This is a genomic window from Caulobacter sp. Root1472, from assembly GCF_001426985.1.
GTDB lineage: Bacteria > Pseudomonadota > Alphaproteobacteria > Caulobacterales > Caulobacteraceae > Caulobacter > Caulobacter rhizosphaerae.
Window position 1 is genome coordinate 213,355 of sequence record NZ_LMFX01000001.1, and the last position, 56,958, is coordinate 270,312.

The following is a 56,958-nucleotide window of genomic DNA, read 5'->3' on the forward strand; positions in this document are numbered from 1 at the left end:
CGAGCAGGACGACGGCGCCGAGGCCGGCGAACAGGGCCTTGCGATTGCCGTTGGTCTTGGCCTCGGGCGCAGGCGCGGCCAGGGCGTCGGTCTCGGGCGTGTCTTGAGAGTCGAACATGGGAGGAGCTCCGGGGAGAGGAATGAGGGTCAGGCGGCGTGGAAGCCGCCGCCGAGGGCGCGAACCAGCGCCACGTCGAGGGTGAAGGCGCGGGCTTCGAGGTCGGCGACCGTCCGCTGGTTGGTGATCATCGCGTCCTCGGCGGTCAGCACGTCGAGATAGGTCGACAGGCCGCCGCGATAGCGCTGCAGGGCGATGTCGTGGGCGTTGCGGGAGGCCTCGAAGGCGTTGCGGCTTTCCGACAGGCGGGCGTTCAGGGCGCGCGCGCTGACGGCGGCGTCGGCCACGTCCTGCAGCGCCTGGGTCAGGGTCCCGTTGTAGCTGGCCACGGCGGCGTCGTAGTCGGCCGCCGCGCCGCGATAGTTGGCGCGCAGGGCGCCGCCCTGGAAGATCGGCAGGCTGACCGCGGGGCCGATCGATCCGATGCGCGAGCCGGCCTTGGTCAGCAGGTCCAGGCCCAGCGCCTGCTGGCCGAAATAGGCCGACAGGTCGATGTCCGGATAGAACTGGGCCTTGGCCTGGCGGATGCGCTGGGCGCCGGCCTCGGCCCGCAGCCGGGCGGCGATGACGTCGGGGCGGCGGCCGATCAGGTCGGCCTGGAGATTGGCGGGAAGGCCGAAGGCCTTCAGGACGCCCACCTTGGGACGCCCGATCGCCAGGCCGCGATCGGGCCCCGCGCCGAGCAGCGCCGCCAGACGGTTGCGGGTCAGGCCCAGGGCCTCGTCGGCGGCCGCCAGGCTGGCGCGGGCCGCAGCCAGATTGGCCTTGGCCTGCTCGGACGCGCCCTGGTTCTCAAGGCCGTTCTCGCGCCGGTCGGCGGTCAACTGGGCGGTCTGTTCGCGGGTGCGGACGGCGTCCTGGGCGGCGTCACGGTCGGCGAACTGCTGGGCCAAGTCCGCATAGGCGGTCGCGACATTGGTCGACAGGGTCAGGCGGGCCTGCGCCGCCTCGGCCTGCGAGGCCTGGGCGTCCGAGATCGCCGCCGCCAGGGCCGCGCGGTTCTTGCCGAAGAAGTCGAACTCGTAGGCGAAGTCGAGGCTGACCCGGCCGCTGTCGTTGTAGCCCTGCGGCACGAAGGCGGGCGGGGCGCCGTTGTTGTAGCTCTGCTTGACCGAGGCGTAGGAGCCGTTGGCCGTCACGCTGGGCAGGGTGGCGGCCCTGGCCTGGCCGGCCAGCGCCTGGGCCTTGGCGACGCGGGCCTGGGCTGCAGCCAGGTCGGGCGAGCCGCTCAGGGCCTCGTCGATCAGGGCGTCCAGCTGCGGATCGCCATAGGCCGTCCACCAGCGGTCCGACGGCCAGTCGGCGGCCGGGGCGGCCAGGCTGGCCTCGGCGGCGTAGGCCTGAGGGGCCTTGATCGCCTGGGCCGGCGGAAGTTTCGGAACGGCCGCGCACGCGCAGAGGCAGCTGGCCGACAGGAGACACGCCGCCAGGGCGCGCTTGCGAGCGGTGAAGGACATGTGGGTTGCTTTCTCAAACCGTACCGTATGGTCCATTTATATTTTCGCATGACGCCGTCAAGCGAAAAGCGTACGGTCTGGTCCAGAAAAGATCGAAAGGCCGAGAAGCGCCGCATGCGGGTTAAGACCGAAGAGAAACGACTGGCCATCCTGGAGGCCGCCAAGGGCGTGTTCCTCGAGCGCGGCTATATGGCCGCCAGCATGTCGGAGGTCGCGGCTCGGGTCGGGGGGTCCAAGCAGACGCTCTACAGCTACTTCGCCTCCAAAGAAGATCTTCTCGTCGCGGTCATGCTGGAGAAGGGGGCGAGGATGATCGATCCGCTGTTCGACCGCTTCCACGACAATCGGGATCTCCCTACCGGCCTGAGCGAGTTCGCGATCCAGTTCCTGCGCTTCATGAACGATCCGGAGATCGTCGCCTTCCGCCGGATCATCTATGCCGAGGGCGCCAAGTCCGACCTCGGCAAACTCTTCTTCGAGAACGGTCCCAAGCGGGGCTGGACGCGCATGGCGGCCGATTTCAGCCGCGCCATGGACGAGGGGCGCATGCGCCAGGCCGATCCCTGGCGGGCGGTGGGGCACTTCTTCGCCCTGTGTGAGGCCGGTCCGGTCCAGAGGCTCATGGAAGGAGCGGCGGCTTCTGTCGACGAGGCCGATCTGGTCACGTCGGCGGAGGCGGCCGTCGACGTGTTCTGCCGCGCCTATGAATTGAAGGACGTGACCTCGCCCGACCGGTGAGCGGCCGCGCCTCAGCCTGAAAACGGGAAAAACGGCGTCGGCCGGAGGGGGCCGACGCCGTGACCAAGGCGCTGTCGGGAGGAAGGGTGCGCCCTAGAAGTTGTAGCGAAGGCCGACGAAGAAGGTCCGGCCGCTGTGGGTGTAGACGTTCAGCCGGTTGCTATCGCCGACATACTGGTCGTTGAACTCGTCGGTCAGGTTCACGCCCTCGATGCTCAGCTTGAGGTTCGGGCGGACGTTGAAGCTGGCCTGGGCGTCGACGTTCACGGTCGAATTGGTCCCGTGATAGGCGTTGCCGTCATTGCCCGGCACCTGGGTCAGGTAGCCGCCGCGATAGGCCACCGAGCCGCGGACGCTCCAGCGATCGGTCTCGTAATAAAGCGTGGCGTTGGCGGCGTTCTTCGACAGGCCCACCAGCGGCGCGTTGACCGTGGGCGCGCCCGGCGTCGTCGAGGTCAGGTAGGTGATGTCCGAGCTGACATGGGTGAAGTTGACGATGTAGCCCAAGTGCCGCCAGGCGCCGGGCAGGAAGGTCAGCGGCTGCTGCCAGTTGATCTCGATGCCCTTTAGACTGCCGCCGTTGGAATTGACCGGCTGGGTGACGTCGAAGATGTCGGTGGACGAGGCGCTGGTGCCGGCGATCAGCGAGTCCGGCAAGCCCAGGGTGTTGTAGGGAACCTGGGTGCGCAGCGTGGCCACGAAGGTGTCGATCTTCTTATAGAAGACACCCACGGCCAGGATCGCGCCCTGGCTGGGATACCATTCCAGCGACAGGTCCAGGTTCTTGGACTGGGTCGGGTCCAGGTCCGGGTTGCCGGTCGAGAAGGTGCGGTTGGCGCCCTGGACGCTGACGTCGCCGCCGGGCGTCAGCGAGCCGATGCCGGGCCGCGAGATGGTCTTCGCCGCGCTGATCCGGGCGACGACGGTGTCCGTAAGGTCCGCCGCCAGGTTGAACGATGGCAGGGTCATGTTGTAGTCGCGCCGCACGTTGACCAGCTGCACCGCGCCGTTGACGACCGCATAACCGCCGGATTCCTGCTGGGTGTTGACCTGCCGCACGCCGGCGTCGCCGCGGAAGGGCAGGCCGAAGGCGTCGAACTTGAACTCGGCCTCGGCATAGACGCCGGCGTCCTTTTCCTCGACCGTGCCGTACTGGCCGCGGGCCGAGCTGTTGTTGGTGTTGGTCAGGGCGTAGATGCCGGTGTTGCTGTAGATGCCGTAGGCCTTGGCGTAGGCGTCGATGTCGGGAACCAGCCAGGCCGTGGCGTTGCCGTCCGGCAGGCCCAGGTTGCGGCCGAAGCCGGAATAGACCTTGGACACGGCGGCCAGCTGGGCCGGGGTCAGGGTCTGGGAGACGGTCTCGCTGGTGCGATACTGGCCGTAGCTGTCGTACTCGAACTTGCGGAAGTCGATCCCGGCCTTCAGCGTCAGGTGGTCGTTGAACTCGTAGGCGCCGAACAGCTTGCCGTTGGTGAACTGGTTCTCGACGAACTGGGGCCGCAGGCGCACCTCGGACGTGCCGTTGACGGCGCTCCAGTTGACCGGGTTGGTCGGGTCGAAGCCCAGCCCGATGGTCGGCAGGCGGTGGTCGCGGAAGTCGTAGGAATAGCCCTGGCTGTTGGCCCGATCGAAGGTGATGATCGTCGACACCGGCTGGGTGAAGGTCGAGTCCGCGTAGCCGGCCAGGGCCCCGACCTTAAACCGGTCGGTGAACCGGTGCTCGGCCGACAGGGTGAACTGCTTGAATTCGGTGTTCAGCTCGTCATAGGCCGACTGGGTGCGCAGGTCGACATTGTCGAGCCTGGCGTAGACCAGGTTGTGGTTGGCGTCGACCACGCCGTCGCGGATGATGGTCTGGGGCTTCCCGGTCCCCGAGCGCGACAGGCCGATCGCCTGCAACTGGGCCTCCTTGCGGGTGCCGGCCAGGTAAGAATAGAGGGCGTCCAGCGAGACGGTGGTGTTGTCCGTCGGCTTCCACTGCAGCGACCCGCTGGCCCCCAAGCGCTTGGACTCGATGTCGTAGCTCACATAGGCGGGGATCCGCGGGTGATAGATCGCCGTGGCCGGATTGGTGTCGTTGATCTGGGCCAGGGTGTAGCCGGGCAGGGTGGAGGCGGCGTTGAAGCCGCCGTTGCTGCCGCCATAGGTCCAGCGGGTGATGTTGGCGCCTTCCTCGAGCAGGCGGCGGTCCTCGTAGGCCACCGAGACCAGGGCGCCGATCGTGCCGTCGCGCCAGGTGCGGCTGGCCAGGGCCGACAGGCGGGGGCCGGCCTTGCGGGCCAGGTCGTTGTAGCTGGCCTGGGCTGACAGCACGAGCTGGGGCTTGCCGGAGTCGAAGGGGCGGGCGGTGTTCAGGTCGACGGTCGCGCCCAGCGAGCCTTCCTCGACGTCGGCCGAGGCGGTCTTGCGCACGGCGATGCTGTTGAACAGGTCCGAGGCGAAGATGTTGAAATCGAAGCCGCGGCCGCGGTTGGTGCCGCCGCTGTTGGCGGTGCCGCCGGTGGTGGTGATCGCCTCCATGCCGTTGATCCGCACACGGGTATATTCCGAACCCAGGCCGCGCACTGAGATCTGCCGGCCCTCGCCGTTGATCCGCGAGATGGCGACGCCGGGAATGCGCTGCAGCGACTCGGCCAGGTTCAGGTCAGGGAACTGGGCGATGTCCTCGGCCTTGATGGCGTCGACCACGCCCGAGGCGTTGCGCTTGACGTTGATGGCGCTGGCCAGGCTCGCGCGGAAGCCGGTGACCACCACCTCCTCGACGGCGTTGTCGGGTTCGATCGCCTGGGAAAGCGCGGGCGGGGCGGCGTCCTGGGCGTGGGCGGCCCCGGCCGCGACGGCCAGGCTCACGGCCAGGCTTGAGGCGCCGCAGCGCAGGATGGTGCGAAGATTCGACGTATCGCGAGACGTCATATTCCCTCCCAAGCCCGCGATGGCGGGTCTTCTTCTTTTCGAGATCGATCTGCGTCGGTCTCTCGTGGTGTCGAAAAGGATAGGGGCCGGCTCGCGGCGACGGCCAATCCCAATCGGGCATGAACCGATGCAGGATCTGCACCGATGCTACGGCGATGGCCGTGCGATCCGGGCTTTCTGGCGGGAAACCCGGACGAAACAAGGCCTCGGGCTCCGCCAGGCCCGCGCGCATCCGTCGTCATCGATGTTGGCGTTGGATCGGTCGATAGGCGATTTGACTTAGACCCCGCCGGCTCGCCCCTCTAAGCCTTTCGATCCTGAGCGGCCGCCAATGGGCCCCGCGCGACTCGAAGAGCCGCGACGATAAGAACGGGAAGGAACGCGATGAGCGCGCAGAACGCCGACGGCGCCGCCAGAAGGACCCGTGTCCGCTGGCTGATCATCCTGCTGCTGTTCATCATCACCACGATCAACTACGCCGACCGCGCCACCTTTTCGATCGCCGGGCAGTCGGCGTCCAAGGAACTGGGCCTGGACCCGGTGGCCATGGGCTACATCCTGTCGGCCTTCGCCTGGGCCTATGTGCTGGGCCAGATCCCGGGTGGGATCCTGCTCGACCGTTTCGGCTCCAAGAAGATCTACACCATCGCCTTGGTGACCTGGTCGTTCTTCACCGCCTTGCAGGGCCTGGCGGGGGTCTTCACCGGCCTGGCCGCGGCCGTGGCGCTGTTCGCCATGCGCTTCATGGTCGGCGTCGCCGAGGCGCCGTCCTTTCCGGCCAATTCCCGCATCGTCGCCGCCTGGTTCCCGGGCTCGGAGCGGGGAACGGCCTCGGCGATCTTCAACGCCGCCCAATATTTCGCCTTAGTGGCCTTCGCGCCACTGATGGGCTGGCTGGTCCATCAGTTCGGCTGGCATTCGGTGTTTTTCGTGATGGGCGCGGTCGGCCTGGTGGCCGCCGTGGTGTTCGTCAAGTTCATCCACGCCCCGACCGAGCACCCGGCGATCAACACCGCGGAGTTCGACTATATCGAGTCCGGCGGCGGCCTTGTCCGCATGGAGGACAAGGCCGCCAGCAACGGCGCGGCCTTCACCTGGCCCAATGTGCGCCAGGTGCTGACCAGCCGCATGCTGCTGGGCGTCTATCTGGGCCAGTACTGCATCAACGTGCTGACCTATTTCTTCGTCACCTGGTTCCCGATCTACCTGGTCAAGGAGCGGGGACTGTCGATCCTGCAGGCCGGCTTCACCGCCGCGGCGCCCGCCCTGTGCGGCTTCGTCGGCGGGCTGCTGGGCGGGATCATCTCGGACCGCCTGCTGAAGAAGACCGGCTCGCTGGACATCGCCCGCAAGACGCCGCTGCTGGTAGGCATGCTGCTGGCCTCGCTGATCATCGCCTGCAACTATGTCGAACAGGAATGGCTGGTCATCGTGATCATGGCGGTCGCCTTCTTCGGCAAGGGCGTGGCCTCGCTGGGCTGGGCCGTGGTGGCCGACACCTCGCCCAAGGAGATGGCCGGGGTGACGGGCGGGATCTTCAACACCTTCGGCAACATCGCCGGCATCGTGACGCCGATTGTCATCGGCTACATCGTCAAGGGCACGGGGTCGTTCGACGGGGCGTTGATCTTCGTGGGCGTCCACTGCCTGATCACCATCGCCGCCTATTTCCTGATCGTCGGCAAGATCCAGCGCCTCGTGCTGAAGCCGGCGGCCTGAGCGGGAGAGGGGCCTCTATGACCAGCCGCCGCCGCTTTCTGCGCAACGCCTCCGCCTTGCTGCTGGCGACCGTCGCCGCGCCGGCGATGGCCGCGCCCGCGACCAGCCTGGAGATCACGACGCCGATGGCCCCGCCCGAATGGGCGCTGCTGGAGCGCGCGCTGCTGCGGGCCAACGCCGAGGCCTGCGAGGCCTTCTTCGCCCGCTATTTCGACGAGCGCGGCTTCCTGCTGGCGGTCGAGCGCTGGGGCGCCAACGACGGGCCCGACGACGCGATCGAGAACGTCAACGACTGGCCGCACCTGCACGCCCTGGGCGCCAGCGACCGGCTGCTGGAGCTGTCGAAGAATGCCTACGAGGGCAATGTCCGCCAGTACACCCTGGCCCGGACCAAGGACGTGCCGTTCGCGCGCGAGGGCATGTACTACAAGGAGTTCCCGGTCATGACCGACTGGCAGCACCTGTCCGAGGGGCTGTCGGTGTTCAACCTGCTGGGGCTGTCCGATCCCTACGACGCCCGTTACCGCGATCGGGTCAGGCGGTTCTCCGGTTTCTACATGAATGAGGACCCCGGCGCGCCGAACTATGATCCCCAGCACAGGATCATCCGCAGCATGATCACCGGCAGCCGCGGTCCGATGCTGCGCAAGGCCACGCCGCTCGACTGGGCCGGCGACCCGTTCGAGGTCGGCGACTTCTTCATGGAGCACGGCGAGCGCACCTACGCGGAGACCCTGCACCACTACGACGAATACACCGAGGTGATCGGCGACGGGCCGCTGAACCTGCAGGTCACCAGCCTGGTGCTGAACGCCTACATGCTGGACCACGAGCCGAAATACCGCGACTGGCTGCTGGGCTATGTCGACGCCTGGGTCGAGCGGGCCCAGGCCAATGGCGGGGTTCTGCCCAGCAATATCGGCCTGGACGGCAGGATCGGCGGCGCGACCGGCGGCAAGTGGTGGGGCGGGGTCTATGGCTGGGGCTTCAGCCCGGTCGTGCCCCAGACCGGCAAGCGTGAGGACCGCAACCGGGTGCCGCGGGCCATCGTCGGCTTCATGAACGCCTACCTGCTGACCGGCGACGACAAGTACCTGGAGGTCTGGCGCCGGCAGGCCGACGTCATCAACGCCCAGAAGAAGGTCATCGACGGCAAGGTCCATACCCCGCGCATGTACGGGGACAAGGGCTGGTACGGCTATGCGCCCGGCGACTATCGCATCAACGGCCTGGAGATCTGGTACCTGTCGATGCGGGTCTCGGACCGGGCCCGGGCCGCCGAGCATCCGTGGCTGGCGTTCCTGGACGGCAAGGACCCGGACTTCCCCGTGAGGATCCTGCGCAAGGACCTGGAACAGGTGCGGGCCAGGGCTCAGGCCCAGCGCGACGACCGCTCCACGCCGGACACCCGGCTGGCCGACGCGGCCCTGGACATCAATCCCGCCAGCGCCAACGCCCTGATCCACCTGATGCAGGGCGGGATCCACATCGCCCGGCCGCCCTGGTCGCCGACCTCGCCGGCCCAGGGCGGGGCGCTGCTCTATGCCCGCCTGCGCTATTTCGACCCCGAGCGCCGCCGAGCCGGCGTTCCCGAGGACGTCGCCGCCTTGGTCGAGACCCTCAGCGACGAGGGGGCGAGCGTGATCCTGGTCAACACCAACCCGGTCCAGGCCCGGACCGTGACCGTGCAGGGCGGCGGTTATGGCGAGCACCAGGTGCTGAGCGTGGCGGCCGACGACGGAGCACCTGTGTTGGTCGACGCTTCGGCCTTCACCGTGCGGCTGGCGGCGGGAGCGGGGGCGCGGCTGGTGCTGAAGATGAAGCGCCACGTGAACCCGCCGACCCTGAGCTTTCCGTGGGATCGGGCGATCTGAACCGGCAGTCGGCGGGCATCGTCCAGGCGCTCACCACAGCGCGGTTGGGGTCTGATCGGCCGCATCTCCCAGATGATACTCGCTTTGAACCAGGCCGCTGGCGAAGCTCCTGGTCGCCACGTGCCGAAGCTTGATGTCGCCCGGCACGGCGCCGAACAGGGGGATGCCCTGGCCGAGCAGGACGGGCACGCGGGTGATAATCAGACGCTGGATGAGTCCGGCTCCGAGAAACCGCTGAATGGTGATCCCGCCATCCACATAGATGTGACCGACGCCGCGCGCCGCGAGCCGCGAGACGATCTCGGCCGGCGCTCCCGACAGGCGCTCCACGACGGCGCCGCCCGGCGCGGGGAGGAGCGTGCCGGTGCTCAGTACGAAGACCGGTTTGGCGCCGAAGGGCCAGGCGTCGAAGCCCAGGACGATCTCGTAGGTGTTCCGGCCAACGACCAGCGCATCGACGGTGGCCATGAACGCGTCGTAGCCATGGGGTTCGCCGCCGCCGACAGGCAACCAATCGAGGCCGCCGTCAGGGCGGGCGATGAAGCCGTCGACGCTGGCGCCGACAAAGACCGAGGCCTGCATGAGCGCCTCCCTTCGTTGCGGCGACCATTTCAGCATAGGCCCTGGCTCGCAAGCACGCCGACTAGGTTCCCTCTTTCAGGAAGGGCGCGACAGCGAACAACTCACGCTCTTCCCTGCGCGGATCGTCGACCATCATCGAAGTCTCGTCGAACACCATCGTCGCCCGCTTTGGCAGCTCGTACTTGCCCCACGCCGGGATCGCCGCGCAGTTGGGGTCGCCGGTCCGGGCGAAGGCCAGGAAGGCCTCGCTCATCTGGCGGGCCACGGCGCGGGCGGCCGGCCCCGTGCCGGTCTTGGAGCCCGGCGCACCCAGATTGTCGAACACCAGGGCGATGTCGAAGCTGTGGAACGCCCGCAGCTTGCCGCCGTCGAGCGGCGAGCCGAAGTCCAGCTGGTACATCCAGGCCGGCGCGCCGATCCTCGCCCGCTGCTCGGCCTGGATCAGGTGGCCCGGCCACGAACGCCCCGCCGTGGTGGCGGCGAAGAACACCTCGGACGGCGTATAGTGCGGATAGAGCTCGCGATAGCGGGCGATCACCTGGCGCGGCGCGACGTCCAGCACCAGCTCCGGCCCCAGACGCTGCGGCAGCTCCTCCCAAGTCAGGGCAAAGTTCCGGGGATCGCCGCCGAGGAAGGCGCGGGTCTCGTCGTGGGTGTTGCCGATGATCATCGGGATCTGGGCGCTTTGCCGGGGCGCGTCCGGATAGAACGGATGGCGCGGCAGCACCCCGCCGTCCATCACCGACCAGAAGAGGATCGAGCCCTTGCGCTCCAGCGGGTCGGGCGTCTTCAGCGCGGCCACCAGCCGCTCGGCCGGCAGAGCGCGCAGGACGTCGACCTGGTCGGGACGCAGGCCCAGCGCCTCCATGAACGTCCTGGCGCGGATCGTCGCGTGGATCGGACCCATGGCGGTCACGTGCTGGCCGCTCATGGTCGCGGCCTTGTGAAACAGGCCCTTGGCGACCGGCATGGCCATCAGGGTCACGACCTTGGCCCCGCCGCCCGACTGGCCGAAGGCGGTGACGTTGCCGGGATCGCCCCCGAACGCGGCGATGTTGTCGCGAACCCATTCCAGGGCCATCACCAGGTCGAGGTTGCCGACATTGCCGCTGTCGGCCAGGTCCGGCCCGCCCAGCTCGGCGAGGTAACAATAGCCGAACACGTTGAGCCGGTGATTGACGGTCACCACCACCACGTCACCGCGCCGGGCCAGTCTTACGCCATCATAGAGCGGATCCGAGCCTGAGCCGCTGGCGTGGGCCCCGCCGTGAACATAGACCATCACCGGCCGCTTCTTCCCATCCAGCGCCGGGGTCCAGACATTGAGGAACAGGCAGTCCTCGCTGACGGCCTCCGCCGTCTTCAACTGCGGGCTGGCCGGCCCGTAGGCCAGGGCGTCCGCCACCCCCGTCCACGGCTCGGGCGGCAGGGCGGGCCTGAACCGGCGCGGGGCGGTGTCGGCGCCGTAGCGCACGCCCTTGAAGACCTTGATCCCGTCCACCTCGGCGCCGCGCACCCTGCCGTAGCGGGTGGCGGCGATCGGACCTTCAATGGCGGCCCGCGCTCCGGTCGCGGCGGCCAGGGTCGCGGCGGCGGCCGCCAGGACGGCGCGGCGATGGGTGGTCATGAACGGCGTCTCCCCAGGCATGCATCTTGGCCCGCTCCAAGGAGAGGGCGGTTAGTCGACGAGGGTCTCGGCGGGCGAGGCCTCGGCCGTGCAGAGGTCGATGAACGACTGCAGGATCGGGCTATCATTGTCCTTGCGCCAGGCCATGTAGAGCTCGACCGGACGATCTGGCGTGGTCTCGACCGGGCGGAACTGCACGTCGTCGAAATGCAGACTCATGGCCGCTTCCGGCACCAGGGCCGCGCCGAGGCCGGCATGGACCAGGGCCAGCATCGAATGGATCTGGGTGACATGCTGGACGTAGTGCGGCGTCACGCCGTTAGAGTCGAACAGCGTGGTCAGCATGTTGTGGAAATAGCCCGCGCCTTCGGCCGAATACATGATCAGCGGCGCGTCGTCGAAGTCGGCCAGGGCCAGCGACGCCTTGGCCAGGCGCGGGTCGCCGGTCGGCAGGGCCGCGACCAGGGGTTCGGTCAGCACGCGCGCGGTGGCGAACTCGGCGCGCTCCATCGGGGGGCGCACCAGGCCGATGTCGATGCGGCCGGTCAGCAGGGCCTCAACCTGCTCCCGGGTGACCATCTCGCGCAGGGTCAGGTCGGCGTTGGGCAGCCGGGCCCGCGACAGGATCACCAGGCTGGGCAGGAAATTGTAGCCGGAGGCGGCGGTGAAGCCGATGGCGATCTGGCCGGCGTCGCCCACGGCGATGCGGCGGGTGGCCAGGGCGGCGCTCTCGGCCAGGCGCAGGATCCGGCGGGCCTCCAGCAAGAAGGCGCGGCCGGCGGGCGTCAGCCGCACCGAGCGGCTGGTGCGGTCCAGCAGGGTGACGCCGAGGATGCGCTCCAGCAGCTGGACCTGCCGGCTGAGCGGTGGCTGGGTCATGTTCAGCCGCTGGGCGGCGCGGCCGAAATGCAGCTCCTCGGCCGTGGCCAAGAAACAGCGCAGCTGACTCAGTTCGAACATCGGATAGCGCCCGCTCGTGACCCCGTGGGCCGACGAGGTTAGGCGCTTGGGCAACAAAGGGGTAGCCGTCGCCACGGCCGCGGGCCTGGCCTTGGCGAGGGGGCCGCCGTGAGCCCGCCGGACGCCGACGGCGACCACCGTCTAGGCCTGGCCCTGGGCGCGCCGGATAAGCACCTCCAGCTCGGCCAGCTCGGCGGGGCTCAGGTCGGTCAGGGGCGTGCGGACCGGGCCGGCGTCGCGGCCGACCACCTTCATGCCGGCCTTGACGATCGAGACCGCATAGCCGCGACCGCGGTTGCGCAGGGCGATGTAGGGCAGCACGAAGTCGCGCAGGCCGGCCATCACCGCCGTCCGGTCCTGGGCCCGCACCGCCTTGTAGAAGGAGAGCGCCCATTCCGGCATGAAGTTGAAGATCGCCGAGGAATAGGTGGTCACGCCCATCTCCAGATAGGGCAGGGCGAAGGTCTCGGCGGTCGGGAGACCGCCGACATAGGTCAGGCGCTCGCCCATCCGGGCGTAGACCCGCATCATCAGCTCGATGTCGCCGACCCCGTCCTTAAAGCCGACCAGGTTGGGGTTGCGGTCGCACAGCTTTTCGAGCGTATCCTCGGTCAGGATCGCATTGTCGCGGTTGTAGACGATCACCCCCAGCGGCGTGGCCTTGCAAACCGCCTCGACATGGGCCGCCAAGCCTTCCTGGGTGGAGTTCATCAGGTAGGGCGGCAGCAACAGCAGGCCGTCGGCGCCGGCCGCGTGGGCGGCCTTCGCCAAGTCGACGGCGATGGCCGTGCCGTAGCCGCAGCCGGCGACGACCGGGATCTTGCCGGCCGTCTCCTCGACGGCGGCCCTGACCACCCGGGCCACCTCCGGCGGGGTCAGGGAAAAGAACTCGCCGGTGCCGCCGGCCGCGAACAGGCCCGCCAGCTCATGCTCAAGCATCCAGGCGCAGTGTTCGCGATACGGCGCCTCGGCGAACTGGTGCTGGGCGTCGAAAGGGGTGACGGGGAACGACAGCAACCCTCCGCCGATCTGCCGGGCCATTTCGGACGGCGTCATTCTGCTCATCAAGTCCTCGCTCGTCGTCGGTCCTTCTCGCCGAGAGGGCGTCGCGCCGTCCCCGCCGTGACCGTAGGTTCCAGCAAAGGCTATGGGCGGCGGCGGCGGCGGTCTAAGCCAAAGGCGCTATCGACCGATGCGGGTTTTGGCTTGATGGCGGCGCGGCTAGAGCATCGCGCGGGAAAGTGGATGCCGGTTTTCCGCAAAAGCGATGCGAAAACAAAAATCTAGAGCAAGCCGCCTGAGTCCTATATCGCGCGGCTTGCTCTAGACTTCGCCGCCGATGCGCTCGATCTCGTCGGCCAGGGCGGGCAGGTTGAGAACCCGCAAGGTGCGGCCGGTCTGGGCGACGATCCCGAGCCCGGCCAGCCGGTTCAGTTCCCGCGTCACCGGCTCGCGCTGGCTTCCCACCAGCACCGCCAGCTCGGCGTGGGTCGGGCAGGGATGGATGACGGCTTCGCGGCCGTCTCCCCCCGCCGAGGCCGCCATGCGCAGAAGTTCGATGTCGACGCGGCAGGCCACCGAGACGGCGTTCAGCTCGAACAGGCGGTCGGTGAGGGCGCGTGTCAGGTTGGCCAGGTCCTCCAGGATCGCCCGCATGAAACGGGGCGACCGCTCGAACAGGGTCTGGACCAGTCCCTGGGGCAAGCGAGCGACCCGCACGTCCTCCAGCGCCACAATGTTCACCGAGCGGGGCAAGCCGTCGATCGCCGAGATCTCGCCGAAATAGCCGCCCGCCGAAATGCGTCGATAACCCACCTCGCGGCCGGACCGGGCGTATTGGTTGGCCAACAGCGCGCCCTTCAACAGCAGATGGATGCCGCCGCTTTCATCCAACCGCTGGACGATCAGCTCGCCCTTGCCATAGTGAAGGTGCTCGACCTGGGGCGCCAGGGCCTCGATCTCGTCGCGCGCCATGTGCCGGAACAGCCGGTTGGCGCGATAGTCGCCTTCGGGCGACGGCGCGAGCGGCGCCTGGCTCGGGGCGAGCGGGGACGAGGGAGGGGGCACGGCCATCGAGAACGCTCCTGAACAGTCGATCCGGGGACGACGAATGGACAGCCGACCGCGCTACCGGGCCTTTATCAGCTATAGCCATCAGGACCGCAAAGCCGCCGGATGGCTGCACCGCGCCCTGGAGACTTACCGCGCGCCACGTCGCCTGGCCACGGCCGGCGGCCAGGTGTCGACTCGTCGGCTGACGCCGATCTTTCGCGACCGCGACGACCTGAGCGCCTCGCCGGACCTGGGCGGGGTGATCCGCGACGCCCTGGACCGCTCCGACGCCCTGATCGTTCTTTGCTCTCCGGCCGCCGCAAGCTCGCGCTGGGTGGATCAGGAGGCGGCCTACTTCCTGAAGGACCACGGTCTTGGGCAGATCATCTGCGTGATCTCGCAGGCGACGCCGAAGGGGACACCCCTGGCCGAGTTGTTGCCGCCGGCCTTGCGGGCGGCCTTGCCGACGGGCGTCGAGCCCCTGGCCGTGGATCCGCGGCGCGACGCCGACGGGCCGCGCCTGGCCCGGTTGAAGATCGCCGCCCGATTGCTGGACGTCAGCCTCGACCAACTGGTCCAGCGCGACGCCCGCCGTGGCATGCAGGTGATGGCGGCCTTCACCGCCCTGGCCCTGGTGGTCGCCCTCGCCATGGGCGGGATGACCGTCGCCACCCTGAAGTCTCGTCAGATCGCTCGCGACCAGCGCGACGAGACCGAGGCGCTGGTGGCCTACATGCTGGGCGATCTGCGCGAACAGCTTGAGCCCGTGGGCCGGCTGGACGTCCTGGACGGCGTGGGCGCCAAGGTGCTGGCCTATTACGGCAAGGCGCGCACAGACCGGCTCGACGACCGCGCCCTGGCCCAGCGCGCCAAGGCCCAGACCCTGCTGGGCACGATCCGGGAACAGCGCGGCGACCTGGCCGGCGCCCGTGACGCCTTCGGCCAGGCGGCGGTCACGACGCACGAACTGGCCCTGCGCGCCCCCGACAACGGCGAGCGCATCTACGACGAGGCGCAGAACGTCTACTGGCTGGCCTATATGCAATGGCGTCAGGGCGACACCGCCGGCGCTGAACGCGGTTTCAAGCGCTATGGCGAACTGGCTCAGACGCTGGTGCGGCTCGATCCGGACCGCGCCGACTGGCGGTTGGAGGTCGCCTACGCCAGGAGCAATCTCGGCACGCTGCTGCTGGAACAGGGCCGGGCGGAAGAGGCGCTGGTCACCTTCCGCGCCGCCCTGGCCGCCTTCGAGGCCGAACGGGCCCGAGCGCCCAACGACCAGGACCGCCTGGTCGACGCCGTGGACGCCCACGCCTGGGTGGCGGATTCGCTCGTCAAGCTGGGCCGTCCGCGCGAGGCCTACGCCGAACGCGAGGGCGCGGCGAACCTCCTGGCCCAAGCCTCGGCGAAGACCGCCTCTGACAAGCCCCTGGCCGCCCGCAGCCTCGCCGCCCAATTGGCGCTGGCGCGGCTGGAACTGGATCTGGGCCGGACGGCGCACGGCGCGGCGCGCTCGACCCAGGCCCTGAACGGGCTGCGTGCGCTCGTAGCCCTGGATCCGACCAACGCCCGTTGGCGCGAATACCTGTTGATCGGCCAGTTGGACGCGGTCGATTTCGCCGCCTGGTCGGGGCGGCTGGCGCAGGCGCGCTCGGCCCGCGCCGAGGCTGTAGCCATCCTGGCCGACCTCCGTACAGGCGACGAGGCCAAAAGCTGGCGGGCTGATCTTGATGGCCGGCTCGAGATGCAGGCGGTCACCCTGGCCCGCCTGGACGGTGATCTCATGCGCGAGCGGAGCCTGGCGCTGGCGCTGCTGGGCCGGCTGGACCGCACCCCCGTATCGCGGGAAACGGCCGCCGAGCGCGCGGCTCTCTATGGGGCCGCTCACCTAGCGGCGGGGCGGCCTGCGGCGACCATCTCGGCCCTGTCGCCGCGACGCGGGTCCCTGCCTTCGACCAGCCTCGACATCCTGGCGCGGGCCTATCAGGCCCAGGGGCGATCTGATCAGGCGCAGGCGATTGTGACGAGCCTGCGAAAACAGGGCTATGCCCATCCCGGTTTCCTTGCATTCTGGAGGGAGTCGCCTCCAGATGGCGCCACCGTTCAAGGGGGGCTCACATGACAGACTCGCTACCGATCATCGAATTGGTCGTCGGCATCGCCGACAACATCAACTTCATGAACGTTCTCGATCCGGAGAATCCGATTCCATTGGCGCTGAAGCTTGATGCTCCGAGCCGATTGGTCTTCCGGCTGAGCGATGACCTCATCCGGGTCGGCTGGACGTTCCAGAAGCGCCCGATCCTCTTCACCGACGATTTCGGCATCAACTTCTCCAGCTACACCTGGATCGAAACGCTGTACGACGTGCCGCAAAAACCGTTCACGTGTTTCATGATCGTCTACGAAGACAATCGGGTCGGCGAATATATCTACAGCCTGTTCATGACGGACTCGCACAAGCAGAACATCATCCTGGATCCGAAGATCGAAAACGGCGCGGGCCACGTGCCCTGACTGGCCCCACGTTCTTCGACAGGAACGAGGTCGCCGCGCTGATCCAGCGCGGCGAGATCCTTGCCGCCTATGACCTCGCCCGCGCCGCCCTGGAGGCCGGCGAGATCTCGCGAGACGCCGCCTACGCCGCGGTGCTTTGCCTGGCGCGGGCTGGCGCCGTCGATTTCGCGCGCGCCGAGTATGTCCGGTTGGGGCTGGACCAGGCGGACGACGATCCCGACGCCATCGCCTTGGGCGCACGCCTCCTGAAGGACGTCACCTTGGCTGCGCATGGCCGGCGCCGCATAGCTTTCGCCAAGGCCTCCACACGTCGCTACCACACGCTCTTTCAACGCTTCGGAGGTCTTTACGGCGCGGTGAACGCCGCGACCATGACGCTGGTCGCCGGCGATCGGGCGGGTGGACGGGCCTTGGCGGCCGCCGCTTTGCGCATCCCGCCGCCGCCGGGACTGAAAGGGGAAGCGGCCTACTACGAGACCGCCAGCCGGGCCGAAGCGAAATTCCTGGTCGGAGATCTCAGGGCGGCGAGCGAGACCATGTCCCGGGCCCTGGCCCTCGCGCCGCGGGCTTTTGCGGCTCACGCCTCCACCTTGCGCCAGTTGGAAATGCTGTGCCGGGAAACCGGCGCCGATCCGGCCTGGCTGTCGACCTTCCGGCCGCCGGCCTGCGCGCACTTCACGGGCCACATTCTGGACGCCACGCGGCAGGGCGCCCTGAGCGGCGGGCTCGACAGCAACCTGCGCCGCGAGGCGGATCGCGTGGTGCGGGAGCATGGGATCGGTTTCGCTTACGGCGGTCTGGCCGCCGGCGCAGATATCATCTTCGCCGAAGCCTTGCTGGAAGCCGGCGCCGAGCTTCACCTTGTCCTGCCCGTAAGCCTGGAGTCCTTCGTCGCTGTGTCGGTCGCGCCTTTCGGCGCCGATTGGGTCCAGCGGTTCGAGCAGTGCTTCACCCGCGCCGCCTCGGTGCGCTACGCCTCGCAAGATCCCTATGCCGGCGATGAGCAGGTCTTTGCTTATGCCAGCCAGATCGCCATGGGATGCGCGGTGCTGCGCGCCCAGACCCTGGCGACCGAGGCGATCCAGGTGGGGGTATGGGACGGCCATCCCGCCGCGGGACCGGCAGGGGTGGCCGTGGACCTGGCCTATTGGGCGAAAGGCGGCCGTCGGCGGGAGATCATCACGGTTCGACGGCCGCCGCCCTCCCGCGCGCCGCCGAAACACGTCGACTCATCCGGCTCGCGCGGCATGAAGGCCATGCTGTTCGCCGACGTGAAGGGGTTCGGGACCCTGCGCGACGACCAGATTCCCGCCTTCTTCGAGGCCGTGATGGGGCGGATGGCCAAAGTCGTCGAAGAGCTCGACGCCGGCCCCCGACACGTCGAGACCTGGGGTGACGGCCTCTTCCTGGTCTTCGACCAGCCGATCGACGCCGCTCTGGCCGCCTTGGCGCTGCAGGAGGCGCATCGCGCCCTGGATCTTCGGGCTCTAGGCCTGCCGCGCGGCCTGGGCCTGCGAATCGGCGGTCACTACGGCCCGGTGCACCTGGGGGTAAACCCGCTAACCCGAACCCCGGCCGTGATCGGCGCCCACGTGGTGGTCGCCGCCCGCATCGAACCCGACGTCGCGCCCGGCTCGGCCTGTGTCAGCGAAGCCCTGGCCGGCGCGCTGGCCACCTTCCACGGCGACCGCGTGCGCTGCGGCTATGTCGGCCGCACCCAGGGCCGCAAAGGTTTTCCCGCGACCCCGATCTTCAACCTGACCCGGGCCTGATCGCTCTACACGCGATCTCCTTATCTCCGGAGATGTGCAGATCCGCACATTCAAGGGGTTGCTCCCTCGGACATGGTTCGATCCGCAGGTTGCGGCGACCTTGGCCGGACGGTCGCGGAACGCCTCTGTCGATCGCCATCGCAGGAGCGCCGCCGAAACCTGCACCGCTTTCGACCTGTCACCGCGGGTCGTTAAGCGGCTTTCGGGCCCGATCATCCCCATCGATCGGGTCCGACTCGCCGACCGCGTTTCCATGTCGCGCCAATGTTCCAGCGCGGCTTCCACGTTGCATCAGGAACCTTGCCATGTCTCTCGACGCAGCTGTCATCAAGGAATTTCGAACCGGCGAAGACGCGCGCCTCGGCGCGCTAGCCTCCGACCCCGCGGCGAGCATTCTCAAGCACGCCGTCAGGATCTGGGCGCGCGACCACGGCGTGGCCGAAACCGACCTTACGCGCGTGACCGAAATGGTCATGGGCTTCGCGAAGTCGGCGATCCGCGACTGTGAGCGCAAGATCCATGTCGTCGCCTAGCGTGCCGCTGCTCAAGATCCCGGGTGCGATCCTGGCTCATGCCAGAAGCTTGATCTCCGGAGACGACGCGGCCATGCCCACGGCAATGGCCGAAGACCCACCTTTCGCGCCCAAGTCGGAGGCGGGCGCCGAATGGGAGCCGACTGCGCAGGACAAGAGTTTCTGGGCCAGCCTGGCCGCGGCCGACAGGCGCCTGGTCGACCTGCGGCGCGCGATCGACGAGGCGGCGGCCGAGGCGCTGGCTCGGGATGCCGACGCCAAGGCGTCGAGGATGCCGGAGGTCCCAATCGCCGCGAGTCGCTGCGAGGCCGCCAAGCGGATGATCGCCGACGCTCTGGACGCGGAGAAATCATGATCCTCGCCATTGGCGGGAAGGTTCAGGCAAGGGCGGCTCGATAACCATCGACCGCCACGCCTCGCCCTTGGGGGAGGGCGGTCGGATGAGCACGGCTCTTCGCAGTTTCGGCGAACGACCGATGCTCATCCGACTCAGATCACGCTACTTGGCGCAGTCGGACTTGCCGACATTGTCCCACTTCTTGAAGCCCCGGCCGGTCTTGGCCTGCAGACGGTCGTTGTAGCGCCGCAGCGCGATGTCGCCGGACTGGCCGGTGAGAACGTCACAGCGCCCGGCGAACACCTTCTCCACGCAAGACGGCCGTGTCGCATAGCCGAGTTCCTCCCAGGCCCCGTCGACGAATCGGCGGCAGGCCACATAGTCGGCAGGCAGCTTCTGAGGCTCGACGGCGGGCACGGCGATCTCGACCGGCTCGGCCGCCTTGGCCGCTTCGGCGGCCGCGGCGATCTTGGCGGCTTCGGCCATCGCCAGACGATGCCGTTCGGCCTCATCGGTGCTGGCCTGCTCTGGCAAGTCCGGCTGATCGTTGGCCAACTGGAACCAGGCCATCTGCATCTTCCAGCCACGGGCCTGGGCCAATTGACCCAGACGGGCGGGGAAGTCCCGCGTCGGCCGTTCGATGGCGCCGGGACGCAGACCGATATCGAACGGCCCGTCGCCCTCGATCATCAGGACCCCCGCCAGGCCGGTGGCGTTCTGGCACATGGAGACCCGGTAGCGTCCGCCGCCGAGATCCTTGTAGAGATCCGGATTGCGGGCGGCCAAGGCCGCGAACTGTTCGCGGTTGGTCGTGAACTGCTGGAGCCGGCCAGAAGGCTGTATGGCGACCAGGCTGAAGCCGTTGGACGGGTCGGGCGCGACATTGATCATCGATTGCGACCAGAGCCCCTTGGGGCAGCCCTGGATGCCGCGGTCGATCTCGAAGCGCGGCTGTTGGGCGACAAGGCTCGGAACGGCGCCGGCCTGGCCGCGGAACCGGTTGGCCGTGTCCAGCAGCGGACAGGAGGCCTGGTCCGCAGGCAGGATCTCGGTGGTGTCGACCTGGAGCCCCTCCACGCCGGCGGCGCGCGCGGCGCTCGCCACCGCGCGGTTCGCGCCCGCCGGATCTCCAGCCGCGCCGGAAATCTTGATGCTGGACGAGCCGTCGGCGTTCTGGCCGTGACTTAGGGTAAGCCAGGAGCAGGGAACGTTCGGCAGCGCCGCGGCGATCGCCTCGTCGGCCCGAGCGGCGGCCGGTGACGGCGCGCTGGGCGCCGTCGCCGACGGTGCAGGCAGGGCGGCTTTCTTCTGTGGTGAGAGAACGGCGAAGCCGATGCCGACCACGGCGACGGCCGCCACCACGCCGATCGCCGTGATGGCTTTTCCCTTGGAAAAGCCTCGCGCCGGCGGCTCTGGGCTCTGAGCTTTGCGCTCCTCCTCGTCCAGAAGTTTGGCCGGGCGCGATGCCGGCTTGCCGGAAGGCCTATAGGCGACGTCCATCGCTGGCGGGATGGGGGATGCAGGCTCCTCCTCCTCATCCATACGGGTCTGGTCGATATCATTGAGCGGCGACGTCGCTTCGTGCGCCTTCGCCTCGACCCCGCTCGGCGGCGGATCGGCGTGTGGAACTTCGGGAGGCCCTGCTTGGGGCGTAAAGATCGTGGCGCTGGCGGGGGCGATCTCTTCGTCCTGGGGCGGGGCGGAGATCAGTGGCGGAAGCGAAGAAGCCTTGTCGGCGGCAATCGGCGGAACGGTCGGTGCGGGCGACGGCGCCTGATCTGCGGCTGGACGCGAGGCTTCGTCGCCGATCGACTCGTCCACTGACTCCAACGGCGAGTCCGGCAGGCTGGGCGCGAAGATCGTGCGTCCCTCAGGAGCGCTCTCGTCACTTGCGACGGCAGCCAGCGACGGCGGAGCGCTGTCTTCTCCGCGCGGCTCGGCGCTCTGCCAGGAGGGCGGTTCGGAGCCCAGGTGGATCACCGTCCGCTCGATCTCGGGGGCGTTGTCCCCGGGCCTCCCTTGACCGATGTCGGGGATCCACGACCGCGGCGAGGGCGCCTCGACCGGCACGTCCAGCGCATCCAGCGCCGTGATCACCTCGGCCATGGTCTGGGGGCGCCCACGAGGGTCGGGGTTGAGCATGCGCGAGAACAACGGCTGCAGCAGCGGCGGCACGGCGGTGATGTCGGCGCCGGCGCGGCGCCGGTCGATCGCTTCGACCAGCGTCGTGCCCATGTTCGGAGCCCGGCCGCCAGCCAGGGCCAGCACCACCAGGGCCAGGCTGTAGATGTCGGTCCACGGACCGATGCGGCGGTCGAAGTCGCCGAACTGCTCCGGTGCGACATAGCCGAGCTTCCCCGCGAAGCCGTCACCGACCACCGTCTGGGCGCCGATTTCCATGCTCTTGGCGATGCCGAAATCGATGATCTTGGCGCGGCTGAGCACGCCGTCCGGCAGCAGCACGTTTTCGGGCGAGATGTCGCGGTGGATGGCGCCGTGGCTGTGCGCCGCGTGCAGGCCCTCGGCCAGGCGGCGGGTGAGCATGACCAGTTCGGCCGTCGTCGGCGGATGGCGGCCGATCAGATTGGTCAGCGGCTCGCCGTCGATGAAGTCGGTGACGATGTAGAGCAGATCCTTGCGCGGCTCGCGGGCCAGGACGCGATATTGCACCAATGCCGGATGGGCCAGGCTGGTGAGGGTCTTGGCCTCCTTGCGGAACAGCGCCTGGACCTTCGGATCGGCGGCCAGGTGCGGAAGGATGACCTTGACCGCCACGCGCTCTTCGGCGTTGACGTTTGCGCCCTCGTAGACCTCGCCCATGCCGCCGCGAGCGATGAAGCGCTTGATCTCGTAGATGCCGTTCAGCACGAAGCCGACCGGCAGGATGCCCCGCTGGGCGGGCTTGCGCGAGCCGCGCTTGCTCCAGGAGCCGGACGGAGGGCTCGTCAGGGACGCGACGTCTTCATCAGAGGGATCGTCGGGCATGCTCACTGGGGGCGTCTCTTTCCAACTCTGACTACAACCTCGCCCTGAGCGCGCGGCGGTTGCAAGCGGTTATGCAGGATCTCACGCATTCAGGCCGCGGCTTCCGGGATCGAAGGCGCGTCGGCTTGCGGTGACGCTTCGCCGCTTTCGAACGCATAGGTGAAGGTTGAGTTCTCGACGCCCACTGTGATCCTGGCCACGTCCTCGCCGGCCATCTGGCGCTCAAGCAGGGCGATCGACAGCTCGGGCAGCATGGTGTTGGTCAGGATGGCGTCGATCATCCGACCGCCGGACGCGACCTCGGTGCAGCGGGAGACGATCAGTTCGACGACAGCTTGGTCGTAGGTAAAGACGATGCCGTGGTTCTCGGCGATGCGCTTCTTCACGCGGTCCAGCTGCAGCCGGACGATGCCCTGCAGCATGTCCGGCGACAACGGATAATAGGGCAGGACGATCAACCGGCCGAGCAGGGCGGGCGGGAACACCTTGAGCAGGTCGGGCCGCAGCGTCTGGGCCAGCGCCTCGGCGTCCGGCTTCATCTCCTCGTCCTCCGACAGCGAAGTGATCAACTCGGAGCCAACATTGGAGGTCAGAAGGATCAGCGTGTTCTTGAAGTCGATGTGACGCCCTTCGGAGTCGTCCATATAGCCCTTGTCGAACACCTGGAAGAACATCTCGTGGACGTCCGGGTGGGCCTTCTCCACCTCATCGAGCAGCACCACCGAATAGGGCCGGCGCCGCACGGCCTCGGTCAGAACGCCGCCCTGGCCGTACCCGACATAGCCGGCTGGCGCGCCCTTCAGGGTCGAGACGGTGTGGGCCTCCTGGAACTCGCTCATATTGATGACGATCAGGCTATCGTCGCCGGAATAGAGCAGTTCGGACAGGGCGTGCGCCGTCTCGGTCTTGCCCACCCCGGACGGGCCGCACAGCATGAACACCCCGACCGGCTTGTTGGGATTGTCGAGCTTGGCGCGGCTGGTCTGGATGCGCTTGGCGACGGCGTCCATCGCATGATCCTGGCCAACCACGCGCTTCTTCAGCTGGTCGGCGATGGTGAGGACCGAGGCGATCTCGTCCTTGACCATGCGGCCGACGGGAATGCCGGTCCAGTCGCCGACCACGGCGGCGACGGCGTCGGCGTCGACCTCGCCGAACACCATCGGGTCGTCGCCATGGGCCTGGGCGACCGCCAGCAAGGCGGCGTCGAGCGCGGCCTTGAGCCCGGCCGTGTCGCTGGCCTCCGCCGATGCGGCGGCCGCGAGGGCCTGGCGGGCCTCGTAGGCCTTGGCGACGGCGTCCTTCTCGGCCGCCCACTTGGCTTCCACCGCATCGAGCGCGGCCTGCGCCTCCTCGATCGCCTCCTTCAGCTTTCCGATACGCTCCACGCCGGCGTATTGACCTTCGGCCTCGCGGGTGGCGACGCCGAGTTCGACATTCAGGAGTTCGACCCGGCGGCGACGGCTTTCGACCGGCGCGGGCGTCGCGTGCTGCGAGACGGCCACGCGGGCGCCGGCGGTGTCGAGCAGGCTGACGGCCTTGTCGGGAAGCTGCCGGGCCGGCACGTAGCGCTGGGACAGCTTGACGGCCGCTTCCACGGCCTCGTCGAGGATCACCACCTTGTGGTGCTGCTCCATGGCCGAGGCCACCGAACGCAGCATGGCGATCGCCACGCCAGTCTCCGGCTCCCCGACATTGACGGTCTGAAACCGCCGGGTAAGGGCAGGATCCTTTTCGAAGTACTGGCGATATTCCGACCAGGTGGTGGCGGCGATCGTCCGGAGCCGACCGCGCGCCAAGGCGGGCTTAAGCAGGTTGGCGGCGTCGCCGGTGCCGGCCTGGCCGCCGGCCCCGATCAGGGTGTGGGCTTCGTCGATGAACAAGATGATCGGCTTGGGCGAGGACTCGATCTCGTCGATCACCTGCCGCAGCCGCTTCTCGAACTCGCCCTTCACGCCGGCGCCGGCCTGCAGCAGCCCAATGTCCAGGGCGCGGAGCGTAACGTCCTTGAGCGCCGGCGGGACGTCGCCATCGACGATCCGGCGCGCCAATCCTTCGACGACCGCCGTCTTGCCCACCCCAGCCTCACCCGCGAGGATCGGGTTGTTCTGGCGTCGGCGCAGCAGGATGTCGATCACTTGGCGGATCTCGGCGTCGCGGCCGACGATCGGGTCGATCTCGCCAGCCCTGGCCCGCTCGGTGAGATCGACGGAATATTTGGCCAGCGTCTCGCCTGAGGCGCTGGCGAACGGGCCGCCCGCCGCGCCTGCCTGGTCGGGGGTCGCCTCAGCGGCGAGGGCTCCGCCCACTTCGGCTGAGTTCGCGACGATCTTGTCGAACTCGTCGCCCAGGGCGTCGGCCGAGACCTTGCGGAACTCAGGCGAGATCGCAAACAGCGCATTGCGCAGGATCGGGGTCTTGAGCATGCCGAAGACCAGGTGGCCGGTGCGCACACGGCTGGCCTGGAACATCAGCGACGCATAAAGCCAGCCCTTCTCGATGGCCTCCTCGATCTGGGGCGAGAAGTCCGAGATCGCCGTCGCGCCGCGCGGCAGGCCGTCCAGCGCGGCGACGACGTCGCGGGCCAGCTTGGTGTCGTCCAGGGCGAACCGGGTGCGGATCGCGGCCAGGTCGTTCTGCGGATCCTGCAGCAGGATATGGATCCAGTGCACCAGCTCGACATAGGGATTGCCGCGCATCTTGCAGAAACCGGTCGCGGTCTCGATGCTCTTCAGGCCCGTGGGGCTGAGGCGGCCGAACAGGGCGGAGCGGTTGATCTCGGTCATGCGGCATCTCTCTTGGCGGCGGCTCGAGCGACGCGACGCGAGCTCGGGCCAAGACGGGTCTCGGCGCGCGAGCCGCTGCCGGCCGGCGGATTGATCCAACTGGTCCAGCCCAGCCGGGCGCGGCCGTCCAGCGACGCAGGGCGGCGGGCGGCTTCGCTGGCTTCGATCTCGAGGTCCCATTCCAGATGGGACGGGGCGAAGGAATCCAGCGCCTCGGCCACGACCGCGAAGCGCGGGCCGCCCGGCAACAGGTTCTCGTAGTCGTGGAAGGTCTCGACCTTCACGGCGATGCGGAACGCGTCTGACACGGTGCTGGTGCGACGGCCGCAGACAGCGTCGCCGCCCAGCCGGCTGTAGGCTCCGCCCAGACGGGTCTGGTCCGCGGGCTCGATGTCGCGCCAGACCGGACGGTATTCCTTCAGCCGCACGGGGGCGCCTACCAGGTCTGCGACGGCGTCCTCAATGCCCGCCGCGCTGCGCCGCGAGGCATAGAGGCCGGCATAGTAGAGGCGGGCCCGGGCCGGGAAGGCCGCGTCGTCAGGCACTCCCGCGGTCGCGCCGGTCAGGGCGCCCAGATAGCCGGCGAAGCGGTCGTCACCGGGCCGGTCGGCATTGGCCGCCGGATTGGACTCCGCCCAGGCCCGATAGAAGAACTGCAGCATGCGCCCAGCCAGCACGTCGAGGAAGTGCCCGAACGGACGGCCCTGGGCATAGCGGCGCTCGAAATGAGCGAACTCGCTGAGGTGCAGGGGCAGGGGCCCCATCGGCCCGGTCAACCCGAACCAGTAGCCCTCGACCTTGGCGCGCCCGCCCTTGACGGTGATCGTTTCCAGCGTGGAACCGGGAAAACCCAGCGCGGGGAGTTGGGCCAGGTCGACGAGGTTCTGCGACGGGAGGCGGGCGTCGCCGATGCGCGGCAGATCCGGCGCGCGCGCCTCCGCCGCGCGCAGCAGGCCAAACAGCCCGTACCGCCTCGCGTTCCCCGCCGCCTGGCGAAGAAACTCTAGATGTTGCGATGTTCGCCCATTCTCGGCGGCCATTGCGCGAAGGTTCCTTCCTGGGGGCTTTCAAAGATGCATTCGGTGAAGGCGTTGACGGTCGCGAACTCGCCGAGGAACCGCTCCAGAACGGCCGAGAACAGGAACATCCGACCGTTCTCGAACGGGGCGTCGTCCAGCTTGAGGCGCAGGCGCTGGCCGCGGGCGAAGGCGCTGCGTCCCCCGCCGCCCACCCGCCGGGTCACCGGTTCGGAGCGGATGGACAGCACGCCGTCGATCTGCCGCCGCAGGGCGGGATCGTCGATCCGTCCATAGAGGGCCAGGTGATCGCGCAACACCGACGGATCGTCGTCATCGCCCAAGGCGAATGAGGCGTAGTTCGGAGTCAGGTGACCGATGACCCGCCACGCCCCGTCGCTGATGCCCATCGGCGGTCGCGGCTTGGTCGGGGCGCGGACGATCGTCACGGCGCGCACGGGAACGCCGCTGATCCGAAAGTCCGTCGCACCGCCGGTGCGCAGCGTCTCGGCGAGCTCACGATTGGTGACCAGCGCACGGACGGCCAGTTCGTAGATCCCCTCCAGCCGCCTCGGCTCGCCCGGAGCGGCCAGGCTGATCCAGGTTTCCGTGCCCAGATAGTCGGTCCTGCGCCTCAGGCGCTGCTCCTTGGTTGACAGGCGCCGGTGGCGCAGGCGGGTGACGTAGAACAGCGCCTCCGTCCAGTCGTAGAGCAGACTCCCGAAGGCGTGCAGCGGCGCGACCGGACGGGCGTCGCCATTCTTCTGCGAATGGGCGGTCACCTCCAGCGGGCGGAAGATCTCGAAATCCAGCGGCCGGGTGCGGTCGGCGATCAACTGGTGTTCGTGATCGAACTCGCTGATCGCTACACGATCGATCTGCTTCTCGAACAGATTGATCGCGGGCGTCGCGAAGAGCTTGAAGTTTGCGGGCGACACCGCGCCGGCCAAGGCCGTGGACGCGCGATCGAACAGGAAGACGACTTCGCATTCGGTGCGACACTTGCCGAAGGCCTGACCCAGTTCGCGCAGACGGACGAAGAGGAAGCGTTCCGGACAGGCGAAATATTCCGACAGCAGGCGATAGCCCCGGAAGGAGCGGCGCCCGGTCGGCAGCAGGGCGCAGTTCTCCTCGAAACCGTGCTGCTCGGCCGAGGGCAGCTTGATCCAGGCCGCTGTACCGGCCGCGGAGTCAACCGGCCGGGCCACCGTGGCCACGGCGTCGCCGATCAGCTGGCGGTAGAGCTCGCCGGGCACCACTTCCGAGCCGTCCAGATAGATCGGCAAGGCGTCGGGCGCCATCGCTGACAGCGCAACGCCGCCCAGGCCGCTGAACTTCAGGCGCAGCCCGGCTTCGGCCCGCACGCCCGCCGCGCCGGCGTAGGCGGAGACGGCCGCGCGGGTGGGCAGGTATTCGGCCTCCGTGATCTTCAAGGGCCAGAGGGTCACGTCCTGGCCGGTCCGGAAGATGACCGGCGTGGCGGCGTCGTCGCCGGAGGTGGCCGACATCTCGGTCAGGCGAGGGACGACGAACCCGGCGGCGATCGCCTGGTCGCTGTCCTGGGGTTCGAGCGTCACCACGCACATCGACGGGGTCGGCGCCAGGTAGTGGGGCTGGATGGCGTTGAGCAGATGCTGCGTGAAGTCGGGGAACTGGTCCTGCAGCTTCAGCTTCACGCGAGCGCCCAAAAAGGCCACGCCTTCCAGGAGCCGCTCGACATGGGGATCGGTGTCGGATGGAGCGTTGAGGCCCAGGCGTCCGGCGACCGTCTCGTACTCCTCGCCGAATTCACGTGCGGTTTCGCGAAGATAGAGCAGTTCTTCGTTGTAGGCCCTGAGGAGTCGAGGATCCATCCGCCTACTCCCGGAGGGTCGCCGAGCCCGTGTCGATCTCGACGTCTGTCTTGAACTCGACGGGCAGGGCCATGACGGCGCTGGTGACATCGGCCCGGATGACGAAGGTGACGGCGTTGGGCTTGGCGTCCTTGGCTGTGGCGGTGACGTCGAGACGCTGCGGGTTGATGCGGGGCTCAAAGCGCCGGATGGCCTGCTTGATCTCGCGTGCCCGGTTCTCGACCGCCCGCCGCTGCAGCAGCTTGCCGGCCATGTCGGGCACGCCGTAGTTCAGGACCGAGGTCGCCACCTCGGGATAGGGCTTCAGGTTCTGGATCGCGCCGAATTGGGTGGTGTTGAGGATCCAGTTCAGCTCGCGCAGGACCGTGGCCCGCAGCGCGGCCTCGTTGAAGCGTTCGATCTTCAGGATCGGATAGAGCCGCCGCGTCGCCGCGCGGCTGACCTGGCCTTCGACCTTCGGATCGTCGCGGACGTCGTCGAAGTCGAGATCGGCGACGAGCTTGTCGAACAGGGTCGGATTGATCCGGGCTGGCATGGCGTCAAGCGAACGCCAGATGGCGAAGCGCCAGGATTCCCACGTCTTCGCCGTTTCCCAGCGACCAGAGCTTTTGGCCGAGGCCTTCGGCGCCTCGAGATCCCTCGCGCCAGTCGGTCGCCCGGGCCAGCAGCAGATTGGCGTCCGTCGCGTCCTGAGTGGCGGGGTAGCGGACGGGCAGGATGGCCGCTACGCCCTGTCCGGTCTTGAATTCGATTTCCACGGGCAGCCAGACGAGGTCACGCAGATCCTGCGGCCCGTCGCTGGTGATCTTGCGCACGGCGTCGAAGGGGACGAGTCCCCAGCGCCCGTGGATGACGGCCTCGAAAGCCGGGCCAAAGCGTGGATCCGCGTCGGCGATCCAGTCGAAATCCTGATCGTTGAAGCGCCCGGGCGTATCGGGGGCGGCGTCGAAGGCCCGCAACCGGGCAGCCTCGGCGTCATCGATCCGCCCTTGCAGGCCCGCGCCGAGGGCAACGGCCAGGTCGCCGGCCCACGGGCTGGTATTGACCAGTAGGGCTGGTGGAACCTGTCCCGCAAAGGCCTTCTCGCGTTCGATTTCGGCGTCGATGGCCAGGTTGTAGGCGACCGCCAGCATCTGGGCTTCGGGAGACAGCTGGGTCAGCACCTTCAGCTGCGCCTTGGCCTTGTCCCATTCACCCAGGATGCAGAACAGCTGGAACAGAAACATGCGGCTGGGCTGATCGTCCGGCGCGCGCCTGACCCTTTCGACAAGGGCTTGGCGCGCGCCGTCCAGATCACCAGCGCGTAGGAGGTCGTCGGCGTTAGGCATTCTTTGCTTCTATGATTGGCCGAAGACCGGCGCGGCTCGCCTAGAACTTGGCGTTACCGGCGATGTCCCACTTGAAGTCGCCCGTGCCCGCGGCCTTGCCGGCCGAGCTCTGCTCCTTGTACGCAACCTCGACCTTGGCGAAGTTGATCGAGACATTTTCCGTCAGGCGATCTTCGCCGCCGCTGCCGCCGGTCGACACCGAGCTGACGAGGCAGTCGGTCATGGTGATGGTGATATATTCCAGCGGGGTCTCGCCGGCCTTGCGGACCACCAGCGTCGCCTTGCTGATATGCTTGCCGTTGGCGGCGGCCAACATCAGCGGCGCCGACGACAGGTCGACGTACTTGGTGAAGGACAGATCCTGGACGTTCACCTTGCCGGCGCCGGCGCCGCCGCCGACGTGGGCCGTGCCCGAGTTGGTCATGCCCCAGCTCCAGGCCAGGACATCGATTTCACCTTTGTGGCTGGAGTCCTTGGACTCACCACTGATGCCTTCAAGTTTCAGGAACATATCAACGGCCATAAGGCGTTCTCCTCACGAAAAATGATCTACTGACAGTTAGTTCGGGCCCTTGGGCAGGCGCGAAACCATACTGAGCGACACGTCCATCCCCTCGAGCTGGTAGTGCGGCACCATGCGGAAGACGCCGCGGTAGTAGCCCGGGTTCTCGGGGTCGGGGATGACATCCACCGAGGCGGATTTCAGGGGCTTGCGAGCCTTGTCTTCTTCAGTCGAGAAGTCGGGCTGCATGTCCACGTACTGCATGATCCACGACTGCAGGTCGCTGGCCAGAACCGGCGCCTCGCGGCTGCTGCCGATCCAGTCCCGCACCATGCACTTGAGGTAATGCGCGAAGCGGCAGCTGGCGAAGATGTAGGGCAGGCGCGCCGACAGGTTGGCGCTGGCGGTCGCGTCGGCGTCCTCGTAGGCCTTGGGAGCATGGAGGGTCTGGGCGCCGATGAAGGTGGCCTGGTCGGTGTTCTTGCGATGCACCAGGGCCATCAGCCCGGCCTTGGACAACTCGGCCTCGCGACGATCGGAAATGGCGATCTCCGTCGGGCACTTGGCGTCCATGGCCCCATCGTCGGTGGGGAACATCGCGGTCGGCAGGTCCTCGACGGTGCCGCCGGATTCCACGCCGCGAATGCGCGTACACCAGCCATAGGTCTTGAAGGCCTCGGTGATCCGCACGCCCAGCGCATAGGAGGCGTTCAGCCACAGATAGTTGTCGTGCTGGCCGCCTTCGGTGTCTTCCTCGAAGGCGAACTCCTCGACCGGCTCGCTGTTGGCGCCGTAGAGCGGGCGCCCCAGGAAGCGCGGCAGGGTCAGCGCCATGTAGCGGCTGTCGTTCGAGGCGCGGAACGAGCGCCAGGCCATGTAGTCGGTGGCGTCGAACTGCTTGGCGATGTCGCGCGGATTAGCCAGCTCCTGCCAGCTTTCCATGCCGAGCAATTGCGAGTCCGCCGCCGCCACGAACGGGGCGTGCGCCGCCGCGCCGATCTTCGCCAGCCCCTTCATCACCTCGATGTCGGGCGCGGTGTGGTCGAACGCGTAGTCGCAGATGAACGCGCCGTAGGGCTGCCCGCCCAGCTGGCCGAACTCCGCCTCGTAGATCTTCTTGAACAGGGGGCTCTGGTCCCAGGCTGCGTCGCGGAACTGCCGCAGCATCTTGCGGGTCTCGTCCTTGGAGACGTTCAGCACGCGAACCTTGAGGTCCTTGCCGGTCGGGGTGTTGCCGACGAGATACCAAAGGCCCCGCCAGGCGGATTCCAGAGTCTGGAAGTCCTTGTGGTGGATGATCTTGTTGACCTGCTCGGTCAGCTTGCGGTCAATCGCGGCCTTCAGGGCGTCCACGGTCGAGAAGACGTCGGCCCCGATGATCTGGGTGTCCTCGAGCGCCTGCTGCGCCAAGGTCTTCACCGCCTCTTCGATCCGCGCCTGCTTGGCGTCGGTGTTGGGCTTGAACTCCCTTTGCAGCAGAGACGCGAAATCGTCGACGGTGACGGTTTCCGCGGCGGGGGCGCCAGTCTGCTGAAGCGTTTCTTGCGCCATCAAGGTCTCCCAACGGGCAGGGTAGGGGAAAACATTGTAGATCTACCGTAGATTGTCTAGGTATTATCGGCGGACGGCTTCGCAGCCGCGAGCGCCTTCATCAGCTCGGGATCCTTCAGGACCTTGTCCAGCAGGTCCTGAGCGCCGTCCTTGCCGTCCATGTACAGCATCAGGTCGTTAAGCTGCTGCCGCGCCTCCAGCAACTTGGCCAGGGCGGGCACGTTCTTGGCGACTTGGCCCGGCGAGAAATCTTCCATCGACTTGAAGGTCAGATCGACGCCGATCTTACCGTCTCCGGTCAATGTGTTGTCGACCGTGAAAGCGGCGCGTGGCGCAATCGCTTCCATCTTCTGTTCGAAATTGTCCATGTCGAATTCGACAAAGTCGCGCTTGTCGAGCGGCTTCTTCTCGACATTCGATTTTCCAGACAGGTCGGACATAACTCCGACCACGAACGGAATTTCGATCTTCTGGCGGGAACCAAAAGTCTCCACTTCGTATTCAATGTGAACACGAGGAGCGCGATTCTCCTTGATGAAACGCTGTCCACCTTTGTTCGACGCCATGGTCATCCACCCGCAATTAGACGTTATATGTCGCTAATAAACTTCGCCATCATAGGTCTATATCATGGCGATGTTCAACCGATAGCTCAAGCTTGTTCGCGATGTTTTCGTGATTGCAGAACGTTGCGAGCTTCTTCGACGCTCCCCGGCGCGATGTCTTCAAGAATCGCCATGAAATCCAACCCAACCCATTCACGCGCACGCTGTAGCAACGTCAGGATCGGGTGCCCCGGTTCCCTGCGCCGGTAGTAGTCGCTCAGCGCCTCAAGGGCGCGGACGACGTCGTCCCGGGTCTCGATCCTCGCGCCCAGGGTGGGCGACGAGTTCAAGAAGCTTGGCGATGCAACGTCCGGTTCCGCCGATGGTTCCCCACTTTCTGACGTCTCGGTCTTTTTTCCGAACGCCTGCACCGCGCGTCGCATCTGAGCGAGCGCGTCGTAGGTCGCCCGAAAGTTCGTGGAGCCGCCCTCGTCGGCGTTGGCGGTGAGCACCAGGTCCACGCGACGCAGGCTGTCTTCAATTGCGTTCAGCCGCTGGACGATCACATCAAGATCGTCCTGACTCACATCCTCCAGCGCGGCCCGGAACATTCCGTAGCCTTCCTCGGTTTCGCCTCCCAAGCGGAAGCGTTCGAAGTGGTCGATGGAATAGTCACCGAGGCGAGGATGGCGGATCAATGTGATCCTGCGCAGGGGTTGGATGAACTGCGACGCTCCGGTCAGGGAATCGCAAGGACCCTTGCGCCCTTGGAACCCATAGTCCTCCAATCGCGGATGCAGGCTGGGCCAGTAGGCCTCCAGAAGGCCCGCCAGATATTTCGCACCGGCCTCGACAGTTTGCAGGTCCCCCGCCCGGGCTCCGGCGCGGCAGAGATAGATGGGCAGCCAGATGTCCTTGGTGCGCGCGCTTTGCTCGACGATTTTGGCGATGATCGCGCGCCAGTCGATGTCGGAAGCTTGAGCCTCGACGCCGGACGCGTCGATCGAGACCTCCGTCTCGAAGGCTTGTTCGATTTCATAGCGCTGCGGGTCGTAGGCGAGGTCCGGGCCGGTCGGGTCGTCGTCGGAAACCGGCGCCAACAGTCGACTCGGATCAAGCGCCATGTTCTCGTTCGCCTCAACGTTGATATCGCGCCCGAGCCGTTTGTCGCCGAACCTGCGCAGGCAGGCGGTTGGGGCGGGCGCGGAGTGTGGCCCAAGAAATCGTTTTGGCAAGTCTGTCTGGTTGAGATGTTGAAATTGATCGCTACACCTATGCACAGCGGGCCGCGGGCCGTAGGTTTCAGGCGCAGTAACGGGAGCGATTAATGGATCGGCAGGCTACGATATCTGTCGCTCTTGGTACGGCTAAGCTTAACCTTGAGCGCTTCGAGTCGATCGAGCGCTTGAGCGAGCCGTTTGTGATTGTTGTAGAAGGGTTTTCTGCCGACGAGGTCGATTTTCTGCCGCACCTTGGAAAGCCGGTTTCCCTGGACGCTGGCGATGAGATGGACCACGTCCGCTACTTCCATGGGTTGTTGACCGAAGCGGCCTTGATCAAGGTCGATATCAACGGCGCCCACTACCGGCTCACCCTCAGGCCATGGCTGTCACTCCTGGACCAGAACCGAAACTATCGGATCTTCCAGGACAAGAGCGTCGTCGACATCGTCAAGCAGGTGTTCTCCGACGCCGGCATGAAGGACGTCGAGTTCGACCGGCTGACCGGCAGCTACAAACCGCGGGAATATTGCGTTCAGTACAAGGAAAGTGACTTCAATTTCGTCTCGCGCCTGTTCGAGGACGAGGGCATCTACTACTATTTCCGGCACGAGGAAGCGGCTCACAAGCTGGTCCTCTGTGACGGAAAATCGGCTCACAAGCCCGAGCCGGGCTACGAGAGCATCCGCTTCCTTCCGGTCTCCGGCGACGAAACGAGCACGCCCGACACCCTCTCGGAATGGAACGAACGGATCAGCTCGGTCAGCCAGGCCAGCGTGACCCTGCGCAGCTTCGACTTCACCAAGCCGCAGAATCCGGTCGAGGCCGTCAGCCAGGGCGCTGGCCAGCACCCGGGCGACGCGCTCGAGGTGTACGAATATCTCGGCGACTTTACCGACAAGAGCGAGGGCGAAACGCGGGGGCAGGCTCGTCTGGCCGCGAGTCGCGCGCCGCGACGGCTCTACAGCGGGGGCGGCGACGTCTTGGGTCTGGCCTGCGGCGGCCTCTTCACCCTGACAGAAGCTGGGGTCGATCGCTTCAACCAGGAATACCTGATCATCGGCCTCAACCATGTCGTCGAGGCCGAGAGCCATCGCAGCGGCGACGATCGTCAGGCCAGGCGCGTCAACGTGGTGGCGATCCCTAGCGACACGCTGTTCCGGCCGCCGCTCGTCGCCGAAAAGCCCATCTCAAGCGGCGTCGAGACCGCCACGGTGACCGGGCCGGCCGGCGAGGTCGTCTATGTCGACGAATGGGGACGCGTGAAGGTGCGCTTCCACTGGGATCGCTCGCCCGATCAGCCAGGCAAGACCTCATGCTGGATGCGCGTTTCGCACCACGCTGCGGGCGAGGGCTTTGGCAATGTCGACCTGCCACGGGTGGGCCAGGAGGTCATCGTCGACTTTCTGAACGGCGATCCGGATCGCCCGATCATCACCGGGCGGGTCTATAACGGCCAGCGCAAGCACGCCTACGACTTGCCGGCCCAAAAGACCCGGTCGTTGTGGCGTACCCAGACGATCGGGCGGCTGGGCGACTATGCCGGGGCCGAGAAAACCCCGCCGCCCAACAGCCTGGGCTTCAATGAGATCCGTCTTGAGGACAAGGGCGGCTCGGAAGAGATCTACATCCACGCCCAGCGCGAGATGGTGCGCGACGTGCTGCTGGACGACACCCTGACCGTCCAGCGCGACCGCGCCACCCGGGTGGGGCGCGATCGCAAGACGGCGGTCAAGCGGCATGAAGCCACCACCATCGAGACCGGCGACGAAACCCACGAGGTCAGCAAGGGCAAGCGCACGACGACAATCGAGCTTGACGATGGAACCACCGTGCGCTCTGGCAACTATAGCGTGAAGGTGAACAAGGGGACGGTGACGATCGAAGCCGCGCAAAGCATCACGCTGAAGGTCGGCTCAAGCTTGATTGTGATGGATCCCTCCAGCATTACGCTGAGCGCCCAGACGGTCACCAGCCACGCGCGCGGCGTCAACACCGTGAGCGCGCCGCAGGTCGAAGTGCACGGAGACGGCATGACGACGATCACGGGCGGCGCCGTGAAGATCAATTAGGATCGCGTATGAGACGCTGGAAACAGGTTAAGTGGGCCGAAGCGGGCCAAGTCTCCGCAATTCTCGGATGGCCCAAGTCGAATCACGACGCCGATCCACCCGAGACGGTCTTCGACCGCCTGATCGAGGAAGGACGTGAAGACGACGCGGCCCTGTTCCTCGGCCAGGCCTTGCCTCGCTTCGAAGCCGTGGCCTGGGCGGCCCGGGCCGTCCAGGAGCTGTCCTTGACCCCGAGCGCTCAGGACGCCGAGGCGCTCAAGGCGACTCTTCTATGGCTGCAGGACCCGAGCGACGGTCGGCGCCGGGCGGCGTTCGCGATCGCTGAGCAGTCCCGTGGGGCCAGCCCCCAGAGGCAGTGCGCCTTGGCGGTGTTCTTTTCGGGCGGCTCGATCGCGCCGGTGGATGTCGAACCCGTTTTGCCGCCCAAGGACACGGTCGGAGCCTTCGCCGCGGGAGCGGTGCTCACCGCTGCGACACAGAGCGGACGCCATCTGGAGAGCCTTCGTTCGGCGCTCGCGCTCGGCGACGCGATCGCCAGCGGCCGAGAAACCGCACACCCATGACCCTTGTGCTGACCATCAAGGCGCTGGATCGTCTCGACAACGGAGAGACGGCGCGCCTGAAGCTCGACCGCCATGGCGCGCGCATCGGACGCTCGCCCCACATGGATTGGTGCCTGCCGGATCCGCGCAGCTATATTTCCTCCGCCCATTGCGAGATCCACTACCGTGATGGGGCTTACGTGCTGGTCGATCGAAGCACCAACGGCACCTTTGTGAACCGGTCGGCATCACGGCTGACGACGCCGCATCAGATCGTCGATGGCGACGTGATCCTGATCGGCCACTACGAAATCGAGGCCCGGCTGGAGCAGGGCAGGGGCTCTGGCGCTGAAGAGTCCGCGCCAGCCGCCGCTTGGAGCGGCTGGGACAGCCACGGCGCCCGCGAGGTGGCGGATGACCCGGCGCGCTGGGATCAACCAGCGCCACGGGCTGCTATCACGGGCCAGGGTTCCGTCTCGGGCGCCTGGGCGCCGCCGCGCATGGACGTCGCCCCCCAGCCCGCCTCGGCCTGGACTCCAGCTCGTTCGGAAGCGCCGCCGCCTTCGGCCTGGTCCAGCGATCCGCCGACCCAGGCCACGCCCTCGGCGGTGGACGTATGGGGGCAACTGGCGGCCACCAACGAGGTCGACTGGGCCCGCGGCTTCGGCGGCCCCGCCACGCCGGCGTTCGAGGCGCCGCCCTTGGCCTCGCCTTCCACGGCGCCTTGGGGCCAGACCCCCGCGCCGCCGCCGCCGGAGCGAAAGCCGCGATCGACGCCCGCGGCCGGCGACGGCGCCGAATGGCGCGCTTTCCTGCACGGCGCCGGACTCCGCTCCGAGGATTTCAGCAGTTCACCCCTGGAAGTGCTGTCGGCGGCAGGCGGCGTCCTGCGACGCCTGCTGGGCGGCATGGTCGTGATGATGGAGGCGAGGGCCAGGGCGAAGGCCCAGCTTGGGGCGCAGAACACCAGCCTGGAGTTTGACGGCAACAATCCGCTGAAGTTCACGCGATCGGCCGACAAGGCGATGGCGCAGATGCTTAATCGACCCGATCGCGGCTTCATGCCGGCCGACCTGGCCGTGGAGGACGCCTTCCGAGACCTGCAGGCCCACCAGCTAGCCACCTTGACGGCGATGCAGGGCGCGTTGGCCGCCACGCTCGATCGCTTCTCTCCCTCGGCGATCCGGGGCCGGGCGGAGCACCGGGGGCTGCTGGCCAAGATCGTACCTGGCGCGCGGGCGGCGGCGCTCTGGCAAGCCTATGAACGGGAGTTCGAGGGTGTCACCCGGGGCTCCGACGAAGCCTTCATGGAGGTCTTCGCCAAGGAGTTCCGTGACGCTTACGAACGCATCGCCGCCGACATGAAGGCCAAGCGGCGGCCCTAGACCACGGCGCTTGGCGGCCGCTGGGCGGATCAGGACAGAGCGAGCAGCGTGGTCTCGTCGCAATTGACCACGGCCACGCTGACATTGTCGGGGGCGCCGCGCTCCAAGCAGATCTTCACCAGTTCGTCGGCGGCGGCGGCTGGATTGCCCTGGGCCAGAATCGTTGCCAGTTCGGCGTCTGGGATCGTCCGGGTAAGGCCGTCGCTGCACACCAGGAAGACGTCCCCAACCTTGGCTTCGTCAGAGACCGCATCCAGTTCAAGCCGGGGCGCAACGCCCACCGCGCGCGACAGCACATGCGACATGGGGTGGTTTTCGGCCTCTTCGGCCGTCAACCGACCCGAGGTCACCATGTCCTGGACCTGTGAATGGTCGACTGTCAGCTGGTAGAGCTGACCGTCGCGCAGCAGGTAACAACGGCTGTCGCCGGCCCACAGCACCACGAAGCGCCGGTCGCGCAGAAGCAGGGCCACGACCGTGGAACCCATGGGCTGTCCGACCGACTTGGTCCAGATGCGCTCGTTGGCCTCGTGCACGGCCGCGGCGACCGCCGAAGCGGCGTCGTCGAAGTCGGCGGGCAGGACTGCGGCCTCCAGGGTCGCGGTGATGGTCTTGGACGACCACTGCCCGTTGGCGTGACCGCCCATGCCGTCGGCGACCGCCCAGAGGCCCTGGTCCGGACGCGCCAGCACTTGGTCCTCGTTGTCGCGCCGCACCTTCCCGGGATGGGTCAGGGTGGCGTCGTGAAATCGCAAACTCCCGTCATCCATGGACAGCTCCTATGTCGTCAGAACCTGGGTCATCAGGTCGGCGGGTGGCTGGCTGGCAATCAGATCGAACGGTGAGTCCGGCAACCAGAAGCGGCCTTGCGCTTCTGCTCCGCCCTCTGATTCCACAGTTTGAAAGATAATTTGCGCGCTGGCCACCATCGCGTCGATGTTCGCGGCGTCTTCGAAGGCGCGATGGATTTCGTCTTCGGCCGCCGCGGCGATGCGTTCGGCGGATCGCGCTGAAAGAGCCTCGGTCGTGCGGCCGCCAAGGACGATAATGAAGCGTCGCCCCGCCGAGTCGATCGAGGACGCCAGCGTTCCGGTTCGCCAGCCGTCGCCGAAGGGCCCGGGCCCAAACGAGAAGCGCAACGGCGGCGCGGCGTCGTGCCGAGCTTCGAAATCCGGACCCAGGACAGTCCGCGCCAGCGCCAATCCGGCGCTCGCCCAGGCGTCCCAGGCCTCGCGGTCCGGGCCGGAAAGGCCGCGGGCGACGAAATCGCCGTGGGTCGGCAACTTGCCGAAAGCGAAGGCCTGCGGCGCGTTCAAAGCTTGGCTGGGCATCGGAATGACCACAGGCCGCCGCGACCGAACGGGTTTTTGTCGGACGGCAGATTGACCTTGAGCGTGAAATACTGGGCGCCCTGGCCGAAGGTGGCCTTGATCGCGTTCGGACCAGCGTTTTCCTTTTGGGCGGCGTCCATCAGGCGGAAGAGCGCCCATACCCCCTGGGCGTCGTAGCGCCGCACTTCCTTGGCGCCGGCATAGAGGACGAGATGAGCTTCAGGCAGGCCCGAGATCGCCCACATCACGGGCTTGGCGCCAACGCTGTTGGGCTCGAAGCGATAGGTCGCGCCGCCGGCGGAGAATTCGGCGGCGGTGACCGCCCCGCCGAAGCCTGCGGCCTCGACGCGGATTGGCAGGCCGGAGGTGAGCAAGTCGCGGACCTGAGCCGCCTTCTGGAACTGCTCGGCGCTGGCCGGGTCGAAGGCCGACGCCACCGGGTCGTCCGAACGCCAGCGCCAGACCGGACCGGAGGTCAGCAGCAAGGGCTGCAGGCGATCGCGCATCATGCTGTCGAACTGGCCGTTGAGACCCAGAACCCGCATCATGTCCGCCGCCGTCGCGTCGTTCTGCGCCGCGCCATAGAATGGATAGCGGTTGTCGCTGACGCTGCGGCAGGCGCCCGCAAGGTTGGTCGCATATTCCTGTCCGATGGCGTTCTGCGCCGAGGACACCACCGCGCCGCGACCGCTCTGCGTCGCTTGGGCGACGAAGCCCTGGAGCTGTGGCGGTGCGACGACGCTGGTGGTGGCGACCTGTCCCAGCGCCGACGCCAGTTCTCCCTGCGCCGCGACGCCGCCCAACCCGCCGCCGGCGATCCCGGCGGCCATGTTGGCCGAGGCGGCCTGCTTCACCGCCGCCAGGAACTCGTCGATCGGCGCGGCGCCCTTGCCGTCGCCGACATAGGTCGCGAGCGGCCGGAAGTAGTCGGTGATGGTCTTGCCGGCGTCGACGCCGCCGGAGTCCAGCACCGCTCCGCCCACGACGCGCGCGGCGGTCTTCAGCTTGCTGGGGGCCCGGATCGCCGGCGGCTTGCCGAAGGTGGTGTTCTTGCGGACCTCCAGCAGCAGCACCTTCAGCGGCGACGGCGTGCGGGTGAAGGCGCCCAGGGCGGCGGGATTGGTGAAGTAGTCGGCTGGCTTCAGGCCCTGGACCACGCCATCCCAGGCGGCGATGTACTCCTTGGCGTACAGCGCCGCGACGCCCGGCTTGACCTGGGCGATCTGGCCTCGGATCGCCGCCTTGTCGGCGTCCTGGCCCATGACCCACAGGTCCTTTTCGAGATCCGAGGCGACGGTTTGCAGCCCCGGCTGATAGGCGCGTTCGAAACCCGCGCGGGTGAAGAAGTATGGCACGCTGGCGTCCAGGACCGCGTCGCCGTTCATAAAGGCCTGGCGATCGCCGCTCGCCAGGACGCTGTCGGCCCGCCAGTCGGGCTGATCGGCCGCCGCCGCCTTCTGGCGGAGGATCGCATAGGCCCGATCGGCCAGGGACAGGGTCTGCACCGCCGCCCGCGTCGATTCGATCAACGCCCCGTCCAGCGGCGCCTCGCGCCCGGGCCAGACCCGGCCCAATTGCGGGTCGGCGAGCAGGACGTCCAGGTGCTTGGACAGTTCCTCGCGAACCTCGGCGCGATCTGCGCCCGGCAAGGCGCTCTCGGCCCAATCGTCGGTCACCCACGCCTTGACGGTCTTCGGATCCAGCGGTCCCTGGCCGCCCAGCATCAGATAGACCTTGAGCGGCTCATAGACCTTGAGCGGCTCCTGGGCGTGGTCCTGCATATACCGTTCCAGGCGTAGCAGGATGCGAGGCAGGAGGATGCGCTGGAGCGCCTCGCGATAGGCCTGATCGGCGGCCTTGGCGTGTCCGCCCTGGAACAAGCCGAACCGCATCAGCAGCGGTGGTCCGCCCTTGGCCTGGTCGCCATGGCCGCGCGGCAGGTCGCGGAGGGCCCGGATCAGCGACAGCGCCTGTTCCAGGTCGGGGTCGCCTTCGCGCACCTCGACCAGGTCGACACCCGTCTCGCGCACCTCGGCGCCGACGTTCTGGGCGCCAACCAGGAGCTGGTCCTGCAACGCCCTGTTTCTAGTGAAGCTGACACCCCAGAGCAGAGCAATGAGCAGCGACAGGACAGCGATGCCGGACACACCGGCGATCAGCGCCGTTCGACGGCGGGCGCGCGCCGCCGGATCGCTCTGGACGAGCCCTGCCTCGGCGAAGATCACGTCCTTGAGCAACCGGTTGAGGAAATAGGCTCTGCCGCCTTGGCCAGCCAGCCCAGAACGCGGAATTGCAGGGGCGTCGTAGACGGCGGCCACGTCCCCGAGGATCCGGTCCAGTGGAGCGCCTTCCTGGACGCCGCTGGTCAGATAGAAGCCCCGGAACAGCGGCCGCATATCCTGTTCAGCCAGCAGGGCGCCGTCCAGGAAACGGCTGAGCCTGGCGCGCAGCGACGCCACCTGCGACGGGAAGCCCAAAATCAGGCTGCGGCGATGTGGATCGGTTTCTTCCTGCAGGCGCTTGGCGACCCGGTCCGCCAAGGCCTGGACCACGGCGTCGAACTCGGCCAACACGACGTCGAGGCTGGTCGGAGCTTCCAACGGCAGGGTCGCACCAAGAATGGCGCGGCGCCCCTCGACATCGAGGTCGTCGAAGAATTCGCCAAAGCCAGCCAACAGGTCGGCCTTGGTGAACAGCACATAGACCGGCGCTGAAACCTCGAGCGCGCGCCGCAGTTCGAGCAGGCGGCGACGCACCGCGGCCGCGTGGTCGTCCAGCCCCGCTCGATCGGTGTTGAGAAGTTCGTCCAGGCCGATCGCCACCAGGACCCCGTTGATCGGCTGCAAGGGGCGGGTGCGGCGTAGCAGCTTGAGGAAGCTGTCCCAGCCCTTGTGGTCGACAGAGGCGTCGGAGGTCTGGGTGGTGTATCGGCCGGCGGTGTCGATCAGCACGGCGTCGTCAGCGAACCAGAAGTCGAGATTGCGGGTTCCACCGACGCCCTTGAGCGCCGCGTCCGAGAACGGAAACTGGACGCCGGACTTCAGCAGCGCAGTCGTCTTGCCCGCGCCGGGGGGACCGATGATCACGTACCAGGGGCGAGCATAGAGGTAGTCGCGCTTGTCGCCTGTCGCCGTCTTCAGCTTGGCCAAGGCCGAACGCATGCGCCCCGTCAGCGCCTCCGCCTCGACGTCGCCTGGCGACGGGGCCGCCAACTGCCTGGCGATCTCGGCGGCGGCTCTGCGGGCCTTGAGGACCCGCAGCGTGGCGAAAACGCCCCACACAGCGGCGACGAGGAAGGCGAGCAGGGTCTTGACCCACCACGGCCTCAGGAACGGCGCGACCAGCGGAAGAACAAAGACCAACAGCACCGCGACCAGGACCGCCGCGAGGCCGGTGAGCAGCCACCAGTTCAGGAAGAAGCGCTTCATCGTGGCCCTATTCGGCGCGCGGAATGACGATTTCGACCCGGCGATTCAGCGCCTTGCCGTTGGCGGTGGAGTTCGACGCGATCGGCTGGCTGTCACCGAACCCTTCGGTGCTGACGCGGCTGGCGTCGGTGATCTTGCCGCGAAGGATCTGGGCGGCCGCGTCTGCCCGCGCCTTGGACAGCGCGAAGTTATCCGGGAAGGTGACGCTGATCAGGTGGTCGGAGTCCGCATGGCCCTCCACGCGGACGGCTCCGCGCTCGGCTTCGATCGCCGCGCCGATCCGGGCGAACAGCGCCTCGCGGCCTGGCTCCAGCCTGTCCGATCCCGACCTGAAAAGCTGTCCGACGGTGGTGCGTACGCGGATGGACTTGCTATCCTGCTCGACGACCACCAGATGCTGGGCGATCTCGGGCGCGAGGAAGCCCTGGATGCGCTGCAACTGAGTGCTGGTCGGAACCGGCGGGGCGGGGGCGACGCGCGACATGCGCAGCGGCTGGTCCGGATTGATGGCTTTCAGGGCGTTCAGCGACGGCTGGCCCGTCTGGATCAGGGTTACGCGCAAGAGGATGAAGAGGGCCAGCAGACCGGCCAGGGCGATCGCGCCGGCCAGGGCCAGGGTCGCCCAGAAGCTGATACGGGCCGCCGGCGTCGGCTCGCCGCGCCAATGCGGCGACAGTTCGGTTTGAGACAGGGCGCGAGTATGGTCGAGGGCCGCATAGCAACTGGCCATGATCTCGTGCAGGCGGCGCTTGCCATCCGGCGCGACGCGATAGCGACCTTCGAAGCCCGCGGCCAGGCACGCATGGTAGAGCTCGATCAGGTTGGCGAATTCCGCGGGCCTGGCCAGCATGTCTTCGAGCAGGCGCCAGAAGCGATCGCCGCCGATATTCTCGTTGAACACCTGCACGACAAGGCTGCGGCGCGCCCATTCCGCGCCGTCCGCCGCCTGACCGGGAAGGTTCTGGGCGATGTCGTCGACTGTGGCGCACACCGCGTAGCGAGCCCTCTGGCGAGTCTCGGTGTCGTAGCCGGCGGCCAGAAGGGCTTGATCGAAGCTCGCGACCGCGGTGGAAGTCTTCTGGTGCAATTCCGGCAGGCTGAGGTGAACGCGGCCGGAGCGGACGCCGACGATCAGTGACAACACCGGCGCGGCCGCCATCATCATCGGATTTCGCGCGCGCGCGGCCGGCGGAGGCGCGGGAATATCGTCGTCGCGGCTGATGACGCGACGTGGGGAAGCGGCAGAAGCAAACGAAGACGATGACGATGCGAACGCCGCCGGTTCACCGGCGGCGAAAGCCGGCGCGGACGGCGGGGTGAGGTTTCCGGACGTGCGTAGATTCTGCAGCGGCGACGGCCGGAAGACCGTCTTGTTCGGGTTCTTCTCCTCGTCGTCGCCGGTCATCGGCCGGTCCCCTTGACGCACCAGAGCTCGAGCTTCAGGTCGGGCCACTCTCCAGCGACGTGCAGACCCAGAGCTGCGGCATTGGCGAAGTCGCGCCAATCGGGAACCGAGCGGTCGAGCTCGAAATAGACGTAACCGGGGATGACGCGAAGCTGCGGCGGCGGCGTCGGGGTGTGTCTCAGGGGCACGCCCGGCAGGGCGGAATCGACGATCTCGCGCATCTTCTGGACCGCGCCGATCTTGGCGATCGCGGGGAAGCGTCCCCGAATGTCGTCGAGCGACGCGCGGGCGTTGACCGCCAGATAGAAGTAGCCGGTCTTGTAGAGATTGTGGTCGGTGATCCGGGAGGTGTAGGCGCCCAGTCCGGCGACCTGCAGCGGCAACTGGATCGCCGAACGGTCGAACACCGCCGAGAGCGCGGCCTGAAGCACCTCGAACACTGGCTCGAAGGTCAGCTGAAGTTGCTCATGGACATAGCTGGGAAAGGGTGGTGGTCGCCGATCGGGACGCGTCAGCGTCGCCAGCTCACCGGCCATGCCAAGGAAGGTTTCGTACAGCCGCTCCGGGTGCACCATGGGCAAGCCGGCCAGGTGGCGCAGCTGACTGACCCATCGGTTGAGCGCCTGAAGGAGCAGGAAGCTGGCGAAGGTCTCCGCCCCGCCATCCGTGGCCTCGACCGCTCTCAGGGCCAGCTCGTCGACACGCTGCGACGCCCGTCCGATGATATCGGTCAGAAAACCCGACAGTCGTGGACTGGCGCGGATGTCCAAGGTGGGCGGAATGTAGCGGTCGTCGAAGACTACGGCGCCGTTGTGGACTTCGCGCACACGCGCCAATCCCAACAGGACGCGGCCATAGGTCTGGTCCTGGGTGACGCCGAACGCCAGGTTCGGTCGGGCCACCTCGATCGGCTCCTGACCGCGTTCGTCGGAAAAGGAGTCGGCGACGTCCTCCTCGTCAACGATATAGCGTACCGTCGCGCCGCCGCGTTCGCCGCGGCTCTTGAATTCCACCGCTCCGCTCTGGCGGGCGGGAAGGGTGAGGTGAACGATCACGTCGCGGGCGTCGGCCGGTATGTCGAGCGGCGGCGGGGGCGGCAGGTCGCCGGGAATCGAGAAGGGCAGGCCGTCGGGCAGGACCCCGGTCATCGATTCGATCGCGAACTTGCCCAAGGCCGCAAGGTCGGCGTTGATCTTCAGCTCCGACAGACCCCACGGATAGGGGCGCAGACCGTTGGCGCGCGCCGCGACCAGGGCTTCGAGATACCGATCCTGCTGCTGAAAATGCTGTTGTCGAAGGAATAGACCCTCGCGCCATGCGACGCGGCTGTCGCTCTGCATACGCTTCCCTCAACGGACTCTAGAAATACCACTTAAACACTAGTCGGCAGAGCTGCGGAAGACGCATTTGCCATCTGCGGCTCTGGTTCTCCCGCGCCTTGCGGCTATGCTTGGAGAAAGGCAAGCAACGAGAGATGGATGCGGGGCTCACGGGAAGACGAACCGTCGTTCGATCCTCGCAGCTGGCGAGGGAAACCTGACGCGCCGAACGGCGTGCGGGAGGATAAGTCACGCTCGTCTGAAACAAGCTTGAGCATAAGAAAGCCAGTGCTGTCGGCCGTGGCGGCCGGGGCGATCCTGGCGATCCTCATCGCGATCGGGTGGGGCGTCCTGCATCGCCCGTCCGCGCCCGCCCGTTCCGCCGTGTCCAAGGCGCCTGCGGCCCCCGGCGGATTTCACCGCACGCTGGTGATCGCGCGCATACAGGACCTGGCGTCCGCGTTGACCGCCGAGGGCGTCGCGACGGACCGGGCGCTGCGATTCGGGCTCGCCGCCAACGAGAAGCTCGAAGGCGCGCCGGGCGAACTGCGCGTCTCGCTGACCTTTCCGAACGGCAAGGCGGATGACGTCGAGAGGATCGAGTTGCGGCGCCCGGACGGCTCGGGCTTCGTCATTCATCCCGACGGCAGCGGCCGCCTGGTCGCCAAAGACCTGGCCTCGGACCTTCAGGTCCGGATCAAGGTGGTGCGTGGCGAGATGGACGCCAACAGCTTCTACTCCTCGGCGGTGGCCGCCGGTGTCGTGGATTCGCTGGTGGACGACTTCGCCAGCGCCTTCGCCTTCGATTTCGATTTCCAGCGGGAGATCCGCCCGGGCGACATCTTCGAGGCGGCGTTTGAACAAAAGGTCGATAGCCGAGGCGACGTCGTGGGGGCGGAGCGACTGGTCTACGCCTCGCTGCAGACCCAGACGAAGTCTCGCGCGCTCTACCTGTTCCAGCCGGCCGGCGAGGCCAAGCCCAGTTGGTTCGACGGCAATGGCGCCGCCGTCGCGCGCGGATTGATGCGGACACCCGTGGAAGGCGCCCGAATTACCTCAAGCTTTGGGCCAAGGTTGCACCCTGTCTTGGGCTATACCCGGGTCCACAAGGGCACCGATTTCGCCGTTCCGGTGGGGACCACCGTCTATGCCTCGGGCGACGGGGTGGTGGATTTCATGGGACCGCACGGCGGCCATGGCAACTTCGTCCGGATCCGGCACTCGCCGGAACTCCAGACGGCCTATGCCCACCTGTCCGGCTACGCGCCAGGGATGTCGGTGGGGGCGGCCGTGCGCCAGGGCCAAGCGATCGGGCTTTCGGGCAATACCGGCCTCTCGTCAGGGCCGCACCTGCACTACGAGGTGATCGTTCGAGATGTGCAGGTCGATCCGATGGCCTTCCAGACCAATAGTCGCCGCGCTCTCAATGGTGAAGCTTTGGCGGCCTTCCGGAAGATGCGCGACAGGTTAGATGCGCTGCGGGCGGCCCAGAACGGTTAGCGGTAAAAAAGGTTCCCAAGCTTAAGCTGCGATATACTTGTGCGACGTTGCTTGGCCTCGAGGGTGTTTACCAGGGCGAGAATGGATGCATCTGATTGACTTTAAACATCATTTTCAAAATACAACAAAAGGTGGCAAAGCTGTATTGAGTAAGCTGTGCACCAACGCTAGGCTCCCGCGCACTTCAGGCCAGCGAGAAAGAGTATGATCGTTATCATCGATGGGACCGGACCTGACAACGACCAGGAGTACGCCAAGGAGATGGGGAACTCGTTCCCCAGCCAGATCGCCAAGCAAGTCGTCGGCAGCACCTATTTTCGAGGCCCCTCGCTGACCGGCAAGGAAGTTTCCAGCATCGCCGACCGCGCGGTCGGCGCCGCTCAAGGGGCCGGACCGGTGATCCTGGTGGGCTACAGCCGCGGCGGATGTACGGCGATCATCGCGGCCAAGCGCCTCAAGGCCCAGGGCAAGCGGGTCAAGGCGATGTTCCTCTTCGACGCTGTCGACATGCAGACCAGCGAACTGGGCCTTTCGCAGACCATCCCCGACAACGTCGATTTCGTCGCCCATGCCCGGACGGCGCGCGATCTGGCCTTCTGGATCCGAAACCCCGTCAAGTCGCGCTTCTACTTCTACAACACCGGGCGCTGGCTCGACGGCGACGGCGTCCTCGAGGAAAAGAAGTTCACCGGCACCCACGGCGCGGCTGGCGGCGTGCCCTGGGCTGACGTGGTGGGTGACAGGGCATGCTCGCTGGCGGTGGCGGACTGGATGACCGGCCAGCTCAAGGCAAACGGGGTCGACGTGACCCTCAAGGCCTGAGGCTATTCGACGTAGTCGGTCGACGCGCTGAGATCGCGCCAGGCCTCCAGCATCGCCAGCCGCCCGCGATCGGCGGCGGCGATCGCGGCCAAGGCATCTCCGCCCAAAGGCAGACGAAGCGGCGGTTCGCGCTCGGCGACGATGCGCAGGATCGCCTGCGCCGCCTTTCGAGGATCGCCGGGTTGACGACCATTGTATTCGGCCTGCCGACGGGCTGCAGCGCCGACGACGGCGTCGTATTCCGGTCGACCGGGGTTCAGGGAGGTGGACGCTCCGGCGAAGTCGGTGCGGAAGCCGCCAGGCTCGACGATGGTGACCTTCACGCCGATCAAGGCCATTTCCTGCGCAAGGATCTCCGAGAAGCCCTCGATCGCCCACTTGGCCGCCGAATAGGCTGCGCGCCCGGGTGCGCCAACGCGACCGCCGACTGACGAGAATTGGATAATGTGGCCCCGGCGCTGCTCGCGCATCACCGGAATGGCCGCCTTGGTGACGATAATCGTGCCGAACAGGTTCGCCTCGATCTGTCGCCGGAAGTCCTCGAGCGAGGTGTCTTCCACCGAGCCGATATCGCCGTAGCCGGCGTTGTTCACCAGCACGTCCACGCCGCCGAAATGATCGACCGCCGATTGGATCGCTGCTTGGGCCGCCGCCGGATCGGTGACATCGAGCGAGGTGGTGAGAACCGCCGCGCCGTATTGCTGCTGCATGGGCTGCAGGCTCGCCGGATCACGCGCGGTGGCGACCAACCGATCCCCGGACTTGAGGACGGCTTCGGCAAGCGCGCGACCCAGGCCGCGAGACGCGCCGGTGATCAACCAGGTCTTGGACATTGGGGATTTCCCTTGCGGAAGGTGAAGGCATAAGCGCGGACGCCCGGGGCGAGGAACTCGATGAAGAGGCGGCCGGTTGCGCCGTTGGAGGGCGTGAAGGGGCCATGTCCATCGACCTCGCCGTCGGGCTCAAACCAGGTTGATCACGATGTCGATATTACCCGCCAGCGCCTTGGAGTAGGGGCAGGTGCGATGGGCGGCCTCGACGAGCGCCTGCGCCATGTCCCGGGGCACGCCTGGCAAGGCGATGTTCAGCCGGGCGGCCAGGGCGTAGCCGTCGTCATCGAGGTTGAGATCGATCTCGGCGTCGATCGACGGAGCTTCGGGCAGGGTGAGCTTCATCTGCTTGGCGGCGATGGCGATTGCGCCTTCGAAACAGGCGGACCAGCCGGCGGCCAGCAACTGCTCGGGGTTCGTGCCTGGTCCGGGACCGCCGGGCGTCGACAGCTTGATGTCCAGACGGCCATCGACGCTGCGCGCGGCGCCTTCGCGGCCGCCGGCGACATGGACTTTGCCGGTGTAGAGGGTGCGGAGAGCGGTGCTCATGGTGTCAGTTCCTGTGGATGTGGATATGGATCAGCGCAGCGAGCGGAAGGCGGAGCGCACTTCTTGGGCGAACAGCCCGGGCTGCTCCCAGGCGGCGAAGTGGCCGCCGTTCGGGGCTTCGTTGAAATAGATCAGGTCTCGGTAGCAGCGCTCGGCCCAGGTCCTGGGCGCGCGGAAGATCTCGCCGGGGAAGACGCTGACGGCGACCGGCAGGTCGATGATCCCACGAGCGTTGAAGTTGTTGGTGTGATCTTCCCAGTAGATCCGGGCGGCCGATGCGCCGGTGCCGGTCAGCCAATACAGCGACAGGTCGTCGAGGATCTCGTCACGGGTCAGGACCTTCAGAGGATCGCCGCCGCTATAGGTCCACTGGGCGATCTTCTCGTACATCCAGGCCGCCATGCCGACGGGCGAATCGACCAGCGAATAGCCGATGGTCTGGGGCCGGGTGTTCATCATCGCGGCATAGGCGGCGTTGTCGCGATAGAACGCCTCCAATTGGTCGAAGGCCGTGCGCTCCTCGGGCGACAGGCTGGCGGGGGCGGGATCGCCGGCGGCCAGGGCCCGGGCGATGTCAGCGGGCACCACGGCGGGCATGTTGAGGTGGATGCCGACCAGACCCTGCACCTTCTGCAGCGCCATGCGCTGGGAAATCACCGAGCCGCAGTCGCCGCCCTGCGACACGTAGCGGTCGTAGCCCAGGCGCAGCATCAGCGTGGACCAGGCCCGGCCGATGTGGTCCGAGCCCCAGCCCAGGGTCTTTGGCTTGGACGAGAAGCCGAAGCCGGGGATCGAGGGGATCACCAGATGGAAAGCGTCCTCGGCCTTGCCACCGTGGGCGGTCGGATTGGTGAGGGGATCGATGGCCTTCAGGAATTCCAGGATTGAGCCCGGCCAGCCGTGGGTCATGATCATCGGCATCGCGCCTTCATGACGCGAGCGAACGTGGATGAACTGGATGTCCAGGCCGTCGATCTGGGTCACAAACATCGGCAGGGCGTTCAGCCGCGCCTCGACCTTGCGCCAGTCGTAACCGTTCGCCCAGTAGCGCATCAGCGGCTCCAGGGTCTGGCGGCGCACGCCTTGGCTGTCGTCGCCGGCCGGTTCGGCGTCGGCCCAGCGGGCGCCGGCGATGCGGCGCTTCATGGCCAGGACATCGGCTTCGGGGATGGCGACCTGGAAGGGGCGGACGGCCGGCGAAGCGGCCTTGGCCAGGTTAGGGGCAAGAGCGGCGGCGCCGGCCACGGCGAGGCCGCCGACCACCGCGCGGCGGTTGGCCGGAAGGAGAAGGTTCTTCACTGGGAACTCCGTGGAGCTTGGGAGAATGAGAGGAAAGGTCCGGCGCCCACGTGTCAGGGCGCGTAGCGGGTGAAGACGTAGTCGCGGTCCTTCACGCGTGCGGCGTGGCAGGCGAAGCACGTCTCGTGCTGGGCCTTGTCGACGGGCTTGCCATTGACGAACCGCCCAAAGCCCCAACCGCCGGTCGAGGCGTAGCGCTCGGAGTCCTTGACCATGACCTGGACCGTGGTGGCCGCACCCGGGATCGAGGCGGGCGGAAAGTCCGGCGAGGGCGTGTGTTTCCATGCCAGCTTCACCAGCACCGTCCCGTCGGGGAACGGCCGAGCTCCGACGCGGTAGGTCTTCAGAGCTTTGCGGTTGCCGACGACTGCCCGCAACTCGTCCAGCGGCGCGGCTTCCTGGGCCGGGGCGACCAGGGTCCAATCGCGATACCCGTTCGGAAGGGTCACGCCGTAGATCGGCGAGGCCACGGACGGAGTCCGTATCGGCGCGCAGGCCCAGCACAGGCCGACGACCATGGCGGTGGCGCCGCCGACCGCCAGTGTCCAGGAGGAGAACATGAGGGAACTCCTGCCTAGAAGCGATCGACGTCGATCACGGCCTGGGCGAAGGCGGATGGAGCCTCCTGCGGCAGGTTGTGACCGATGCCGCCCGTGATCAGGCGATGGGCGTACTTGCCGGTGAACTTCTTGCTATAGACCGCGGGCTCAGGGTGCGGGGCGCCATTGGCGTCGCCTTCCATCGTGATGGTCGGCACGCCGATCGTCGGGCCGGCGGCCAGACGGCGCTCAAGGTCGTCGTACCGACGCTCGCCATCGGCCACACCTAGCCTCCAGCGATAGTTGTGGATGGTGATATCGACATGGTCGGGATTGTCCAGCGAGGCGGCGCTGCGCTCGAACGTCGGATCGTCGAACTTCCACTGCGGCGAGGCCAACTGCCAGATCAGCTTGGCGAACGCGTGGGTATTGGCGGCATAGCCCTCGCGGCCGCGTTCGGTGGCGAAGTAGAACTGGTACCACCAGGCCAGTTCGGCCTTGGGCGACAACGGCGCCTTGTTGGTCTGCTGGCTGCCGATCAGGTAACCGCTGACGCTGACCAGGGCCTTACAGCGTTCCGGCCAGAGGGCGGCCATGATGTCGGCCGTCCGCGCGCCCCAGTCGAAACCGGCGACAATCGCCTGCCGCAGCCCGAGGGCGTCCATCAGGGCCAGGCCATCGGCGGCCAACGCCATCTGCTGGCCATTGCGCGGCGTGTTGGCGGAAAGGAACCGCGTCGAACCGTAGCCTCGCAGGTGCGGGACGATCACGCGGTAGCCCGCCGCCGCGAGCCGAGGACCGACTTCGGCGAAGGCATGGATATCGTAGGGCCAGCCGTGCAGCAGGAGCACCGGGGTTCCCGTGATCGGCCCCAGCTCTGCGTAGCCGATGCTGAGTACGCCAGCGTCGATCTGCTTGAGGGCGCCGAACGGCAGCGCTCTGGCGGGTGTTGTGGCCTGTGCACGATTGGCTTGTGTCACCAGGGCCGTTGCGGCGGTCAGGGTCATGGCGCCGATCAGGCGCCGGCGGCGCGCGTCGATGGCAGGGGCGGAAAGGTCATGGGGCATGGGGGCGCCTTCGTGTTGAAAAGGCCGTAGGAAAACTGGGCCCAGGTCGTTGGTCTTGTCGTTAGGACGCATTGGGGGATGCGAGATCTCGCCCCCTGAAGATCGAAGGTCCGGCGGCGGGTGGATCGCCGCCATCGCCACCTACGGCTGCGCGGTCGCGGCGGCCTCGATCACCTCGGCGACGGCCTTTGGGTGCGAAACCATGACGACGTGCGAGGCGCCGTCGATCACGACCGTCTTCTTGGAGTCCGCGCGCTTGGCCATGAAGCCAAGGGCGGCGGGCGGGATGTTCCTGTCGCCGGTCCCGTACACGAACCACGAGGGCAGCCGCCGCCAGGCGGGCGGGCCCGAGGCCTCGGTCAAGGCGGCGTCGCGCACGGGGCGTTGGGTGGCGGCCATCAGCGCCGCCTCCTCGGGCGCGATATCGGCGGCGAACTGGGCGCCGAACCTGTCCTGGTCGATGTAGAGGTCCTTGCTGCCGTCGGGCAGCATGACGGGGGGAGCCAGGGCCTGGCCCAGGGTGCCGCCGGGGAACCGGCCGGTCAGTTCCAGGGCGTTCTCGCCGGCGTCGGGGGCGAAGGCGGCCACGAAGACCAGCGCCTTGACGTTTGGCGGCGTCGCGCCAGCCTCGCTGATCACCGCGCCGCCATACGAATGGCCGACGAGCACGACCGGCCCCTGTACGGCGGCGGCGATCCGCCCGACCGAGGCGGCGTCGTCCTTGACGCCGCGCAACGGATTGGCGGCGGCGATCACGTGGTAGCCGTCGGCCTTCAACTGAGCGGCGACCCGATTCCAGCTGGCGGATTCGGCGAACGCACCATGGACGAGGACAATCGTGACAGGCTTGGGAGGCGGCGCGGCGAGCGCGACGGAGCCGCTGAGGGCCAGGATCACGGCGAGCGCGCTGATCAACTTGGGCATGGGTCGGTTCCCGGAGCTTGGGATGAAGAAATGCGCGAGGCGCAGCGGTCATCGACCGCAACCCAATCTTGCTCAAGCTCAATGATTTGGCATGTTAGGCGTCGTGAGGCGCTGTGAGTTCTCGCGAAACCCTAAGAGCCGTCGCCGGCCAGGGACCGGCCTCGGGTTTCGTGCAGGAGGAGGGCCGCCAGGGCGACCAGGCCGTAGGCCCCGGTGACGAAGACCGTGAGCATGGGCGCGAGACCTATCTTGACGACCCCGGCGCCGATGAAGCCGGTCGCCACCCCGGCCACGCCCCGCCCCAGATTGTAGCAGAAGCCCTGGCCTGATCCTCGAAGCGCGGTCGGATAGAGTTCGGCCAGCACCGGTCCGCTGGCGCTGAACATGCCCGTGGCCAGGAAGCCAAGCGGGAGACCCAGAACGACGGCGAGGGCCTTCGCGTGGGGGACGGCGAAATAGACCGGGACGAACAGGGCCGCCGTCACCGCGAAGCCCAGCAAGGCCTTGCGTCGGCCGAGATGGTCGCTGAGCCAGGAGCCGCCGAAATAGCCCAGAAACGAGCCGCCGATCAGCACGGCCAACCGGCGTCCCGCCTCGCCGGGATCGGTCGCTGCCCCAAAACGCAGCAGCGTGGGAAGCCAGGTGGCCAGCGCCCAGTATCCGCTGTGCAGCCCGATGGCGAGGAGCGCGCCGCGGAAGGTGGCGTAGGCGTGCCGACGGGCGAAAAGGTCGCGCCAGATCGCCGGCGGCTCGTCGTGCTTTGCAGCGGGCGGAGCCGGAAAGCGATGGCGCAGAAGCAGCACGCCTAACGCCAGTACGGCGGCCAAGCTGAACGCCGCCCGCCAGCTCGACACAGGATCATGGAACGAGACCACAGCGAACGCACCGCCCGCCGCCAAGGCCCAGCCGACAGCCCAGGCGCTTTGCGCCGCGCCGACCATCCGGCCGCGCATCGCCGGGGCGGCGGCCTCGGCGACAAGCACGATCCCGACAGCCCATTCTCCGCCGAACGCCGCCCCTTGCAGCGCTCGGGCGATCGTCAACTGGACTGCGTCGCGGGAGACCGCGCACATCAGCGTCGCCGCCGCGAACAAAAGGATCGTTGCTTGCAGGACCCGCACGCGTCCCCAGCGATCAGACAGGGCGCCGGCGATCCAGCCGCCTGCCGTCGAGGCGATCAGCGTGATGCTGGCGATCGCGCCAGCTTCGAAGGCGTCAAGTCTCCAGACGGCGGCGATGGTCGGCAGCAGCAGCGGATAGAGCTGTATGGCCAGGGCGTTCAGGACGAATCCGGCGAACGCCGTCCAGAAGGTTCCGCGACCTTGGATGTCGAGCGTTCGATACCATTGTGGAATCATCCGTCCCCCAAATCTTCACCAGCCGCCGATGCCCGTGGAATCGGCGGGCTCGTTATCCGAGCCCCGAAAAGCAGGATAACCAGCTCAGACGTCTGGCCGATTGATCGATCCGGACGAATTCCCCTAGTTAGGGCGAACTCGACTTGAGGGGCGGCCATGCGCCTGAACACGATGAAAGGGTCCGTCTTGGAGCGTGCATTTTCCGACGTCGAGGTCGGTCGGCTCGCATTCGGACCTTTTGAGCTGGCGCCTCACAGGCGTCTGCTGATGCGAAACGGGGCGCCTGTTGAGATCGGCGGCCGGGCGCTGGACCTGCTGATCGCTCTGGTGGAACAGCCCGGACGCGTCATGTCCAAGCGAGAACTTTTCGACCGCGTATGGCCCGGCCGGACTGTCGAGGACACGAGCCTGCGCTTTCACGTGACCAGCCTTCGCAAGCTGCTGGGCGACGGGGCGGGGGACGAGCGTTATATCGCCACCCAGGTGGGCGTCGGCTACGCGTTCGTCGGAACGGTCAGGGAAGTCGCGGCCGTCGCTCCGGCGCCGCCCAGAAGCGTCGTCCCGGAGCTGTCGCTGAGGGCGGCGGGCGCGTTGCCGGTCCGGACGCGGTTGATCGGCCGGGAGTCGGATGTCGAGCGCATTCTGGACGGTCTAGCTCATCCGCGCCTATTCACTGTCGTTGGCCCAGGCGGCATGGGCAAGACCACCCTGGCGGTCGAGGTTGGCTACAGGCTGGCCAGCGAGCATGGCCGCCACGTGCGCTTCGTCGACCTCGCGGCCCTGGCTGACGGCGCGCTGATCCCGTGGGCCCTGGCGGGCGCGCTCGGCATACCGGTGCAGACCGAGGATCCGATGACGGTCCTACTGGGCCACGTTCGGACCCAGGACATCGTGCTGATCCTCGATAACTGCGAGCACCTGATCGACGCCGTTTGCGGCGTCGCCGAGCGCATCAGGGAAACGGCGCCGCAGATCAGCGTGCTGGCGACGAGCCGCGAACCCTTGCGGGCGCGTGACGAGCACGTGCACTGGCTGGGCGCCCTGCCGTTTCCGAGCGACGCGATCGGCCTGTCATTGCTGGAAATATTGACCTTTCCCGCCGTCCAACTCTTCGTGGAACGGGCGTCGGCCGCGAACAGCGCCTTGGCGGTGGATGTCGAGGACGCGCGAGCGATCGCCCAGATGTGTGAGCGGCTCGATGGCATGGCGCTGGCCATCGAACTGGCCGCCGTGCGCGTGGCCGCCCACGGCCTCGCGACGACCAGCGCGATGCTCGGCGAACGGTTCGCCCTGAGCTGGGCGGGAAGGCGCACCGCTCTACCCAGGCAGCAGACCCTTCAGGCCACCCTGGACTGGAGCTACGAGCTCCTCAACCCGTCCGAACGGCGAACCTTGGAAAGGCTGTCGGTTTTTCGCGGCCCGTTTTCCCTCCGGGCGGCGTTGACCGTCGTTTCGGACGACGAACTGGACGAGGCCCGGGTGGTCGCCGCGTTCGAGGAGCTTACATCCAAGTGCTTGGTCGCGCCTGACCGCACCCACTGTCCCGAGGCCTACCGCCTGCTCGAAACCACCCGCGCCTATGGCAAGGCCAAGCTGGACGAACGGGGTGAAGTTGAGCTGGACGCAGTTCGCCGACGTCATGCGCGCTTCTTTCGCGACAGGATGGCGGAACTGGGTGAGACGCCCGAGGAAATCTTCGCCGGCGCGGCCACGATGTCCGGCCAGATCGGCAACATCCGCGACGCCCTCGACTGGAGCTTCGGCGGGCGGGGTGATCTCGCGGTGGCCACGTCCCTGGTGGCCGTTAGTGTTCCGCTCTTCGCCTATCTCTCGCTGTTCGTGGAGGGGCGCACCTGGTGTGAGCGGGCGGTCCGGAGCCTGGACGATCAGTTTCGCGATACGGCGGTGGAGATGGAGCTGCAGGCCGCCCTCGGCCTGACCCTCATGTTCACGCGTGGCAACGCCCCCGAAGCTGGCGTCGCCTTGCGCCGGGCGTTCGACATCGCAACCGCACTGGGGGATCGCTGGAACCAGCTGCGGCTGCTGGGCCGGCTGCACATCTTCCATGAGCGGATAGGCGAGTTCGAGCAGGCCCTGGCCTGGGCCGAGCAGGCCGTGGACATCGCCGAAAGCGTCGGCCACCCCGAAGCGACCGGTCTGGCCGCCTCGCTGGCGGGCGTGTCGCATCATCTGTTCGGGGACCAGGCCAGGGCGCGACGGGAACTGGAGACTTCGCTCCAGAAGAGCGCGCCGTCCGAGCGCAGCCGAACGCTCTATTACGGATTCGATCATCGCAACCGGTCCGGCATCGCGCTCTCGCGGGTTCTGTGGTTGCAGGGCTTGCCTGACCAGGCGCGGCGACTGGCGGTGCAGACCGAGGTCGAGGCCATCGCGCTCGACCATCCGGTAACGCGTTGCATCGCGTTGATCTGGGGCCATTCGATCTATGTCTGGACGGGCGACGAGGCTCAGGCCAAGGCGAGCCTGGACACCTTCGCCCAGATCGCGGAGGTCAACGGCTTCGTGCCCTACATCGCTGTAGCCCTCGGTCAGAGAGGCGTGCGGTCGATCCAGACAGGGCTAGTCCGCGAGGGCGTGTCCTGGATCCAGGAGAGCCTCGCGCGTCTGCACGCCGCCCGCTACGAGTTGCTGACCACCGCGTTCGAGCACGCCCTGGCGCACGGCCTTTTGCTCGACGGCCAGCCCGACGAGGCTCTCCGCACAGTCGACGCCACGCTGGCGCGGTGCCGCGCGAACGGCGAGGCCTTCGCCTTGCCGGAGCTACTTCGGCTTCGCGCCCGTATCGTCCAACAATATGGTGCCGACCAGTTGGCTGAGGCCGAACGGCTGCTGGACGAGGCGTTGGACATCAGCCGGAAGCAGGGGGCACGGGCGTGGGAGTTGCGGTCCGCGCATGATTTGGCCGAACTCTGGCTGGCGCAGGGAAAGACCCGGCAAGCGCTGACTCTCTTGGGATCGCTTCGGGAAGCCTTCGTCGAAGGATGGGATACGGCGGATCTCCGCGAGCTCGAACGCCTTTGGACGCGGGCCCAGGAAGCCGAGATTTCGGCTCGCCCCTGACTGAACGTGGCGTCCATCGGCGCGCCCCTAGAAGAGCGTGCAAAGCTGCTCGCTTCCCAAACTCACGCCAAGGCAAAGCCGGACGATCAGGCCGCGTCTGACCTTCGGCTACTGGATCGTGACGGCCTGTAGGACGCCATCCATTTCGCGGGCGGTCGCCGGCGTGATGTCCATCGCATTGTTCCAGCCGTAAGCATTGTCGCGCTCCATCACGACACTGCACGCGCTGCGGGTAATGACCCGGGTGAGCGCGTCATTGAGGGCGCGGTCGACCTGCTGCTGGGCGCGGGTCTGGGCGGCGATGAACCGCGTGTTCTGCTGCTGCTCCAGCGCCTGGGCTTGCTGGCTGAGGCCCGCCAGCTGTCGTTGGAACTCGATCGGCGCGATCGCCGCCTGTCGCCCTTCCAGCGCCCGGCGCTGCACGTCGAGCGAGGCCCGCCGCTGCGCCAGCTCGCTGCTCAGCGAGGCCTGCAGCTGGCGCAGCTGGACCTGCATCGACTGGCCGGCGCGCGAGGCGCCGAT

Annotated in this window: 45 protein-coding genes (2 of these 45 cut by a window edge); 14 read left to right on the forward strand and 31 right to left on the reverse strand. The window is 67.4% G+C overall.

Features of this window, described 5'->3' with window-relative positions:
• Both ASD47_RS00990 and ASD47_RS00995 read right to left on the reverse strand, forming a co-directional pair.
• On the reverse strand, positions 1 to 118 hold the 5' end (the start) of the coding sequence (locus ASD47_RS00990; RefSeq protein ID WP_188916165.1) for an HlyD family efflux transporter periplasmic adaptor subunit. The gene continues 1,034 nt to the left of window position 1, outside the view; only the first 118 of its 1,152 coding nucleotides appear in the window; it begins with the start codon at positions 116 to 118; the stop codon falls past the left edge of the window.
• A 29-nt stretch (positions 119 to 147) separates the two neighbouring features.
• On the reverse strand, positions 148 to 1,575 hold the full coding sequence (locus tag ASD47_RS00995) for an efflux transporter outer membrane subunit (RefSeq protein ID WP_056750305.1): 1,428 nt from the start codon (positions 1,573 to 1,575) through the stop codon (positions 148 to 150).
• 114 nt (positions 1,576 to 1,689) lie between these two features.
• Between ASD47_RS00995 and ASD47_RS01000 the strand changes: the two genes are divergently transcribed.
• Positions 1,690 to 2,313 carry a TetR/AcrR family transcriptional regulator gene (locus tag ASD47_RS01000; RefSeq protein ID WP_056750308.1) on the forward strand — a complete coding sequence of 208 codons (624 nt, stop codon included), beginning with the start codon at positions 1,690 to 1,692 and terminating at the stop codon, positions 2,311 to 2,313.
• Between the two features lie 93 nt (positions 2,314 to 2,406).
• Here the strand turns inward: ASD47_RS01000 and ASD47_RS01005 are convergent, their stop codons facing one another.
• Complete coding sequence (locus ASD47_RS01005; protein ID WP_056750312.1) at positions 2,407 to 5,226, reverse strand: TonB-dependent receptor; 2,820 nt, start codon at positions 5,224 to 5,226, stop codon at positions 2,407 to 2,409.
• Positions 5,227 to 5,610: 384 nt separating this feature from the next.
• Here ASD47_RS01005 and ASD47_RS01010 point away from each other — a divergent pair, with 384 nt between their 5' ends.
• Positions 5,611 to 6,945, forward strand: a complete 1,335-nt coding sequence (locus ASD47_RS01010) for an MFS transporter (RefSeq protein WP_056750313.1) — start codon at positions 5,611 to 5,613, stop codon at positions 6,943 to 6,945.
• A 17-nt stretch (positions 6,946 to 6,962) separates the two neighbouring features.
• A complete protein-coding gene (locus tag ASD47_RS01015; protein ID WP_056750316.1) occupies positions 6,963 to 8,819 on the forward strand; it encodes a hypothetical protein in 1,857 nt (618 codons plus the stop codon).
• A gap of 30 nt (positions 8,820 to 8,849) precedes the next feature.
• On the opposite strand, the gene ASD47_RS01020 is transcribed toward ASD47_RS01015, so the two are convergent.
• The 5 genes from ASD47_RS01020 to ASD47_RS01040 all read right to left on the reverse strand — a co-directional run bounded on the left by ASD47_RS01020 (position 8,850) and on the right by ASD47_RS01040 (position 14,061).
• Positions 8,850 to 9,401 carry a dihydrofolate reductase family protein gene (locus ASD47_RS01020; protein ID WP_056750319.1) on the reverse strand — a complete coding sequence of 184 codons (552 nt, stop codon included), beginning with the start codon at positions 9,399 to 9,401 and terminating at the stop codon, positions 8,850 to 8,852.
• Positions 9,402 to 9,462: 61 nt separating this feature from the next.
• Positions 9,463 to 11,028, reverse strand: coding sequence for a carboxylesterase/lipase family protein (locus tag ASD47_RS01025; protein ID WP_056750321.1), 1,566 nt, complete (start codon positions 11,026 to 11,028; stop codon positions 9,463 to 9,465).
• A 51-nt stretch (positions 11,029 to 11,079) separates the two neighbouring features.
• A complete protein-coding gene (locus tag ASD47_RS01030) occupies positions 11,080 to 11,988 on the reverse strand; it encodes a LysR substrate-binding domain-containing protein (protein WP_056750324.1) in 909 nt (302 codons plus the stop codon).
• A gap of 141 nt (positions 11,989 to 12,129) precedes the next feature.
• Positions 12,130 to 13,053 (reverse strand): 5-dehydro-4-deoxyglucarate dehydratase, encoded by a 924-nt coding sequence (gene kdgD, locus ASD47_RS01035; RefSeq protein ID WP_056750325.1) that lies wholly within the window; start codon positions 13,051 to 13,053, stop codon positions 12,130 to 12,132.
• A gap of 258 nt (positions 13,054 to 13,311) precedes the next feature.
• On the reverse strand, positions 13,312 to 14,061 hold the full coding sequence (locus tag ASD47_RS01040; RefSeq protein ID WP_056750331.1) for a Crp/Fnr family transcriptional regulator: 750 nt from the start codon (positions 14,059 to 14,061) through the stop codon (positions 13,312 to 13,314).
• 37 nt (positions 14,062 to 14,098) lie between these two features.
• Between ASD47_RS01040 and ASD47_RS01045 the strand changes: the two genes are divergently transcribed.
• From ASD47_RS01045 to ASD47_RS01065, 5 genes are all read left to right on the forward strand, one after another.
• Positions 14,099 to 16,162 carry a toll/interleukin-1 receptor domain-containing protein gene (locus ASD47_RS01045; protein ID WP_056750335.1) on the forward strand — a complete coding sequence of 688 codons (2,064 nt, stop codon included), beginning with the start codon at positions 14,099 to 14,101 and terminating at the stop codon, positions 16,160 to 16,162.
• Between the two features lie 23 nt (positions 16,163 to 16,185).
• Complete coding sequence (locus ASD47_RS01050) at positions 16,186 to 16,557, forward strand: hypothetical protein (RefSeq protein WP_082564423.1); 372 nt, start codon at positions 16,186 to 16,188, stop codon at positions 16,555 to 16,557.
• Between the two features lie 131 nt (positions 16,558 to 16,688).
• Positions 16,689 to 18,329: an adenylate/guanylate cyclase domain-containing protein gene (locus tag ASD47_RS01055; RefSeq protein WP_156402052.1), complete on the forward strand. Its 1,641-nt coding sequence runs from the start codon at positions 16,689 to 16,691 to the stop codon at positions 18,327 to 18,329.
• Positions 18,330 to 18,634: 305 nt separating this feature from the next.
• A complete protein-coding gene (locus ASD47_RS01060; RefSeq protein ID WP_056750338.1) occupies positions 18,635 to 18,862 on the forward strand; it encodes a hypothetical protein in 228 nt (75 codons plus the stop codon).
• Entirely contained in the window at positions 18,849 to 19,217 is a 369-nt protein-coding gene (locus tag ASD47_RS01065; protein WP_156402053.1) for a hypothetical protein, read from the forward strand. The genes ASD47_RS01060 and ASD47_RS01065 overlap by 14 nt, the downstream gene beginning before the upstream one ends.
• Positions 19,218 to 19,361: 144 nt before the next feature.
• Here ASD47_RS01065 and ASD47_RS01070 read toward each other — a convergent pair whose 3' ends face one another.
• The 10 genes from ASD47_RS01070 to ASD47_RS01115 form a co-directional block, all read right to left on the reverse strand.
• Positions 19,362 to 22,184 carry a serine/threonine-protein kinase gene (locus tag ASD47_RS01070; protein ID WP_056750344.1) on the reverse strand — a complete coding sequence of 941 codons (2,823 nt, stop codon included), beginning with the start codon at positions 22,182 to 22,184 and terminating at the stop codon, positions 19,362 to 19,364.
• 89 nt (positions 22,185 to 22,273) lie between these two features.
• Complete coding sequence (gene tssH / locus ASD47_RS01075) at positions 22,274 to 24,970, reverse strand: type VI secretion system ATPase TssH (protein ID WP_056750346.1); 2,697 nt, start codon at positions 24,968 to 24,970, stop codon at positions 22,274 to 22,276.
• On the reverse strand, positions 24,967 to 26,010 hold the full coding sequence (tssG, locus tag ASD47_RS01080) for a type VI secretion system baseplate subunit TssG (protein WP_230983724.1): 1,044 nt from the start codon (positions 26,008 to 26,010) through the stop codon (positions 24,967 to 24,969). The genes tssH and tssG overlap by 4 nt, the downstream gene beginning before the upstream one ends.
• The gene (tssF, locus tag ASD47_RS01085; protein ID WP_056750348.1) at positions 25,974 to 27,839 is read right to left on the reverse strand and encodes a type VI secretion system baseplate subunit TssF; all 1,866 of its coding nucleotides are present in this window, start codon (positions 27,837 to 27,839) and stop codon (positions 25,974 to 25,976) included. The genes tssG and tssF overlap by 37 nt, the downstream gene beginning before the upstream one ends.
• Positions 27,840 to 27,843: 4 nt before the next feature.
• The gene (tssE, locus tag ASD47_RS01090) at positions 27,844 to 28,374 is read right to left on the reverse strand and encodes a type VI secretion system baseplate subunit TssE (protein WP_056750350.1); all 531 of its coding nucleotides are present in this window, start codon (positions 28,372 to 28,374) and stop codon (positions 27,844 to 27,846) included.
• Between the two features lie 4 nt (positions 28,375 to 28,378).
• Entirely contained in the window at positions 28,379 to 29,167 is a 789-nt protein-coding gene (locus ASD47_RS01095; protein WP_056750353.1) for a type VI secretion system accessory protein TagJ, read from the reverse strand.
• A gap of 40 nt (positions 29,168 to 29,207) precedes the next feature.
• Positions 29,208 to 29,690: a type VI secretion system tube protein Hcp gene (locus ASD47_RS01100; protein ID WP_056750356.1), complete on the reverse strand. Its 483-nt coding sequence runs from the start codon at positions 29,688 to 29,690 to the stop codon at positions 29,208 to 29,210.
• 36 nt (positions 29,691 to 29,726) lie between these two features.
• Positions 29,727 to 31,220 carry a type VI secretion system contractile sheath large subunit gene (gene tssC, locus ASD47_RS01105; protein WP_056750359.1) on the reverse strand — a complete coding sequence of 498 codons (1,494 nt, stop codon included), beginning with the start codon at positions 31,218 to 31,220 and terminating at the stop codon, positions 29,727 to 29,729.
• A 56-nt stretch (positions 31,221 to 31,276) separates the two neighbouring features.
• Positions 31,277 to 31,786 (reverse strand): type VI secretion system contractile sheath small subunit, encoded by a 510-nt coding sequence (tssB, locus tag ASD47_RS01110; protein WP_056751511.1) that lies wholly within the window; start codon positions 31,784 to 31,786, stop codon positions 31,277 to 31,279.
• 86 nt (positions 31,787 to 31,872) lie between these two features.
• Positions 31,873 to 32,889: an ImpA family type VI secretion system protein gene (locus ASD47_RS01115; RefSeq protein ID WP_056750362.1), complete on the reverse strand. Its 1,017-nt coding sequence runs from the start codon at positions 32,887 to 32,889 to the stop codon at positions 31,873 to 31,875.
• 203 nt (positions 32,890 to 33,092) lie between these two features.
• Between ASD47_RS01115 and ASD47_RS01120 the strand changes: the two genes are divergently transcribed.
• The 3 genes from ASD47_RS01120 to tagH are packed head-to-tail and all read left to right on the forward strand — an operon-like array spanning position 33,093 to position 36,984.
• Positions 33,093 to 35,057, forward strand: a complete 1,965-nt coding sequence (locus ASD47_RS01120) for a type VI secretion system Vgr family protein (RefSeq protein ID WP_082564394.1) — start codon at positions 33,093 to 33,095, stop codon at positions 35,055 to 35,057.
• An 8-nt stretch (positions 35,058 to 35,065) separates the two neighbouring features.
• Complete coding sequence (locus tag ASD47_RS01125; RefSeq protein WP_056750368.1) at positions 35,066 to 35,620, forward strand: hypothetical protein; 555 nt, start codon at positions 35,066 to 35,068, stop codon at positions 35,618 to 35,620.
• Positions 35,617 to 36,984 carry a type VI secretion system-associated FHA domain protein TagH gene (gene tagH, locus ASD47_RS01130; protein ID WP_056750371.1) on the forward strand — a complete coding sequence of 456 codons (1,368 nt, stop codon included), beginning with the start codon at positions 35,617 to 35,619 and terminating at the stop codon, positions 36,982 to 36,984. Before ASD47_RS01125 ends, tagH begins: the two co-directional genes overlap by 4 nt.
• Before the next feature lie 29 nt (positions 36,985 to 37,013).
• On the opposite strand, the gene ASD47_RS01135 is transcribed toward tagH, so the two are convergent.
• From ASD47_RS01135 to tssK, 5 genes are read right to left on the reverse strand one after another with little or no spacing between them, the layout of a single operon-like run.
• The gene (locus ASD47_RS01135) at positions 37,014 to 37,754 is read right to left on the reverse strand and encodes a PP2C family serine/threonine-protein phosphatase (protein ID WP_056750373.1); all 741 of its coding nucleotides are present in this window, start codon (positions 37,752 to 37,754) and stop codon (positions 37,014 to 37,016) included.
• 9 nt (positions 37,755 to 37,763) lie between these two features.
• Positions 37,764 to 38,315 (reverse strand): type VI secretion system-associated protein TagF, encoded by a 552-nt coding sequence (gene tagF / locus ASD47_RS01140; RefSeq protein WP_056750377.1) that lies wholly within the window; start codon positions 38,313 to 38,315, stop codon positions 37,764 to 37,766.
• Entirely contained in the window at positions 38,297 to 41,743 is a 3,447-nt protein-coding gene (tssM, locus tag ASD47_RS01145; protein ID WP_056750379.1) for a type VI secretion system membrane subunit TssM, read from the reverse strand. Before tssM ends, tagF begins: the two co-directional genes overlap by 19 nt.
• A gap of 7 nt (positions 41,744 to 41,750) precedes the next feature.
• On the reverse strand, positions 41,751 to 43,148 hold the full coding sequence (gene icmH, locus ASD47_RS01150) for a type IVB secretion system protein IcmH/DotU (protein ID WP_056750384.1): 1,398 nt from the start codon (positions 43,146 to 43,148) through the stop codon (positions 41,751 to 41,753).
• Entirely contained in the window at positions 43,145 to 44,488 is a 1,344-nt protein-coding gene (gene tssK / locus ASD47_RS01155) for a type VI secretion system baseplate subunit TssK (RefSeq protein ID WP_056750386.1), read from the reverse strand. Before tssK ends, icmH begins: the two co-directional genes overlap by 4 nt.
• Positions 44,489 to 44,755: 267 nt before the next feature.
• Between tssK and ASD47_RS01160 the strand changes: the two genes are divergently transcribed.
• Both ASD47_RS01160 and ASD47_RS01165 read left to right on the forward strand, forming a co-directional pair.
• Complete coding sequence (locus tag ASD47_RS01160) at positions 44,756 to 45,967, forward strand: M23 family metallopeptidase (protein ID WP_056750389.1); 1,212 nt, start codon at positions 44,756 to 44,758, stop codon at positions 45,965 to 45,967.
• 204 nt (positions 45,968 to 46,171) lie between these two features.
• Positions 46,172 to 46,789, forward strand: a complete 618-nt coding sequence (locus ASD47_RS01165) for a thioesterase domain-containing protein (RefSeq protein ID WP_056750394.1) — start codon at positions 46,172 to 46,174, stop codon at positions 46,787 to 46,789.
• Positions 46,790 to 46,791: 2 nt separating this feature from the next.
• On the opposite strand, the gene ASD47_RS01170 is transcribed toward ASD47_RS01165, so the two are convergent.
• The 7 genes from ASD47_RS01170 to ASD47_RS01200 all read right to left on the reverse strand — a co-directional run bounded on the left by ASD47_RS01170 (position 46,792) and on the right by ASD47_RS01200 (position 53,355).
• On the reverse strand, positions 46,792 to 47,622 hold the full coding sequence (locus ASD47_RS01170; RefSeq protein ID WP_056750397.1) for an oxidoreductase: 831 nt from the start codon (positions 47,620 to 47,622) through the stop codon (positions 46,792 to 46,794).
• Positions 47,623 to 47,751: 129 nt separating this feature from the next.
• Positions 47,752 to 48,168: an Ohr family peroxiredoxin gene (locus tag ASD47_RS01175; RefSeq protein ID WP_056750400.1), complete on the reverse strand. Its 417-nt coding sequence runs from the start codon at positions 48,166 to 48,168 to the stop codon at positions 47,752 to 47,754.
• A 30-nt stretch (positions 48,169 to 48,198) separates the two neighbouring features.
• Positions 48,199 to 49,467 carry an epoxide hydrolase family protein gene (locus ASD47_RS01180; protein ID WP_056750402.1) on the reverse strand — a complete coding sequence of 423 codons (1,269 nt, stop codon included), beginning with the start codon at positions 49,465 to 49,467 and terminating at the stop codon, positions 48,199 to 48,201.
• A gap of 53 nt (positions 49,468 to 49,520) precedes the next feature.
• A complete protein-coding gene (locus ASD47_RS01185) occupies positions 49,521 to 50,027 on the reverse strand; it encodes a cytochrome P460 family protein (RefSeq protein ID WP_082564396.1) in 507 nt (168 codons plus the stop codon).
• 14 nt (positions 50,028 to 50,041) lie between these two features.
• Positions 50,042 to 51,073, reverse strand: a complete 1,032-nt coding sequence (locus ASD47_RS01190; protein ID WP_056750404.1) for an alpha/beta fold hydrolase — start codon at positions 51,071 to 51,073, stop codon at positions 50,042 to 50,044.
• A 141-nt stretch (positions 51,074 to 51,214) separates the two neighbouring features.
• On the reverse strand, positions 51,215 to 51,997 hold the full coding sequence (locus tag ASD47_RS01195; protein ID WP_056750408.1) for an alpha/beta fold hydrolase: 783 nt from the start codon (positions 51,995 to 51,997) through the stop codon (positions 51,215 to 51,217).
• A 131-nt stretch (positions 51,998 to 52,128) separates the two neighbouring features.
• The gene (locus ASD47_RS01200) at positions 52,129 to 53,355 is read right to left on the reverse strand and encodes an MFS transporter (RefSeq protein WP_056750410.1); all 1,227 of its coding nucleotides are present in this window, start codon (positions 53,353 to 53,355) and stop codon (positions 52,129 to 52,131) included.
• Between the two features lie 156 nt (positions 53,356 to 53,511).
• On the opposite strand from ASD47_RS01200, the gene ASD47_RS01205 reads away from it, so the two are divergent.
• Positions 53,512 to 56,436: a winged helix-turn-helix domain-containing protein gene (locus ASD47_RS01205; RefSeq protein WP_235525708.1), complete on the forward strand. Its 2,925-nt coding sequence runs from the start codon at positions 53,512 to 53,514 to the stop codon at positions 56,434 to 56,436.
• A gap of 108 nt (positions 56,437 to 56,544) precedes the next feature.
• Here the strand turns inward: ASD47_RS01205 and ASD47_RS01210 are convergent, their stop codons facing one another.
• Positions 56,545 to 56,958 carry the 3' portion of an OmpH family outer membrane protein gene (locus ASD47_RS01210; RefSeq protein WP_056750411.1) on the reverse strand. 117 nt of this gene lie beyond the right edge of the window, so 414 of the gene's 531 nt are visible here — the last part of the coding sequence; the start codon falls outside the window, past its right edge; the stop codon is at positions 56,545 to 56,547.

What these genes read in the sequence shown, in the direction of transcription:
- tssB (WP_056751511.1), bottom strand. Translation starts at nt 31,786, where the DNA reads ATGGCGTCGAACAAAGGTGGACAGCGTTTCATCAAGGAGAATCGCGCT.
- tssK (WP_056750386.1), bottom strand. Translation starts at nt 44,488, where the DNA reads ATGCAGAGCGACAGCCGCGTCGCATGGCGCGAGGGTCTATTCCTTCGA.
- ASD47_RS01205 (WP_235525708.1), top strand. Translation starts at nt 53,512, where the DNA reads ATGCGCCTGAACACGATGAAAGGGTCCGTCTTGGAGCGTGCATTTTCC.
- tagF (WP_056750377.1), bottom strand. Translation starts at nt 38,315, where the DNA reads ATGCCCAGCCAAGCTTTGAACGCGCCGCAGGCCTTCGCTTTCGGCAAG.
- ASD47_RS01070 (WP_056750344.1), bottom strand. Translation starts at nt 22,184, where the DNA reads ATGCCCGACGATCCCTCTGATGAAGACGTCGCGTCCCTGACGAGCCCT.
- tssC (WP_056750359.1), bottom strand. Translation starts at nt 31,220, where the DNA reads ATGGCGCAAGAAACGCTTCAGCAGACTGGCGCCCCCGCCGCGGAAACC.
- ASD47_RS01120 (WP_082564394.1), top strand. Translation starts at nt 33,093, where the DNA reads ATGGATCGGCAGGCTACGATATCTGTCGCTCTTGGTACGGCTAAGCTT.
- ASD47_RS01100 (WP_056750356.1), bottom strand. Translation starts at nt 29,690, where the DNA reads ATGGCCGTTGATATGTTCCTGAAACTTGAAGGCATCAGTGGTGAGTCC.
- ASD47_RS01000 (WP_056750308.1), top strand. Translation starts at nt 1,690, where the DNA reads ATGCGGGTTAAGACCGAAGAGAAACGACTGGCCATCCTGGAGGCCGCC.
- ASD47_RS01065 (WP_156402053.1), top strand. Translation starts at nt 18,849, where the DNA reads ATGTCGTCGCCTAGCGTGCCGCTGCTCAAGATCCCGGGTGCGATCCTG.
- icmH (WP_056750384.1), bottom strand. Translation starts at nt 43,148, where the DNA reads ATGACCGGCGACGACGAGGAGAAGAACCCGAACAAGACGGTCTTCCGG.
- kdgD (WP_056750325.1), bottom strand. Translation starts at nt 13,053, where the DNA reads ATGAGCAGAATGACGCCGTCCGAAATGGCCCGGCAGATCGGCGGAGGG.
- ASD47_RS01020 (WP_056750319.1), bottom strand. Translation starts at nt 9,401, where the DNA reads ATGCAGGCCTCGGTCTTTGTCGGCGCCAGCGTCGACGGCTTCATCGCC.
- ASD47_RS01095 (WP_056750353.1), bottom strand. Translation starts at nt 29,167, where the DNA reads ATGCCTAACGCCGACGACCTCCTACGCGCTGGTGATCTGGACGGCGCG.
- tssM (WP_056750379.1), bottom strand. Translation starts at nt 41,743, where the DNA reads ATGAAGCGCTTCTTCCTGAACTGGTGGCTGCTCACCGGCCTCGCGGCG.
- ASD47_RS01170 (WP_056750397.1), bottom strand. Translation starts at nt 47,622, where the DNA reads ATGTCCAAGACCTGGTTGATCACCGGCGCGTCTCGCGGCCTGGGTCGC.
- ASD47_RS01030 (WP_056750324.1), bottom strand. Translation starts at nt 11,988, where the DNA reads ATGTTCGAACTGAGTCAGCTGCGCTGTTTCTTGGCCACGGCCGAGGAG.
- ASD47_RS01005 (WP_056750312.1), bottom strand. Translation starts at nt 5,226, where the DNA reads ATGACGTCTCGCGATACGTCGAATCTTCGCACCATCCTGCGCTGCGGC.
- tssF (WP_056750348.1), bottom strand. Translation starts at nt 27,839, where the DNA reads ATGGATCCTCGACTCCTCAGGGCCTACAACGAAGAACTGCTCTATCTT.
- ASD47_RS01010 (WP_056750313.1), top strand. Translation starts at nt 5,611, where the DNA reads ATGAGCGCGCAGAACGCCGACGGCGCCGCCAGAAGGACCCGTGTCCGC.
- ASD47_RS01175 (WP_056750400.1), bottom strand. Translation starts at nt 48,168, where the DNA reads ATGAGCACCGCTCTCCGCACCCTCTACACCGGCAAAGTCCATGTCGCC.
- ASD47_RS01165 (WP_056750394.1), top strand. Translation starts at nt 46,172, where the DNA reads ATGATCGTTATCATCGATGGGACCGGACCTGACAACGACCAGGAGTAC.
- ASD47_RS01185 (WP_082564396.1), bottom strand. Translation starts at nt 50,027, where the DNA reads ATGTTCTCCTCCTGGACACTGGCGGTCGGCGGCGCCACCGCCATGGTC.
- ASD47_RS01060 (WP_056750338.1), top strand. Translation starts at nt 18,635, where the DNA reads ATGTCTCTCGACGCAGCTGTCATCAAGGAATTTCGAACCGGCGAAGAC.
- tagH (WP_056750371.1), top strand. Translation starts at nt 35,617, where the DNA reads ATGACCCTTGTGCTGACCATCAAGGCGCTGGATCGTCTCGACAACGGA.
- ASD47_RS01045 (WP_056750335.1), top strand. Translation starts at nt 14,099, where the DNA reads ATGGACAGCCGACCGCGCTACCGGGCCTTTATCAGCTATAGCCATCAG.
- ASD47_RS01015 (WP_056750316.1), top strand. Translation starts at nt 6,963, where the DNA reads ATGACCAGCCGCCGCCGCTTTCTGCGCAACGCCTCCGCCTTGCTGCTG.
- tssE (WP_056750350.1), bottom strand. Translation starts at nt 28,374, where the DNA reads ATGCCAGCCCGGATCAATCCGACCCTGTTCGACAAGCTCGTCGCCGAT.
- ASD47_RS00995 (WP_056750305.1), bottom strand. Translation starts at nt 1,575, where the DNA reads ATGTCCTTCACCGCTCGCAAGCGCGCCCTGGCGGCGTGTCTCCTGTCG.
- ASD47_RS01200 (WP_056750410.1), bottom strand. Translation starts at nt 53,355, where the DNA reads ATGATTCCACAATGGTATCGAACGCTCGACATCCAAGGTCGCGGAACC.
- tssG (WP_230983724.1), bottom strand. Translation starts at nt 26,010, where the DNA reads ATGGCCGCCGAGAATGGGCGAACATCGCAACATCTAGAGTTTCTTCGC.
- ASD47_RS01115 (WP_056750362.1), bottom strand. Translation starts at nt 32,889, where the DNA reads ATGGCGCTTGATCCGAGTCGACTGTTGGCGCCGGTTTCCGACGACGAC.
- tssH (WP_056750346.1), bottom strand. Translation starts at nt 24,970, where the DNA reads ATGACCGAGATCAACCGCTCCGCCCTGTTCGGCCGCCTCAGCCCCACG.
- ASD47_RS01125 (WP_056750368.1), top strand. Translation starts at nt 35,066, where the DNA reads ATGAGACGCTGGAAACAGGTTAAGTGGGCCGAAGCGGGCCAAGTCTCC.
- ASD47_RS01190 (WP_056750404.1), bottom strand. Translation starts at nt 51,073, where the DNA reads ATGCCCCATGACCTTTCCGCCCCTGCCATCGACGCGCGCCGCCGGCGC.
- ASD47_RS01195 (WP_056750408.1), bottom strand. Translation starts at nt 51,997, where the DNA reads ATGCCCAAGTTGATCAGCGCGCTCGCCGTGATCCTGGCCCTCAGCGGC.
- ASD47_RS01135 (WP_056750373.1), bottom strand. Translation starts at nt 37,754, where the DNA reads ATGGATGACGGGAGTTTGCGATTTCACGACGCCACCCTGACCCATCCC.
- ASD47_RS01025 (WP_056750321.1), bottom strand. Translation starts at nt 11,028, where the DNA reads ATGACCACCCATCGCCGCGCCGTCCTGGCGGCCGCCGCCGCGACCCTG.
- ASD47_RS01040 (WP_056750331.1), bottom strand. Translation starts at nt 14,061, where the DNA reads ATGGCCGTGCCCCCTCCCTCGTCCCCGCTCGCCCCGAGCCAGGCGCCG.